The following is a 53,404-nucleotide window of genomic DNA, read 5'->3' on the forward strand; positions in this document are numbered from 1 at the left end:
CGTCAACGTCGCCTACAGCTCGAACAGCTCGTGGGTGTCGCTGTCCGGCACGGCGACCATCGTCGACGACAGCGCCAAGCTCGCCGAGCTGTGGAACTCCTTCACGGGAGCCTGGCTCGAGGGTGGGCCGGAGAACCCGAACAACATCATCATCAAGGTGAGCGCCGACTCGGCCGAGTACTGGGACTCCCCCGGCGCCAAGGTCACGCAGATCGCCAACTTCGTCAAGGCGAAGGTGACCGGCGAGCGCATCGAGGGTGACAACGAGGTCGTCGACCTCTGACCGCCTGAGACGGTCGTATGCCGTCGGGTCCCCTTCGCATTGAAGGGAACCCGAYGGCATACGTGCTTTCAGGCGTGCCTCAGAGGAGCCTCACGCCGCGCCCTTGACGAGCCGCATGACGGCTCGCTCGAGCGCGTCGCGGTCGCGCACCCGCACGAGCTCGCCCAGCTCGAGTCGGGTGCGATCGGCCTTGGTCAGGCGCGACAGGCTGCGTGCGATGGTGCGGCCGACGGCGTACTCGTCGAGGACGCGGGGGTCGACGTACGAGCTGCGGGCGACCGCGGGCGTGTTGCCGAGGTGCTCGGAGACGACCTTCATCGCGTCCTTCTCGGCGCGCTTGAGCTCGCGCTCGGAGTCGACGGGGCCGGTCCGCGCGAGCGCGACGGCAGCCGTCACGGTGGCCGCCCAGGTGCGCAGGTCCTTGACGGTGTACTCCTCGCCGACGAGCTCCTTGAAGGCGACGTTGAGGTCGCTCGAGCGCAGCTCGTGCCAGCCGTTCGTGTCGCGGTAGGCCAGCAGGCGCTCACCCGGATAGCCACTTCGCTTGAGGGACAACACGATCCGCGCCAACAGCTGGTCGGTCATGACGGCCTCGCGGGTGACGCCCGACTTCGCCGGGAACTCGAAGGTGACGTCCTCACCGCTCACCGTGACGTGGGAGCGGAGCAGCGTCGCGACGCCGTGCGAGCCGTGCTCGGCCTCGTACTCCTCTCCGCCGCTGCGGAAGAGCCCGGCGTCGAGCATCCGCAGGCCGGCGGCGGTGACGCGCTTCCGCGTCAGGCCGTTGGTGCGCAGGTCGGCCGCGATCTGCTTGCGGGCGGCCGGCAGCTTGCGGGCCAGCACGATGACGCGGTCGTGCTTCTCGCGGCCGCGCGCCTCGTGCCAGGCGTCGTGGTAGAGGTACTGACGCCGCCCCGCGTCGTCGGTGCCGACGGCCTGGATGTGGCCGTTCGGGTGCGGGCTGATCCAGACGTCCTGCCAGGCCGGCGGGATGACGAGTGCGATGACCCGTTCACGCGTCTCGGCATCGACGGCCCTGCCGTCGGCGTCGACGTAGCTGAAGCCCTTGCCCCGCCGCACGCGACGGATCCCGGGCTTGTCGATGGTGCTCCGGCGCAGTCTCACACCGTTGAGATACCCGCACCGGGTCGAGCCCCAACCGCACCCCCACCGCACCGCGCCGCGGTGCTGCGCGGCTCGGCGTGGTGGGCGGACGGGTGGTGCTCAGTCAGCAGGGTCGGGGCGCACGCCCCCGACCTCGGACGTCGCGTCCGTGGTCTCGCGGGTCGACGCCTCGGTGTCGGGACCGTCCGGGGAGGCGACCGGCACCATGTCGGGCACCTTGATCTCCGCCTGACCGGGCGGCAGAGGGGGATCGGGCGTGACGGGCGGGAAGACCGAGCCGTCGCTCTGCAGATGTGATTCGTGAGGGGTCACGTCAGTCATTACCTATCGCCCCGAGTAGGTGGTTGTCGTGCTACCTCTTCGACCATACCCACGGCTCGCTGAGGCGAACCTGTGCCTTTCGGCGCCGCCCGGGCCGCCGGACCTTCCCGACGAGAGTCAGGCGATGGCCGGCGCGCTCCGTCAGCGGGTGAGGACGCCGACCCGGCCCTGCTCGCCGGACGCCCAGCAGGCGCCGTCGTGCGTGCACTCGACGGAGTCGAAGCTCCCGGTGTCGAACGTCGACCACGTGCGGCCGCCGTCGGTCGAGACGTCGGACCCCGACGGGCCCACGGCCAGCACCGTGCGCGCCGTCCGCGGCACCCAGGCCGACCCGGACCGGTAGCCCGACGGGTTGGTCGTCGACTTCGTCCACGAGCGCCCGCCGTCGGCGGTCCACGCGGCGTTGTCGACCGCGCCGGTCGGAGCCGCGAAGTCGCCGCCGACGATGACGCCGCGCCGGGCGTCCCGGAAGGTCACCGAGAAGATGCCGGCGGACGCACCACCGGCGACGGGACTGTCGGCGACGGTCCACGTGCGGCCATGGTCGGTCGAGGTGAAGACGCGGGCCGGGTCGACACCACCGCTCACGAGGTAGGTGCGACCGCCGACACCCGACGAGAGGCAGGTGCCCGACGCCGCGAAGGCGAACTCGCCCGCCTGGGCGGCCGGCATCCCGGCCGGGTCGACGGGGGTCCACGAGCGGCCGCCGTCGGAGGTCTGGACGAGCCGGAACCTCCCGTCGACCGGGTCGCTCATCGCGAGCCCGCGCCGCGGCGAGCTGAACGCCATGCAGTCGTAGAAGGCGGCCGGGTCGGTGTTGCGGAAGCTCTCGGTCCAGGTCGCGCCACCGTCGTCGGTGACGAGGATGCGCGAGTCCTCCCCCTCCCCGATCGAGAGGATGACGGCGTGCCGCGCGTCGAAGGCCTCGATGTCGCGGAACTCCAGCGCTGCGGTGCCGAGCCCCTGCGGGCTGACGTCGCCCCACGTGCGGCCGCCGTCGGTCGTCCGCAGCACGGTGCCCTTCGTCCCGCTCACCCACGCCACGTCGCGTGAGACGGGCGCGAGGCCGCGGAAGCGCTCGGTCGTCCCGGTCGGCGTGACCGTCCAGCCGTATGCCGTCACCCCGGCCCTCGCGGGAGCGTCACGTCCCACGGCACCGGGCGACACGGCATACGCACTCGAGGTCGTGGCGACGAGCGCGGTGGTGGCGGCTGCGAGCAGGACGGATCGCGTCGGGAGTCTCATGCCTCCCGAAACTAGCCGCGATCGGGCCGGTCGGCGCGCTCAGCGGCCGGTGCCGCCGTAGACGATGGCGTCCTCGGTCGAGTCGAGACCGAAGGCGGTGTGCACGGCGCGGACGGCGTCGTCGAGGTCCTCGGCGCGGGTCACGGCCGAGACGCGGATCTCGGACGTCGAGATCATCTCGATGTTGATGCCGGCCTCGGCGAGCGCGCCGAAGAACTTCGCCGAGACGCCGGGGTGGCTTTTCATGCCGGCCCCGACGAGGGCGATCTTGCCGACGCCGTCGTCGAAACGGAGGTCGGCGTACTCGACCTCGTGCTTGATCGACTGGAGCACCGACATCGCCTTGGGGCCGTCGGCCTTGGGCAGCGTGAAGGAGATGTCGGTCTTGGCCGTCTCGGCGGCCGACACGTTCTGCACGATCATGTCGATGTTGAGGCCGGCCTCGGCGATGGCCCCGAAGATCTTGGCGGCGATGCCGACCCGGTCGGGCACGCCGACGATCGTGATCTTGGCCTCGCTGCGGTCGTGGGCGATGCCGGCGATGATCGGTGCCTCCACGGCGCCTTCTCCTTCGTAGGGGTTGTCCTTGATCCACGTGCCGGGCTTTCGCGACCACGACGAGCGGACGTGGATCGGGATGCCGTAGCGGCGGGCGTACTCGACGCACCGCAGGTGCAGGATCTTGCTGCCGTTGGCGGCGAGGTCGAGCATCTCCTCCATCGAGAGGACGTCGAGCTTGCGGGCGTTGGGCAGCACGCGCGGGTCGGCGGTGAAGACGCCGTCGACGTCGGTGTAGATCTCGCAGACGTCGGCGCCGAGCGCCGCGGCGAGCGCGACGGCGGTCGTGTCGGAGCCGCCGCGGCCGAGGGTCGTGATGTCCTTCGTCGTCTGGCTGACGCCCTGGAAGCCGGCGACGATCGCGATGTGACCGGCGTCGAGCGCGCTCTGGATGCGGCCCGGCGTCACGTCGATGATGCGGGCGGCGCCGTGGGCGTCGTCGGTGATGACGCCCGCCTGGCTGCCGGTGAAGGAGCGCGCCTCGGCGCCGAGCTGGGCGATGGCCATCGCGACGAGCGCCATCGAGATCCGCTCGCCCGACGTGAGCAGCATGTCGAGCTCGCGGGCCGGCGGGGCCGGCGTGACCTGCTCGGCGAGATCCATCAGCTCGTCGGTCGTGTCACCCATCGCGGAGACGACGACGCAGACCGAGTGGCCCGCGCGCTGCGTCTCGACGATGCGCCGGGCCACCCGCTTGATGGCCTCGGCATCGGCAACGGACGACCCGCCGTACTTCTGGACGACGATGCTCACACTGGCTCCGGATCTCCTCGGTGGTCTGCGGCGGCTCCGAGTCTAGGCGGGCTCGCAGGACGTCCACCGGGACGTCGCGATGGTGAGATGTGCGCCGATTCGTCCCGTGCGCCGAACGTTCTTGCGCGGGCTACGGGTGCAGCGCGTCGAACTCCGCCTCGCCCACGGCCTCCTCGTCGGCGTCGAGCCGCAGGTGCGCGAGGATCGAGTGGAGTGACCGGAGCGCCATCATCCCCCGGTCGCCCCAGTTGGACAGGTAGCCGAACTGCCACCACCACAGCGCCTCGAGCCTCCGACCGGCGGCGTAGTGCTTGAGCCCATGGCTCAGCGACACGGCCACGTCGACGAGGTCGTTGGTGATCGACCCGTCGGCGCGGTCGGAGGAGGTGATCGGGTCGATGACGTAGACGTAGTCGTCGATGCCGACGAAGACGTTGGCGAGGCCCGTGCGCAGCGGGTCCGAGTCGTCGTCGGCCGCATCCGGCTCGAAGCGCTCCTCGGGCACGACGTCCTGGATGGCGCCGAGTCGTGCCCCGGCGACGAGCACCTGCGACAGGGCGAGGGTCAGCAGCGGCAGCGCCGTCTCGGGGGAGCTGCCCGACGCCACCTCCGTGACGGACGTGAGGAAGGCGCTCGCCTCCGCGGCGGTCAGGTCGGCGAGACCCGACAGGTCGTCGATCTCGCCCGGGTGGCCCTCGTCCAGCGGCTCGTCAGTCATGGCCCCCAGCATGCCGTATGCCGTGTCGCCCAGTCGCGCCCGGAGCGCACCCGGAGCTGTCCGGAGCCGTCCGCACGCCAGCCCCCTCACCCTCACCCACTCGAGTGAGCGCCCAGTCCCACTCGAGTGAGCGCCCAGCACCAGCCACCACGCGTCCGTGTTGCGAAGCGCTCACTCGAGTGTTGCGGAGCGCTCACTCGACGGGAGGGTGGCTGGACGGCATACGTCCGCGGTGGGCCTGGCCCACCGACCCGTGGGAGGTCAGGCGTCGACGCGGCGGCGGCCCTCGAAGGCCCGCCCGAGGGTCACCTCGTCGGCGTACTCGAGGTCACCGCCGACGGGCAGGCCCGACGCGAGACGCGTCACGGTGAGGCCGACGTCACGCAGCAGCCGGCTGAGGTAGGTGGCCGTGGCCTCGCCCTCGAGGTTGGGGTCGGTCGCGATGATGACCTCCTGCACCTCACCGGAGGCGAGGCGCACCATGAGCTCGCGCACCCGCAGGTCGTCGGGACCGATGCCGTCGATGGGGCTGATCGCGCCGCCGAGCACGTGGTAGGTGCCACGGAACTCACGGGTGCGCTCGATGGCGACGACGTCCTTGGGCTCCTCGACGACACAGATCGCCGTCTGGTCGCGGCGCGGGTCGGCGCAGATGCGGCACCGCTCTGCCTCGGCGACGTTGCCGCACTGCTCGCAGAAGCGGACCCGGGCCTTGACCTCGGTGAGCGCCGTGACGAGCCGCGTCACGTCGTCGGAGTCGGTCTGGAGCAGGTGGAACGCGATGCGCTGGGCGCTCTTGGGACCGACTCCGGGGAGTCGTCCGAGCTCGTCGATCAGGTCCTGCACCGCGCCTTCGTACACACCGCAACACTAAGCCCCGCAATCACCTGCTGCGCACCGCCGCACCGGACTAGCGTGGTGAAGCAGAGTCAGGGGCGACGGGTCGAGCGGGGTGTCGGAGTGGGTGACCAGATGGACGACCGGACGGTGTCCCGGCGCAGCGAACGCATCCAGGGCGCCATGCCCTTCCGGACGATGTTCTGCTTCCGGATGCACTCCGGGTACGCCGAGCGCCGGCTCGAGCCCGGAGTGCTCGACTTCACGTTCGGCGACCCCCACGAGCTGCAGGTGCCGGCCTACGTCGATGCCCTCCGCGAGGCCGCGGTGCCCCGCGACGCGCTGTGGGTCGCCTACAAGCAGAGCGAGGTCGCGGCACAGGCAGCGGCCGCGGCCTCGCTCGAACGGGTCGTGCCACTCGGCCGGGGCGACACCGCGACGGCCGAGTCGGTCGAGGCGGCCCTGCCGCACTTCCGCGGCGCGTTCGAGGCCGCCCGCACCTGACCGTGCGCGGCTCGCGCCACGATCAGTCGGCGAGCGTCGCCGACCACCGCTCCTCGATGCGCCCGAGCCGCCACACGGCGAGCGCCACGGCCCAGGTGAGGACGAAGAGCCCGACGATCCAGAAGCCGACGTCGCCGAGGTCGATCGAACCGACCCACGCGACCGGTCCCGACGTGACGTCGAGCTTGTCGGCGAGCAGCCCGACGAGCTCGATGACGCCGATGAGGAGGGCGACGGCCACCGACAGCGACGTGACGGTGATGTTGTAGAAGATCTTGCGCACCGGCCGGTTGAACGCCCAGCCGTAGGCGACGCTCATGAACGACCCGTCGAGGCTGTCGAGGAGGGACATGCCCGCGGCGAAGAGCACGGGAAGGGTGAGGACGGCATACCAGGGCAGGGCGGCCGCGGCGGCGCCGCCGGCGATGACGAGCAGCCCCACCTCGGTCACCGTGTCGAAGCCGAGGCCGAAGAGCAGCCCGACCGGGAACATGTGCCACGGCTTGCGCACGGCCCGCGTGACGCGCCCGAGGATGCGGTTGAGGAAGCCGCGCTTGTCGAGCTGCCGCTCGAGCTCGGCCTCGTCGTAGTGCCCCGAGCGCATCCGGCGGAAGACCTTGAGGATGCCGACGAGCGCCGCGAGGTTGATGAGACCGATGAGGACGAGGAAGACGCCCGAGACCGTCGTGCCCCAGACGCCGGTCGCCTGTTGCAGCGCCGAGCCGTCGTCCTCGAGGGCGCCGGCGAGGGCCCGGATGCCGAGGGCCACGAGCATGACCATGACGAAGACGACCGACGAGTGTCCGAGGCTGAACCAGAAGCCGACGCTCATCGCCTGCCTGCCGTCGGCGAGCAGCTTGCGAGTCGTGTTGTCGATGGCGGCGATGTGGTCGGCGTCGAAGGCGTGGCGCATCCCGAGGGTGTAGGCCGTGACGCCGAGCCCGACGCCGAAGAGCTGGCCGGCGACGCGGTACTCCGCCGGGGCCACGACGAGGACGAGCAGTCCCCAGCCGACGACGTGCAGCAGGGCCACGAAGGCCGCCATCCCGACGAGGCTGCGTCGCTCGTCCCGGGAGAGCCGCCGGCGCACAGCCGAGCCCGAGCGCGGGCCCGAGCTCGGGCGGGGGGACGTCAGGGTCACGGCCCCACGCTAGATGCGACTGGGTCGCATCTGCAACGCCCACCCTCAGATGGCGGGCTCGCCGCCCGGCACCTCGTTGTACGTGTCGACGCGCTCCTGGCCACTCAGCTCCGCGATGGCCTCCATGACCCGGTCGGTCAGCAGGCGCCGCGCCTTGCCTGCGGGCATGCCGGCGTACTCCTCGACCCCGATCGGCTCACCGAAGCGCACCGTGACCTTCGCGAGCCGCGGGAAGCTCGCCCCGACGGGCTGGATGTCCTCGGTCCCGATGAGCCCGACCGGCACGACGGGGACCTGCGCGGTGAGCGCGAGCCACGCCACGCCCGTACGCCCGCGGTAGAGCCGGCCGTCCCGCGAGCGCGTGCCCTCCGGGTAGATGCCGAACGCGTCGCCCGCCTTGAGCACCTCGAGTGCCGCGTCGAGGCTCTCCTGCGCGGCGGTCGGCGAGTGCCGGTTGACCGGCACCATCCCGACGGCGCTGAAGAAGCCCTTGCGCACGAAGCCGCCGACGCCCGTGCCCGTCCAGTACTCCTCCTTGGCGAGGAAGCGCACCTGCCGCGGCGAGGCGAGCGGGATGGCGAAGGAGTCGATGAACGACCGGTGGTTGCTTGCCACGACCACGCCGCCTTCGCGCGGGATGTTCTCCTTGCCCTCGATGGTGGGCCGGTACAGCGCATGGGACAGCGGGTACAGGAGGTTGCGCCCGAGGCTGTAGAACATGGGCCACAGCCTAGGGCCGTCCAGCGGCCGTCCGGTGTGGGGCGTGCGTCGCGACGGCCCGGTGTTCACCCCTTGGTATGCCGGGTGGCGGGCCCGAGCACGTCGGGCGCAGACGCGTCAGGCGTGGGCGCGAACGGCCCAAGCGGTGGCCATGATGTAGAAGGGCGGCGCGGGCAGCAGCTCGCGGCAGTGCTCGCGCAGGCGGACGCGTCCGACCTCGTCGAGGCTCTGCACGTGCGCCCCCGCCGGACCGACGCCGAGCGTGTAGGGGTCCCACCAGTCCTCGAAGGTCGGGTGCCGCACGGTGACCGTGAGCGCGGTGTCCTCGATCTGGTTGAGACCGGCCTGGTCGCAGAAGTGGGCCAGCTCGCCCTCGCGGACCCCGCTCATCCCCGACTCGTCGTCGACGCCGGGGTCGAGGTCGCGGGCCGCCTGCCAGAAGACGGTGAGCGGCGCTCCCCCACCGGCGAGGTCCCACACGCACGCCGAGACGGTCCCGCCCGGCCGCGTGACCCGGGCCATCTCGTGCAGGCCGAGCACCGGATCGGCCATGAAGCTGACGACGAGCTGGGCGAGCGCGTGGTCGAAGAGGTCGTCGGGAAAGGGCAGCGCCTCGGCCGTTCCGGTCTGCACGTCGAGCGTCGGGAACGACTGGCGCAGGGCGGCGAGCAGCTGTTGCGACGGGTCGACCGCCGAGACCCCGTCGACGCCCAGCCGGTCGATGAGGACTCGGGTCAGGGCGCCGGTCCCACAGCCCACGTCGATGGCCCGACCCGGTCCGGCCACACCGGACCAGTCGGCAAATCGTGTGGCGAGCGGCCCCGAGTAACGCCCCATGAAGCGGTTGTAGGCGTCCGCCGCAACCTCGAAGGTCACCTTGCGACGCTACTCCCGGGAGGCGTACGCCCACGGGTGAATGAACATTCTCCTAACCCCGAGTCAGCAGCTGCCGCAGGCGTCCCCGGCCGAGGGGACCGGCGTGGGACAGGGCGGGCTGGGTCAGTTCTCGAGCTCCTGGACGACCCGACCGCCGAGCACCTTCTCGATGACGGAGCGCCCGACGTCCCCGGACTGCTCGATGTCCTCGTCGTCGTCGCTGACCGCCGAGTCGTCGGTGACCGGCTGGCGCGGCGGGTCGTCGTCGGTGGGGCGAGAGCCTCCGGCGCGCGACCGGGCCTGGGCGAACGACTGCCGGACGGCACTCGCCCCGCGCACGGCGGAGTCGGTGGGCACGTCTCCCCCGCCGGACGCCCCCGCGGCTGCCGGGTCTGTGTCCCCCGCGGCGGACGCTACCGGCTGACCAACCGCACCCGACGCACCCGACGCACCCGACGCACCGGACGCCGGCGACTCCCCGGCGGGGGCGGTGGCCCAGTCGGGGGCGGGCCCGGTCGCCGAGCCCCAGCCGGCGTTGTCCTCGAGCGAGCGGCCGGAGACCGGGCTCAGCCCGGCATCGGCGAGGGCGGTCGCGCCGCGCGAACCGGTGGTTGACGCGCCGCCTCCTGCGCTCGGGGACGATCCACCGGATCCGCCGGCCCCGCCCGGAGCGCTGTCTCGGGAGCCGGCGGACTCATGCCCCGCGCCGGCATCACCCCACGACTGGCGGCCTGCGCCGCCATCACCCTGCTGGCCCGATGGCTGACCGACGTCCGGACCACCGGGCGCACCCTTGCTGGGAGGGTCCGGCAGCCCGGGCGGGACCACTCCCGGCGGCGGCGCGACGGGGGCCTGCTGCGAGACCGCGTCGACGTGGATGCCGTCGACGATGGCGTCGACGCCGAGCTCGTCGATGAGGGCCTGTCGGACGATGTCGGCGTGGTTGCCGGCGCGGAAGGTCTGCGTCAGGCCGGCCGTCGCGATGCCGAGGGTGAGCTTCTTGCCGTCGAAGGCCGTGACCTGGGCGTTCTGGGACACGAAGGTCCAGGTGATGCGACGCATCGTGAAGATGCGACCGAGCACGTTGGGCCAGGCCCGGCGGATGGCATCGGTGTCCATGCCACCGGCAGGAGCGCCCTCGGCGCCGGCGTCGTCGGTGCCGGTGGACGCCCTGCCCGCCGGATGCGACGCGGGGGCGGACGGCGACGGCGCGGCCGTGGCCGCGGACCGAGCCTCGTCGGAGGCACCGGCGAGGTGTTGGCCCCCGGTGTGCGACTGGTCGACGGACGACGGGGCGCCGACGGACTCGTCCGGCGTCATGACCGGCGGGGAGCCGACCTCGGCCCGGGTGGCGTCGACGCGGCCCGCATCACCCGGACCCGACGGACCAGCAGTCGCGGCAGCAGCCGCGCCGGGGGTGTCGATGCCGGTGCTGCGACCACCCCCGCCCATGCCACCGGCGGCGTGCGAGGCGCCTGACCCGCCGCCGCCCGGCGGAGGCGTGTAGTCGGAGACGGTGCGCGGCGGCGCGGACACGGCCGAGGTCCCCGAGGCCGACGGGCCGGACGGGGCCGGAGCTGACGGCGGGGCGGGAGGCGCGCTCATCGGCGCCCCCACGGGCGGGACGTCGGCACGGGCGGCGGTCGGGACCCCGCCGACGTCGAGGCGCCGCTCGAGACGGTCGAGGCGGGCGGCATACCCCTGCTCGCCGGAGGCGGCCGGGAGGAGGATACGGGCACAGATGAGCTCGAGCTGGAGCCGGGGCGCGGTGGCACCGGTCATCTCGGTCAGGCCGGTGTTGACGATGTCGGCCGCCCGCGACAGCGCGCCCGGGCCGAACGCCGCCTGCTGCACCCGCATGCGCTCGAGCTGGTCCTCGGGGACGCCGCGCAGCACCTGCGAGACGCCCTCGGGGATCGCCGCGACGATGATGAGGTCGCGCAGCCGTTCGAGGAGGTCCTCGACGAAGCGTCGCGGGTCGTGGCCCGACTCGATGACCCGGTCGATCTGGCGGAAGGTCGCGGCGCCGTCACCAGCGGCCATCGCGTCGACGGTGCTGTCGAGCAGCTCGCCGTCGGTGAAGCCGAGCAGCGACACGGCGCCGTCGTAGGTGAGCCCCTCGGGACCCGAGCCGGCGATGAGCTGGTCGAGGACCGACAGCGAGTCGCGCACCGAGCCCCCGCCGGCGCGCGTGACGAAGCTGAGCACGCCCGGCTGCACCGCGACGTGCTCGGACTCGAGCAGCCGCTCCATGTACGTCGACAGCTTGGCCGGCGGGACGAGGCGGAAGGGGTAGTGGTGGGTGCGCGAGCGGATCGTGCCGATGACCTTCTCGGGCTCGGTCGTCGCGAAGACGAACTTCACGTGCTCCGGCGGCTCCTCGACGATCTTGAGCAGCGCGTTGAAGCCCTGCGGCGTCACCATGTGCGCCTCGTCGATGATGTAGATCTTGAAGCGGCTCTGCGCCGGGCCGTAGCTCGCCCGCTCGCGCAGGTCGCGGGCGTCGTCGACACCACCGTGGCTCGCGGCGTCGATCTCGATGACGTCGACCGAGCCGGAGCCGCCGCGCGCGAGCGCCACGCACGAGTCGCACGTCCCGCACGGGATCGGCGTCGGGCCCTGCTCGCAGTTGAGGCAGCGCGCGAGGATGCGCGCGCTCGTCGTCTTGCCGCAGCCGCGCGGGCCGCTGAAGAGGTAGGCGTGGTTGACCCGACCCGTGCGCAGCGCCTGCATGAGCGGCTCCGTCACGTGCTCCTGGCCGATGACGTCGGCGAAGCTCTCGGGCCGGTAGCGGCGGTACAGGGCGGTGGCCATGCCCGAAACCCTAACGGCCACGACCGACGCCGGGAACGCCGACCGAGCAGCCGGCGGCGGCGCACCGTGCGGACGGTCGGGACCGTCGAAAGGGTGAACAGCTCCTTACGGACCGCTGGTCGGACGAGCGACTGTCACCGGGTGTGCCTAGGGTCGATGCACCGGTCCGCTGTGCACGGTGCACCAGCGGCCGACGGAGGAGGTCACCCATGCCCGACCCGACCTGGGACGCCGACACGCTCGTCGCCCGCTACGACGAGGTGCGAGCCCACACCGAGACGCTCGCCGCCCCGCTGTCCCCCGAGGACCAGACCGTCCAGACGATGCCCGACGTGTCGCCGACGAAGTGGCACCGCGCGCACGTCACGTGGTTCTTCGAGACGTTCGTGCTCGCCGACCACGAGCCGTCGTTCAAGCCCTACCAGGACCGCTACTGGTTCCTCTTCAACAGCTACTACGAAGGCGTCGGGCCCCGCCATGCCCGCGCCGAGCGAGGATTCGTCACCCGCCCGGGCGCCCACGACGTCGGGCTCTACCGCGCCGACGTCGACTCGCGGATGCGCGATCTCGTCACGACCCTCGACGGCGGTTCGCTCGAGAAGCTCACGTCCACCATCGAGCTCGGCTTCCACCACGAGCAGCAGCACCAGGAGCTGCTCCTCATGGACATCAAGCACGTCCTGTCGGTCAACCCCCTCCAGCCGACGTATGCCGGCAGCCCCCTCGCGCCGTCGGCTCCCGACCCGTGGGGCTGGGTCGACGTCGAGGGCGGCCTCGTCGAGGTGGGTCACCGTGGCGGCGGGTTCAGCTTCGACAACGAGCTGCCGCTGCACCAGCAGTGGCTCGAGCCGTACCGCCTCGCCGACCGCCTCGTCACCAACGGCGAGTGGCTCGAGTTCACGGCCGACCGCGGCTACGAGCGCCACGAGCTCTGGCTCTCCGACGGCTGGGGGAAGGTGCGCGCCGAGGGCTGGCGGGCGCCCTTCTACTGGTCCGAGGTCGACGGGGTGTGGTTCGAGCACACGCTGAGCGGCACCCGGCCCGTCGACCCGGGGCTCCCGGTCAGCCACGTCAGCCACTACGAGGCCGACGCGTACGCCACGTGGGCGGGCAAGCGGCTCCCCACCGAGGCCGAGTGGGAGCACGCCGTCGTCGCCGACGGCCAGTCCGAGCCGCCGGCCACCGGCGCCAACCTCGCCGACACCGAGACGTTCCACCCGCGCGCGGCCGGTCCGAGCACCGGCCACCTGCGCCAGGTCTACGGCGACTGCTGGGAGTGGACGAGCTCGGCCTACCTCGCCTACCCCGGCTACCACGCGCCGGCCGGCGCCATCGGCGAGTACAACGGCAAGTTCATGTCGGGCCAGATGGTGCTGCGTGGCGGGTGTGCCCTGACCCCGCCCGGTCATGCCCGGGCGACCTACCGCAACTTCTTCCCGCCGGGCTCACGCTGGGCGCTGTCCGGCGTCCGCCTCGCCGACGGCGGTGAGCGCCGATGAGCGCCCGCGAGCCGGTCGTCACCGTCGCGCTCGACCCCGACTGGGCGTCGGGAGCGCTCGTCGACGACGTACGCCGTGGGCTCGGGTCGCAGCCGCGCACCCTGCCGCCGAAGTGGCTCTACGACGACGCCGGCTCCGACCTCTTCGACGAGATCACGCGACTGCCGGAGTACTACCCGACCGAGCGCGAGCGGGCCATCCTGCGCGACCACGCCGCCGACATCGTGACCGCGTGCGACGCGACGACCGTCGTCGAGCTCGGCAGCGGCACGAGCGACAAGACCCGCACCCTGCTCGACGCGTTCGCCGCGCGCGGGAGCCTCGAGCGCTTCGTCCCGGTCGACGTGTCCGAGCAGACCCTGCGGGACGCGGCGGCGATGCTCTCCGAGCGCTACCCGTCGCTGCGCGTCGAGGCCCTCGTCGGCGACTTCACGCTGCACCTCGGGCACCTGCCAACAGGCGGGCGGCGGCTCGTCGCCTTCCTCGGCGGGACCATCGGCAACTTCTACGTCGAGGAGCGGGCGGCCTTCCTCGGGGCCCTGCACGACAGCCTCGAGTCCGGTGACTGGTTCCTGCTCGGCACCGACCTCGTCAAGAGCACCGACCGGCTCATCGCCGCCTACGACGACAGCCGCGGTGTCACGGCGCGGTTCGTCACGAACTGCCTGCGCGTGCTCAACCGCGAGCTCGGCGCCGACTTCGACATCGAGGCCTTCTCGTACGTCCCCTTCTGGGACCCGCGTCAGGAGCGGATGGACCTCCGGCTGCGCGCCGACATGCCGCAGCGGGTGAGCATCCCCGGTGCCGACCTGACGTTCGACCTGGCGCACGGCGAGGAGATCCGCGTCGAGATCTCGACGAAGTTCCGCCGCGAGAGCCTGCGCGACGAGCTGGGCGCGGCCGGCTTCACGGTCGAGCGCACGTGGACCGACGACGACGGCGACTTCGCCCTGACCCTCGCCCGACGGGACGGTTGACCGGGGTCATTCCGAGGGCGGTGCGGCTCAGGCGAGCAGCAGCTCGGTGAGCGTCTCGACCCACCACTGCTCGACCTCGTCGACGGACCAGCCGCGCTCGCGCGTCGCGATGTCGAAGGTCTGGATCGAGCACACCGTCGCGTAGACGTCGAGGGCCCGGTCCAGCGTGAGTCCGTCGCGCAGCGCCCCGCTCGGCCACGAGGCGAACAGCCCGCGCCGGTTCGCGTCACCGCGGGCCCGCCCCTGCTCGTACGCCGCGGCGAGCGCGGGCTCGTTGCGCCCACCCTCGACGGTGAGCCGCAGGCCGTCCCCACCGCGCTCGAAGAGTCGCCGGTCGAACCGGATGAACGCAGCGAGCTGCCCTCTCGGGTCACCCTGCGCCGCGTCGATCTCGCGGGCGACCTGCTCGACCCCGGCATCCAGCTCACCGCTCTCGACGAGGGAGGTCGCGAGCCCCGCCTTGGTGCCGTAGACCGCATAGACCGTGGCCTCGGAGACGCCGGCATCCGCCGCGACCGAGCGCACGCTCGTGCCCGCCCACCCCGACTCGACGAAGCGCTGCCGGGCGGCCCGTGCGATGCGTTGCTTCGTCTGCTCGGCCTGCTCCTCGCGAAGGGAGGAGTGGTAGGCGCGAGGGGCGGGCTCGGAGCTCTTCACGGAAACCACTGTACAGCTCGGTTGAGCGGTTCTATATTGACTGAGTATTGCTCACTCAATCATGAGCGACTCACTCAAAGGAGAGCACCATGAGCACGACCCAGCTGGACCCGTCCGCCACCGAGGCCGCGCCGCACACCGCCGCCACCAACAGGGCCGGCGCCGACACGTCCGCCGCCGACACGGCGGCCGCCGTCCTGCGGCGCCTCGAGTCGGCCTGGAACGCCGGCGACGGCCAGGGCTTCGGCGCGCCCTATGCCGCGGACGCGGCCTTCGTGAACATCCGCGGCGAGCACCACCGAGGACGCGACGCCATCGCCGGCGGACACGCGGGGATCTTCGCGACCATCTACGCCGGCAGCACGAACCGGATGGAGCTCGTGGACGCACGCCACCTCGCCGACGACGTCATCGTCGCGACGTCGCGCAACACCCTGGACGTCCCGAGCGGTCCACTGGCCGGCATCCACGCCGCCACCTCGACCTCGGTCCTCGTCCGCGTCGGCGAGACCTGGCAGATCGCCGTCACCCACAACACCCTCGAGGCCACGCGATGAGCGCCCTCGTGGGCGGGACGGTCGGCGAGGCACTCGCGGGCCGCGCGGCCGAGACCAACACCACCCCCGCGTCGGAGCGCACGTCCGCCCCATCCCGCCTCGCGCGTCGCGCCGCCGTGGTCTTCGGCGTCGGTGGAGCCCTGCTCGCCGTCGGCGGGACGATGCACCCGCACGAGACGTCGGGTTCGATGCACGAGTGCCTTCTCGCGCTCATCGGGTCCCCGGTCTGGCTGCCCGCACACGCCGTGCTCCTCGCGGGCATGCTGACGACACTGGTCGGCCTCGTCCTGCTCCGGCGCCACGACGCCTTCCCGGCCGGGGTCCGGCCGTGGCTCACCGGGACGATCGTCGCCTGGGCCGTCGCGACGCCGGAGTTCGTGCCGCACCTGCTCGCCGGCGGTGAGCACGATGCGCTCGAGGCCGGCGGCGCGACCCCGATGGTCGACACCCATCTGGCGCTCTCGACCTTCACGACCCCGCTCGTCGGCGTGTCTGCGGCCCTGCTCGCCGTCGCGGTCGCACGGGCGGCAGCGACGTGGCCCGCCCGGATCCTCGCCGTCCTCGGCGTCGTCGGGGGTCTCGGTTTCGCTGTCGCCGCACCACTGCTGGCGGTCACGGGCAACCCGCAGGTCTCGAACCTCTTCGCCGCGCAGACCCTCATCGACGTCTGGATCATCGGCACGAGCGTCCGCGTCGTCCTGTCCGAGAGGGCGGCGCGGCGCTGACCCAGGACGCGCCGCCCGAGGTATGCCGTCGCGCCCGGCCGCGACGGCATACCCCTGTGCCGGAGGAACGCGGGGCTCATCCGTCGGGGTGCCCGCGGAAGCCGTCCGGGCGTTTGGCACACTGGGCGCTCCAGTACGACACGATGTAGGAGATCTCCGCATGACCCCTCGTTCCCTCTACCGCCGGATCGCCCTCGCGGAGGTGGTGACGTGGGCGCTGCTCCTGCTCGGGATGGTCCTCAAGTACGTGACCCACACGACCGAGCTGGGGGTCAGGGTCTTCGGACTCGTGCACGGCGTCGTCTTCATCGCGTTCTGCCTCGTCACGCTCCTGCTCTGGGTCAACCAGCGCTGGACCGCCCGAGAGGGTCTGCTCGGCCTGCTCAGCGCGGTGCCGCCGTTCCTCACCGTGTGGTGGGAGCGACGCCTCGAGCGTCGCGGGCGCCTCGACGGCGGCTGGCGCCTCGGCCGCGGCGGCGACACGCCGGCCACTCCGGCCGAACGCCTCGTCGCCGCCCTGCTCTCCCGGCCGTTGGTCGCCGTGGGTGTCGGCGTCGTCGCGGTGCTCGCGCTGACCGGCGCCGCCCTGCTCCTGGGCCCGCCCGTCGGCACGCAGGGCTGACCCGGCGCCCGACGTCGCCCCTCACGGCTCGTGGGTACCTCCTCCCGGTCAGGGCATTCCGAGCCGGGCGGCATACGGTGGCTTCCGACAGCTCGACCGGGTCGACGAAGGGATGGAAGCAGATGGGTGCGGTCGCAGTGCTGACCGGTGAGGTCCGTGCGGAGGGCGTCGGCAAGACGATCGACGAGACGACCCTGCTGCTGCCGACCGACGTCAGCGCCGACCCCGGCGAGTGCATCGTGCTCCGGGGTCCCAACGGCTCGGGCAAGACGACCCTGCTCCGGATCATCGGCGGGCTGCTCGTGCCCAGCACGGGAACCGCGACCATCGGCGGCCGCGAGGCCGACGAGCGCGACCGGACGGTCCGCGCCGCCGTCGCCGCCCTGCTCGGCGCGCCGACGACCTACCGGGACCTGACCCTCGTCGACCACCTCGTCCTCATCGACTCGACGTGGGGTGGTGACCCGGCCACGTCCGACGACCGCAGCCTCGCCCTCCTCGACCGCCTCGGCATCGCCCACCTCGACGACCGCTTCCCGCACGAGCTGTCGTCGGGTCAGGAGCAGCTCTTCCGGCTCGCGCTGACGTTCTCGCGCCCCGCCAGCGTCGTGCTCCTCGACGAGCCCGAGCAGCGGCTCGACACCGGCAAGCGCCAGGTCGTCGCCGAGCTGATCCGCGAGCGCACCGAGTCCGGCGGCACGGTGGTCATGGCCTGTCACGACCCCGAGCTGACGGCCACCCTCGCGACCCGCGTGGTCGACATCGTCCCGGCGCGCTGACCACGGACCGCCGATGAGCAAGCGCAAGCAGCCGGCCCGCAGAAAGGCCGCACCTGCACCCACGACCCCTGCACCCACGACTCCCGCACCCGCGACCCCCGCACCCACGACCCCCGAGCCGACGGCGGAGCCGGCGGCGACCCGGACGCCCGGCGAGACGGCATACGACCGCTCGGCACGTGACGTCACGGCACCGGCCGAGGTCGACTACGACGACCACGACCTCCTCGGCCAGGCCGACTGGGTCATCGGTGGCGAGGCCGCGCGCAAGGCCCGGCAGCAGGGGCTGTATGCCGGCTACGTCCTCTTCCTCGGCGCGCTCGTCTACGGCCTCCCGATCGTCCAGGCCGTGTTCCGCACGTCCGATGCCTCCTCGCTCGGTGACCAGCTGAGCTCGCCCGAGGCGATCGCGCTGCTCGTCGCGTCCGTCGCGGCGCTGCTCGGAGCGGTGGTCTTCGCCGGCCGCTTCCGGGGCCCGGTCGTGCCGCCCATGCCCTGGATCGACCTCGTGCTCCCCGTGCCGCTCGACCGGGCCCTGGCCTTGCGTCGGTGGTGGCGCTACGCCGCCGTCGGGGGCCTGTTCATCGGGGCGCTCAGCGGGCTGACCATCGGGGCCGGCCTGGCCTTCGCGCACCTGGCCGGCCCGGTGACGATCATCGTGACCACGGCTGTCGGCACCGCGCTCGGTGTCCTCGCCACGCGCCTCTGGCTCTGGTCGCAGGTGCGCTCCTGGCCCGGCCCGGACCGCGGTCTCAGCCTGCTCTGGCGCGTGCCCGATGCCCTGCGCGAGCTGCACGCCGAGTCGCTGCGGGCCCACTCGGCCAACACCTCGACGATGGCCGGGTCCGCCCTCACGGGCAACCTGCGCACCGCGCGCCTCGCGCTGACCCGCCCGGTCCGCCACGGTCGCTCCGCGCGACTCCGCCCGGGCCGACCCTTCGGCGTGCTCGTCCGCCGCGACGTCATCGGCCTGCGGCGCACGCCGGGCGCGTTCCTCTCGGGCCTCGGCCTCACGCTCCTGGGCGGCGCGATCGTCACGTGGGCGTTTACGCAACCGGCGGCCCCGAGCATCGCGGCGACGATCGGCCTGCTGCCGCTCTACCTCGGCTTCGGCGCCTGGGCGGAGGGGTTGCGCCTGCAGGCCGACAACGTCGGCACTCCCTCCCTCCTCGGCACCGGCGAGCTGACCGAGGCCGTGGCCCACGTGACGGTCCCCACCGCCCTGACGCTCCTGGTGCTCGGCGGCTGGGTCGCCGTCGCCGGTGCCCTCGGGTCGCTGCCGGCCAGTGCGCCGCTGTCGCTGTGGCTGATCCTCGTGCTCGTCGTCGCCGGCAACGTGCTGGCGGCCTTCCGCGGCTCCCCCACCTTCATGCTGCGTCCCCAGATGGTCATCGCCTGGTACGCCGTGCCGGCCCTCACCGTCGTCGTGCTCGGCTCGCTCGTCGCGGTGCTGACCAAGGCCGCCAGCTACACGTGGCTCTCGGTCGTGAGCTGGCTCGTCTACGCCGTGCTCGCCTGGGCGGTCTCGAAGGTGCGCCGGCTGACCTACCTGCACCGCGCCTGAGCGACAACCCGTTCGCGGTCGGCGGTGACCACTCGTTAGGTTCGGGGCCATGAGCGAGCTGCGCACGCGTGACGTCGTCGACGCCGACCTCCCCGCCGTCCTGGCCATCCGCAACCGGTCGTTCGGTCCGCTCGGCACCGGCGGCGACGTGTGGTGGCAGCGCGTCTCGGCCGAGACCCTCGGTGGCCGGATGATCGCGGTCGTCGACGAGTCCGACCAGGTCATCGGCGCGGGCCGGATCCGACCCTACGAGCAGGCGTGGGGCGGACAGCACCTGCGGATGGGCGGCGTCGCCGGCGTCTACGTCGAGCCGAGCGCCCGCGGCCGGGGCGTCGCGACGACCCTGACCCGCGCCCTCATCACGAGGATGAGCGAGCTCGGCGACGTCGTGTCGTGCCTCTTCCCGACCACGGCGACCCTGTACCGCCGCACCGGCTACGAGATCGGGGGCGTGCAGACCCGGATGACGTATGCCGCCCACCACCTCCGCGACCTCGGCGCCACGCGCGCCGGGCGGGCTGGGTCGACCGGCCTGCGCCCCGCGGTGCCGAGTGACGCGCAGCAGATGCACGACCTCGCCCGCGCCTCGAACGCCCGGCACGGGGTCAGCGGACCGATGGTGCGCTCGGTGGCGGCACTCACCGGGATGCTCGAGCGCGACGAGCTCATCGCCTACGTCGTCGACGGCGGCTTCGTCGTCTACGACCTGTCCGAGCAGGCCGTCACGGTCAGGGATCTCGTCGCGACGACCCCCGAGGCAGCGGCGACGCTGTGGGGCGTCGTCGGATCGGGCTCGTCCGCCGCGCCGACGGTGCACACCTTCCTCGACCCGCGCGACCCGGTGACGCTCGCGCTGGGCGGGCTGCCGACGGTGGAGGTCCAGCAGATCCCGTGGATGGGCCGGGTCGTCGACCTGGGGGCTGCCTTCGCCGGGCGAGGCTTCGGTCGGCACCTCTCGGTCGAGGCCGACCTGGTCGTCGACGACACCGAGGCGCCCGCCAACACCGGTCGGTGGCGCCTGTCGGTCCGCGACGGGCGTGGCACCGCGACACGCACCGACGACGCCCCGGTTCGAGGTGATGCCGGCACTGACGCGGCTGACGCGATCACCTCGAACGCGCTGCGGGTCGAGGCGCGCGGGCTGGCGGCACTGTGGTGCGGCTGGTCCGTGTCGCGCCTGCGCCAGGCCGAGCTCGCGACCGGGGGCAGCCCCGACGGCGATGCCGCCCTCGACGCCGTCTTCGCCTGCCAGCCCTTCATCACCGAGTACTTCTGACAGCAGGCTGACCCCGTCGAGTGGCCCCGTCGTCACACCGGGGACTGGGACCGGTGCGACCGCTGGGCCACGCGGCCACTCGAGTGGGAGCGGGCGCTCACTCGAGTGGGACTTGGCGCTCACTCGAGTGGTGACGGGCAGGCGGTCAGTCGGTGGTCGAGGCGGTGGTCGAGGCGGTGGTCGAGGCGGTGGTGGTGGCTCGGTCGGGCTCGCGGACGGCGGGGATGGCCACGAGGGCGACGACCGCCATGGCGCCGACGACGAGCAGCGAGTGCAGCACGCCGACGTGGTCGCCGAGGAAGCCGAGCAGCGGCGGCCCGGCGAGGAACGCGGTGTAGCCGATCGTCGAGACGACGCTCATCCGGGCGGCGGCACGCCTCGGGTCGTCGGCCGCGGCGCTCATGCCGACGGGGAAGCCGAGGCTCGCCCCGACACCCCAGATCGCGGCGCCGACGAAGGCGAGCACCGGACCGCCGTAGACGACGAGGAGGCAGCCGACGACGGCCGACACGAAAAGGACGCGGAGCACCGGCACGCGGCCGCGCTCGTCGAGCACGCGGGTGCCGAGCAGTCGGCCGGCCGTCATCGCCGTGAGGAAGACCGCGAAGCCGACGACGCCCACCCAGCGCTCGAGGCCGTAGCCGTCCGAGAGCGCCACCGCGACCCAGTCGTTGGCGGTGCCCTCGGTGAACGCGGCGGCGAGGACGACGACGCCGATGAGCAGGGTGCGCGGCTCGCGCCAGGCCGCACCGATCCCCGCCTCCGAGCGCACCTCGGCGCCCGTCTCGTCGGTCTCGACCGAGCGGGGCAGGAAGGCGCGCAGGAACCACGGGGTCACGGCGAGCAGCAGCACGACGACGCCGGCGAGGTGCACGGCGACCGGGACGTGGAGGAACGACAGGCCCGCACCGATGAGGGCGCTCACGACCGTGCCACCGCTGAAGGCCGCGTGGAAGTGCGGCATGATCGCGCGGCCGAGGAAGCGCTCGACCTCGGCGCCCTCGAGGTTCATCCCCACGTCGAAGACCCCGGTGCCGATGCCGACGAGCACGAGGCCCGCCATGACGACGGCACGGTTGTGGGCGACGTCGACACCGAGGCCGACGCCGAGCAGACCGAGGCTCTGGACGACGGCGGCGCCCATCAGGGTGCGGGCCGCACCGAGGCGGTGCACGATCCAGCCGGACAGCGGGAGGCCGATGACCGAGCCGAGCGAGGCGGCGAGCAGGGTCAGGCCGAGCTGTCCGGCCGAGAGCCCGAGCTCGTGCTTGATGTCCGGCACTCGTGAGGCGAAGGCCGCGAAGGCCGCCCCGTTGATCGCGAAGGCCGTGAAGACGGCGGCGCGGGCCGTGCGGACGACGGCGGCCGGCGGGGCACTGACGGCGGACATGGAGCAAGCCTCTCAAGGGACGACCGACGCGGGGGGCGTGAAGCGAGGGGGGTGAAGCAGGCCGGCCGTCCGTGCGGCCGACCACCTCGACGACGGTCTGGCGATGGTTCGGGACGAGGGTCGCCCCGGTGAGACCGAACCCTCGAGCGTTTCGAATCGATTCGACTCGAAACGTTTCGATAGCATGCCTCCCATGGTCACCCGAGGTCAAGCCCGTCCGACGCTGCGCGACGTCGCCGAGCGCGCGGGCGTCTCGGTGTCGACGGCCTCCCTCGTCTTCAGCGGCAAGGGTCCGGTCGCGGAGGCCACGGGCGACCGCGTCCGTGCCGCCGCGACCGAGCTCGGCTTCACCGGGCCCAACCCGCTCGCGTCGTCACTGCGCCAGGGCCGCTCGGGCGCCATCGGCGTCCTCGTCGAGGGTCGCCTGCGAATGGCCTTTCGCGACCCCTTCGCCATCGCCGTCCTCGACGGCCTCGCCGAGGTGCTCGAGACCGTTCCCACGGGCATGCTGCTCATCGGGCAACCCGCCGGCTCAGGCGAATCCGTCGTCCCGCAGCTCGCGCCGCTCGCGCTCGACGCGGTCGTCTTCTCGCTCTGCGGACCCGGCGAGAACCCTGCCGTCGAGCACCTCGCGGCCCGCGGCATCCCGATGTTCAGCACCGGTGTGCCGGGCGACCGGCGCATCACCCAGGTCCGCGTCGACGAGCGCGCCGCAGGCATCGCCATCGCCGAGCACGTGCGCTCGCTCGGGCACCGCCGGGTCGCCCACGTCGCCATGCCGATGCTGCCGACGAGCACGGCCGGTCCGGTCCCCGACGCGGAGGTGCGGCCGGGCGAGGCCAACGTGCCGAGCGTGGGGCGCCTGCTCGGCTTCCGTGACGTCTTCGGCGCGGATGCCGCCGCGGTCCAGACCGGGGACGGGTCATCGTTCGAGGGCGGCCGGATCGCGGGCCGGTCGCTGCTCGACGTGCCCGAGCACGAGCGTCCGACCGCCATCGTCACCCAGTCGGACGTCATCGCGGCCGGAGTCATCGTCGCCGCCGAGGAGCTCGGCCTGAAGGTTCCCGACGACCTCAGCGTCACCGGGTTCGACGGCGTCGACCTCCCGTGGCTGCCGCACCGGATCACGACGATGGACCAGCAGGGCCGCGAGAAGGGCCGGATCCTTGGGACGCTCGTGCGCAAACGCCTCGACGGCACTCGGCCCCGGAGCGTGATCCAGCCGGTGCAGCTCCGGGTCGGCACGACCACCGCTCCCCCGGCCTGACCGGAGGCCCGCCACCGCGCGGAGGGGAAAAGGGACACCCCGCGTACCTGGAAGAGCTCTCCTACCCTTGCTGCATTCCTGCCCTGGGGGAGTTCGGAGAGGTACCACCACGCGGGGTGCCGACGGCCAGTGTATGCCGCCCCCGACGTCAGCCGGAAATCGCCCCTCCAGCCGTGGCCGGGCTCGCGGTCGGCGCCTGCTCGACCTCTCGGACTCCGTTGACGTGCGGGGGCAGCCGACGCTCGACGACGAGCGAGATGACGGCGAGCAGGGCGCACCCGCCGACGAGGAAACCGATGTAGACCGGACCCAGGCCTCGCCCGATGAGGAAGCTCGCGACGACCGGCCCGACGACGAAGGCGATCGAGAACATGAGCGAGCTGAGCGCGTTGTAGCGACCCCGGAGGTGGTCGGGCGCGAGGTCGTTGACCATCGCGGCGCTCGTCGGCTGGAGCATCGTCTCGCCGAGACCGAACACCCCGGCACAGGCGCAGAGCAGCACGGTGGCCGCGACCGTGCCCGGCACGAGCGCCGTTGCGCCGAGCAGCGACCAGGCCACCATCCACGTGAACGCCATGACGACGGCGACCCGGGTGCGACGTCGCCCCTCGATGCGCTGGAGCACGACGAGCTGGAGCAGCACGATGACGACGGTGTTGGCCGCGAACGCGTAGCCGAGCCCCTCGGTCGAGACCTGCCCCAGGGCCCGCGCGAAGGCCGGCATGCCGGCGTTGAGCTGCGGGTAGCTGACGAGCGCGGCGACGCCGACGAGGAGCAGCAGGGCCCGCAGCCGGGGGTCACGCAGCAGCGCGACGTAGGACACGCTGCCGGTCGCCTCGTCGGCCGGCCGCGCGACCCGGTCGCGGGCACGGCGCAGCGGGCCGAGGAGGATGACGAGTGCCGGCACGTAGCTGACGGCGTCGAGCAGGTAGACCGTGACGAACGTGCCCGGCCGCGACACGTCGACGAAGCGCCCACCGACGATGCCGCCGATGCCGATGCCGAGGTTGAGCAAGGTGAAGTTGATGCCGAAGTAGCGCTGCCGCTGCTCGGTCGGGATGAGGTTGCCGATGAGCGCGCTCGACGCCGGCCAGACGATGCCGAAGCCGTAGCCCATGAGGACGAGCGCGAGGGCGGCCTGCCCCGTCGTCGTGGCGAGCGCCAGCACGATGTCGGCGAGGAGCAGCGCCACGAGGCTGCTCGCGTAGACCCGCCGCGGCCCGATGCGGTCGATGAGCGCCCCGGCCGGCGCCACGAGCACGATGCCGACGCCCGCCTGGAGCGCGAGGAGCAGGCCCACGGTCTCGAGCGGGATGCCACGCACCTCGTGGAGGTAGACGACCATGAACGGCAGGACGAGACCCGTGCCCATCGACTGGAAGACGACGGTCGAGATGAGCAGCTTGCCCTCGCGCGGCAGGTCGTGCCAGAACGAGGTCAGCGGCGGTCGGGCGGCACTGGTCGAGCTCACCGGTGCAGTCTGCCGTGCCCCACCGACACCGTGGGAGGCAGCCGCCGGCTGCTCCCGGCCCCGGACGCCCCCGCAGACGGCAAACGGCCCCCACTGCGCTGAGCGCGATGGGGGCCGTTGCTGTCGGCGGAGGATGGGGGATTTGAACCCCCGAGGGTTTTATCCCAACACGATTTCCAATCGTGCGCACTAGGCCACTATGCGAATCCTCCGTCGCGCAGGTTACCGGAGGCGGACCCCGCACAAGAAATCGGCCTCCCCGGGCACCCTGCACGACCCCGGTGCACAATCACCGCATGGCCCCTCCCACGCCGGTCGCCCTCGACACCGACGTCACCTGGATCCACGGCGCACCGTCCCCGAGGCGACGACACGACCCGCCAATCCAGGTGCACCACCTCGCCCCCGGCACCGTCCTGATCCGGCAGAGCAAGGACCTCACCTACGAGGCGCCGTTCATCCTGCTGCTCCTCGGCGAGCGCCGCGCGCTGCTCCTCGACACCGGGGCGGTGGAGGGCGCCGCCCTTCGACAGACGGTGGACCGCCTCGTCGCGGACCACCTCGCCGCGCAGACCCGGCCGGACGCGCATACCCCGCCGGACGCGTACGACCACGACGCGTACGAGCTCGTCGTCGCCCACACGCACGGCCACGGCGACCACGTCGCCGGCGACGCAGCCTTCGCCGACCGGCCACGCACGACCGTCGTCGGCCACGACGTCGCGAGCGTGTGCGCCTTCTTCGGCATCACCGAGTGGCCGACCGAGGTCGCGACGCTCGACCTCGGTGGCCGTCCCCTCGAGGTCTTCGGCATCCCGGGTCACCACGCGGCCTCGATCGCGGTCCTCGACCCGACCACCGGGCTGCTCCACACGGGCGACACGGTCTACCCGGGCCGCATCTACGTCCAGGACTCCGACGCCCTCCTCGACAGCCTCGACCGCCTCGTCACCTTCGCCGCGGAGCGCACCGTCACGCACGTCCTCGGCTGCCACGTCGAGATGACCCGGCGGCCCGGTCGCGACTACCCGCTCGGCTCGCGCTACCAGCCCGACGAGCCGTCACCGTTCATGACCGCGGCGCAGCTGCGCAGCGCCCGCGACGCTTTCCGCACCGTCGCGCACCGTCCCGGCATCCACCGGTTCGACGACGTCGTCTTCTGCGTCGGCGAGGGCCCCCGCGTCCTCGTCCCGCTCCAGCTGCGGGCGCTCGTCGAGCAGGTCCGCTGGCGGCTCGGGCTGCTGCGACGCCGACCGGCTCCCTGAGACCGGATTGCCGCACGGCGACCGCGCCTGAAACCATCACGTGCATGTCCCTCGCCGCACTCCACCGCCGCAACCTGCTCAAGGAGATCGACCTGACGCCCGACGAGTTCCGGGCGCTGCTCGACCTCGCCGCCGAGCTCAAGGCCGCCAAGCGCGAGGGCCGCGAGGAGCGACGCCTCAGCGGCAAGAACATCGCCCTGCTCTTCGCCAAGACCTCGACGCGCACCCGCTGCGCGTTCGAGGTGGCCGCGGCCGACCAGGGCGCCAGCACGACCTATCTCGACCCGGTCGGCTCGCAGATGGGCCACAAGGAGTCGGCCAAGGACACCGCCCGCGTGCTCGGCCGCTTCTACGACGGCATCGAGTACCGCGGAGCCGGTCACGACGTCATCGAGACCCTCGGCGCCTTCGCGGGGGTGCCGGTCTGGAACGGCCTCACCGACGACTGGCACCCGACCCAGTCGCTCTGCGACGCGCTGACGATGCGTGAGCACGCCGGCAAGCGCGACGAGCAGATCGCCTACGCCTACGTCGGTGACGCCCGCTTCAACATGGGCAACTCGCTGCTCGTCACCGGGGCCCTGCTCGGCATGGACGTGCGCATCGTGGCCCCGCAGTCGCTGTGGCCGTCCGACGCCGTCGTCGCCGTCGCGAGGAGGTATGCCGCCGAGACCGGTGCCCGCATCACCCTCACCGAGGACGTGGCGGAGGGTGTGCAGGGCGTCGACTTCGTCCACACGGACGTGTGGGTGTCGATGGGTGAGCCGAAGGAGGTCTGGGCTGACCGCATCGAGCTGCTGACGCCCTACCAGGTCAACGCGGAGATGCTTGCGCTGACAGGCAATCCGCGCGTCAAGTTCATGCACTGCCTGCCGGCCTTCCACGATCTCGAGACGCAGGTCGGCAAGGACGTGCACGAGCAGTTCGGGCTCAAGGAGCTCGAGGTCACCGACGACGTCTTCGAGTCCGACGCCTCGGTCGTCTTCGACCAGGCCGAGAACCGGATGCACACGATCAAGGCGCTCATGGTCGCCACGCTGGTCCAGCTCTGACGGCGGGTCCCAGCGACCTCCCAGCCTCGCGACGCCTGACGTTCACGCTTTGGTGGTGGCGCCGTTCGACGACGGTGCGGGAGAACAGCAGTCATGCATCTTTCTCGCACCCCAGCCCTGGCGGCCATCGCCGCCGCACTCGTCGTCCTGCCCGCTGCCACGGCGGCTTCCGCCGCAGATGCCCCCGGTCAGCGCAAGGACGGCCACTACCGCTTCGCCGTCATCGGCGACGTGCCCTACGGCGACGCCCAGGTCGCGGCCTTCCCGAAATGGGTCGACCAGGTCAACGCCACCCCGGACCTCTCCTTCACCGTCCACGTCGGCGACATCAAGAACGGCTCGTCGCGCTGCACGAACGAGTACTTCTCGATGATCCGCACCCAGTTCGACCGCTTCACCACGCCGCTCGTCTACACCCCGGGCGACAACGAGTGGACCGACTGCCACCGCACCAACAACGGCACGTACGACCCCCTCGAGCGCCTCGCCGCCGTCCGGTCGACCTTCTTCCCCCGCGCAGGCCACACCCTCGGCGCCGACATGACCGTCGCGTCGCAGGCGGCCGCCGGCTTCCCCGAGAACGTCTCGTTCCGGCGCCAGGGCGTCGACATCGCGACCCTGCACGTCGTCGGCAGCAACAACGGCCTGCTCCCCTGGCCCGAGCTGGGTTTCACCTCCCCCACGGCGCAGCAGGTCGCCGAGGAGCGGGCCCGCACGGACAACGCCGTGGCACAGGTCCGTTCGGCCTTCGCCGGAGCCCGGCAGCACCACGACCGCGCCGTCGCGCTCTTCCTCCAGGCCGACATGTTCGACCCGACGTACGCCGTGACCTGGGCCGACAACTCGGCCTTCCAGCCGCTCGTCGGCGAGCTCGTCGCGCAGTCGAACGCCTTCGACGGCGAGGTCTACCTCTTCAACGGCGACAGCCACGTCTACAACTCCGACCGCCCGCTCGCCTCCGGCTCGAGGTGGCTCGACTTCTACGGCGTGCAGGGCTCGGCGGACAACCTCACGCGCGTCACGGTCGACGGCTCGAGCAACAACACGGACTTCCTCGAGGTCACCGTGAACCGTCCCGGCGCCGCGCACGTGCTGTCGTGGAAGCGCGTGCCCTACACCCCCTGAGACGTCCCGACGGGCAGCACCGCGTGAGTATGCCGTCCGGCGCGGTCCGCACCGGATGGCATGCTCACGCTCGTGTCACGGCTGGACGGTGATCGTGGGGCACTGGCGCAGCGTCTGGGTGGGCGTCGCGACGACGGGCACCTTCCCGAAGCTCTTCCAGGCCGCGCCCACGACGAGGTCGACGGTGTCGCCCTTGCGCTTGTCGTTGAGGTAGACGGCCTGCGGCACGTGCGCCTTGACGAGACGTGCCGACGCGGCACCCTCGGGTCCGAAACGGATCTGCGCGACCTGCTTGACGCCCGCGTCCTTCGGGTCGTTGCCGACGGCCTTGACCTTGAAGCCACGGGTGTCGGCGACCTTGGCGACGGCCGCGGCGAGCCCGTTGCGCGTCGTCGAGTTGTAGACGTTGAGGCTGACGTCGGCCGGGCGCAGTGGTGCGACGGGCACCTCCGTCGTGCACGGTCCCGGTGTCGGGGTCGTGTCGCGGAAGTAGGTCGAGGCGTAGTAGAACGCGCCCGCCATGCTCAGCAGGACGACCGCGATCACGATCGTCGACCGGCGCTGACGCCGCACCCGGTAGGTGCGGTCGTCCTTGTCAGCGACCTGCGACATCACCGCTCCTTCGTCCGTCGTCGCCCCTGGTCGGGCGGGCCCGTGTCAGGAGAGTACGAGGACTCGGGCGTGAAGGACAGGACGCTGCTGCAGCGCGGCGCGCAGTGCCCGGTGCAGCCCGTCCTCGAGGTAGAGCTCGCCCTCCCACTCGACGCAGTGCGGGAAGAGGTCCCCGTAGAACGTCGAGTCGTCAGCGAGGAGTCCGCGCAGGTCGAGCGTGCTCTTGGTCGTGATGAGCTCGCCGAGCTGCACCACCCGAGGCGGGACGTTCGACCAGTCCTTGGTCGTCTCGAGTCCATGGTCTGGGTACGGGCGCGAGTCGCCGACGGCCTTGAAAATCACCGGGTCAGCATAGGCGTCGAACGTGGACGACCGGCCACTAGAGTTCGAACCGTGACCGAGACTGCAGGCTCAGGAGCCCCTCAGACGGGCGGCACGGGAGACACCAGCCAGATCGACGAGATCCGGGCCGGCTACGCGTTCGAGGGCGAGGTGCTCAAGCTCGGCGCCGCGGTCGTCGACGGCCAGGCCCACGCTGACGCCCCGGTGCAGATCCCGCTCAGCGTCCTCAACCGCCACGGCCTCGTCGCGGGCGCGACCGGCACCGGCAAGACGAAGACGCTCCAGCTCATGGCCGAGCAGCTGGCCGACCAGGGCGTCCCGGTCTTCCTCGCCGACATGAAGGGTGACCTGTCGGGTCTCGCGACGCCCGGCGAGGGCGGCGACAAGATCACCAGCCGCGCGGCCGACGTCGGTATGCCGTGGACGGCGACGGCATACCCCACCGAGTTCTACTCGCTCGGCGGCAAGGGTGACGGCATCGCGATCCGCGCCACGATCACGGGCTTCGGCCCGACCCTGCTCAGCAAGGTCCTCGGGCTCAACGACACGCAGGAGAGCAGCCTCGGGCTGATCTTCCACTACGCCGACAAGAACGGTCTAGCGCTCCTCGACCTCAAGGACCTCCGGGCGGTCATCAGTCACCTGACCTCCGACGAGGGCAAGGCCGACCTCAAGGACCTCGGCGGCCTCTCGAGCGCGACGGCGGGCGTCATCCTGCGCAACCTCATCACCTTCGAGGACCAGGGCGCCGGGGCCTTCTTCGGCGAGCCCGAGTTCGAGACGAGCGACCTGCTGCGCACCGCACCCGACGGCAAGGGGATCATCTCCTGCCTCGAGCTGCCCCAGGTGCAGGACCGACCGCAGCTCTTCTCGACCTTCCTCATGTGGATGCTCGCCGACCTCTTCCACGACCTGCCCGAGGAGGGCGACGTCGACAAGCCGAAGCTCGTCTTCTTCTTCGACGAGGCGCACCTGCTCTTCAACGACGCGAGCAAAGCCTTCCTGCAGGCCATCGAGCAGACGGTCCGGCTCATCCGCTCCAAGGGCATCGGCGTCTTCTTCGTGACGCAGTCGCCCAAGGACGTCCCGTCGGGCGTGCTCGCCCAGCTCGGCAACCGCGTCCAGCACGCCCTGCGCGCCTTCACCCCCGACGACGCCAAGGCGCTCAAGCAGGCGATCGCGACCTACCCGCACACGGCCTACGACATGGAGAAGCTCCTCACGAGCCTCGGCATCGGCGAGGCCGTCGTCACCGTGCTGTCCGACAAGGGCGTGCCGACGCCCGTCGCGTGGACCCGGATGAAGGCCCCGAACTCCCTCATGGACCCCTCGTCGCCCGCGACGATGGACGCCGTCATCGCGGCGTCGCAGCTCAAGACGAAGTATGCCGACGTCGTCGACCGCGAGTCGGCCTACGAGAAGCTGACGGCCCGGTTGCAGGCGGCTCCCGCGACGCCGGCGGCCCCCGCGCCGGCACCCGCCGCCCCGGCCACCCCGCCCGCGTCGACTCGCGCGGCCAAGGAGGAGCCGAGCATCATCGCGCAGGTCGCCGGCAGCTCGGCGTTCAAGTCGATGCTCCGCTCGGCCGGCACCGTCCTCGGCAGGGAGATCACCCGCAGCATCTTCGGCACCCGCAAACGCTGACCCCCCGTCTCCGAGCAGGAGCGCCTCGACCGCTCGTGGGTCGGGGCGCCTTTCGCGTGCCGCTGCTACGCGCTCGGGCGGCACTGTGATCGGCCCCGACATCACCCGGGGTCGACGAGCGGATCGGCCGTCCGGCCCGCGGCGCGCGGCACCGGTTGGCGCCCAACCTTGGACAGACCGCCGACGCCACGGCCCGGACGGGTACGCCGCAGGTGACGCGGCCTCGACCGCTGGGCACGCACCGCTGCCCCTCGTGGCCGCCCGAACGGGATCCTCATGACGGACATGCCGACAGAGCGCGACCTCGAGGAGGTCGCCCGCTCCCGGGAGGCGCGCCTCCAGACCATCATCAACGACCTCGTCCGCGAGGGCGGGCGCTCGCAGCCCGAGGTCGTCGAAGCCCTGACCCGGGCCATCGAGGCCGAGGGCCTCGGGAGTCGGCCCGAGCCGTGGCTCGACGCCGTCGCCGACGAGATCGCGCAGGGCAACGCGTACATCGTCTCGGCGCACGCCGCCGAGGTGACGGACGTCCCACGTCCCTCGACCGACGTCCCGTCGGAGACGATCGACTGACCACCCCACACCGCCGGTCGTCTGGCGAGCGCCCGGGGGCTGTAGGTCAGGCGGGAGTCAGGCTGTTGTCAGGCGTCGAACTCGACGTCGTCGAGGTCGCCGTCGACATCGGCGAAGTAGCTGATGACCCGGATGTCCGGCTCGTCGAGCACCTGCAGGACGAGCTGGCGCAGCTGGATGACCTGCCCGGTGTCGAGACGGATCCGCTTGGTGCGTCCCCGGGTCGGGTCGCTGTCGTGGCGCTCCCACCACTCGACGGTGTCCGGGTTCGTCTTGAAGATCTCGTCGAGGATCCGCTTGAAGGACGGGTCGTCGGGGTGCCGCGCGTATGCCTCACGGAAGAGCGCGAGCTGGTCGGCCGCCTCCTGCTCCCAGTCGACGAAGAGGCTCCGGGCCGCCGGGTCGCAGCAGTAGAACCACAGCAGGTTGCGCTCGCGCTTGCTCCGCTTGCTCTCCCAGTCGGTGAAGAGCTGGCAGGCGGTGTGGTTGGCGCCCAGCACGTCCCAGCGAGCGCCGACGACGTAGGCCGGGTTCGGGTCGATGGAGTCGAGCAGCTCCTCGAGCTCCTCGGTCAGCTCCTCCGGCGCCTGCGGCCGACGTGACGGCGTGCCCGTCGCGAGCGCGTGCAGGTGCGACCGGCCGTCGGCGTTGAGCTTGAGCGCGCGGGCGAGGCCGTCCATGACGCTCTTGCTCGGGCGCAGGTCGCGGCCGCGCTCGATGATGTCGTAGTACGCGACGGAGATGTTCGCGAGCTCGGCCACCTCGGTGCGGCTCAGACCCACCCGGCGCCGACCCTTGGCCCGCTTGATGCCGACCTCCTCCGGGGCGAGCTCGTGCCGGCGCGCGCGAAGGAACTCGCCCAGGGGGGAGGGGGTGCGCACGCTGAGCGGGACGTCCGTGGTCATGGCGCTCATCCTGCCAGTGGCCCGTCTCGGCCGCGGCCCGGCGGTGGCGCAGAGTCAGATCGGGTTGCCGCAACCGGTCCGCCACCCCTCGCGTTCGACGGGTTCCTCACCTGTTCCGGGTGATGCGGCCTGCGGTGGCCATGACGAGAGTGGCACCCGTGGCACCCCGCCGCACCATAGCCATCCGTACAGGAGACACACATGTCCGAGAACACACCCGTCCTTGACTGCCTGGCCGACATGACCGCGGTCTCTCTCGTGGAGGGCGGACTCGGGGCGCGCGAACACATGCTCGCCCGGCTTGCGGCCCTCGTCTCGGTCGGTGCCCCAGACGCGTCATACCTGATGAACGCCGCCGCGGCTGCCGAGGTCGGCATCACCGTGGAGGACGTGCAAGGAGTCCTGGTGGCGGTCGCCCCCATCGTCGGGACGCCCCGGGTGCTGGCCGGCGCAGCGGGCATCACCCGGGCGCTCGGCTTCGCGGTCGCCGTGGCGGAAGCGGAGATCCAGGCGCTCATCGCCGAGGCGGAGGCCGACACGGCGGACCCGAGCTGAGGGCAGGCGCCTCAACCCTCGGCGCCTCCCTCGCTCCTCCCCACCCCGCGGCTTCCTATCAAGATGACTCAGGACCCCGACGAAAAGCACGTCGGGGTCCTGAGTCATCTTGGCGGTGGCGGTGGGATTTGAACCCACGGTGGAGTTACCCCCACACACGCTTTCGAGCTCTGGGACCCACCGTTCGCCGTGGTTCCCGAGAGTGATCGCGTGCTCAGGGGCTCCCGGGATGAACTGTCCCGACGCACGCCGGACCAGCGCGAACGAGACCGCGAATGAGACCACGATCTGAAACAGCGGAGCGCCCGCTGCGTCGAGAGTCCGCGGTCGGAGTTTCACCCACATGCCGATGGTCGGACGTTCCACACCGAGAAGGGGCTACCCCGAGCGTTCGGTCGTGAAAGCGGAGAACGCTGGCGATCAGTGGCTGGTGGGTCATGGCCCACTGTCGAGTCGCTGGAGCTAATCTCGTCGGGCGGTACACGGCGACTGCGGTCAGAGGAGGATGTCTCCGCGGGGGATGACGAGACCGCGGACGTCGAGGACCGTCGTCTGCGGGACCATCGAGGGATCGGGCGCGTCGCCCAAGAGTTCACTCAATAAGGGGAAGACTATGTCGACGTTGGCGCGGTCGTACTGCTCCTTCGACTCCCAGATCTCCAGCACCTCGAAACCGTCGGGGTGAGCGCGACCAATGTGGACGAGCAGGCCGTCGATAGCGATGCCTACCCTTTTGATCATCTCCGCGTGCATTCCGTCGTATGTCCCGACCGGGGCTCGCATCGTGCTAGTGACTCCGTACATTTTCGATCTCTTTCCTTGTGGTGCGGCTTGGGCGTCGTCGGCGTTGCTAGCGCCCCGATGCCCGGAGCGACTCGCGGTCACCTGAAGCGTCCTACCCTTCGCGAGCGGCTCACTGGCTTACGAAGGTCCTTGGCATTGAGGCTTGCTTGCGGTCGGCGCGAGTGTCGGCATAGGCAGACATCGGCGTGCGGGTCACTTCGGTGGGGCCAGGTCGAGGTGGAGCACTGCCTGTGGCCCGTCCCAGCGTCTCCACGCTGGACGCAAGAGTCCTAGCACGCGGAGTACAGCGTGCTCCAGGGCGTACTTGCGTCGGACCAGCCCCCAGACCCGTTTGACTGCCTGGGGATCGGTGACGACGTTGGCGCGTCCGCGGACGGGGTGGGCGGACGGCGTCGGCTTGCCCTGCGGGCTGCACGGCACGAGGGTGATGGAGGCGTCGCGCCGGAGCCGGCGAACCTTGGCGGAGTCCAGGTTGGTGAGGACGGCCAGGTGGTCGCGGTCTTGGACGACCCAGACCGGTGTCGAGACCGGTTGCCCGGACGAGCGAAAGGTGGTGAGCAGAACGAACCGGGCGCGGCGCAGGTCGCGGCTGCTGTCGTGGCTCACTGCGACACCTGCTGTAGGCCGGCGCCTCGTAGCCGCGGGAGCGCTGCGGTTGTGCGGCCGGTCATCAGGAGCAGCAACGCTGCGAGGTCGCCCTCCAGGGTCGGCCCATCCCCAACGACGATGTTGGCGTCGGTCGCCACCAGCGTCACGCCAGCGAGGCGACGCTGGGCGTGGAAGGGCCATCCCATGCCCCATACCCGGGCGAAGGCCGCGCTGGCGGCCTCGAGTGGCATCGGCCGGGAGATTCCGAGGGGGATTGCGATGTCCTGGCCGTGCACGAGTGCGTCCATGAGCAGGTTGTTGGCGTTGGTGATCAGTGGCATGGTCCGAGCCGCGGCGTCGCGGCGCAGCTGCTCCACGATCTGAGCGGTGGGTCGGCGTGCGTGGTCGATGGCGATCTGTGCGCCCGCAGCCCACAGATTGCCCTTGGCGCGCGCCAGCTGGCCGAGCAACGTCGCCATGGTGGGTGCGGTCGGCGTCATGGCCACGTGAGCAGCCACGTCGCGCACCCGCCAGCCCGAGCACAGGGAGGGGGTTTCCCACTGCGCGGGGGTCAGCTCTTCCAGCATCGAGGCGAGCCCGAGCCGCTCGTTCTCGACCGCCATCCACATGACCTCATCCATGCCGGCCTCCAGATATAGTTAGAGCCTCGAACTACATTCTCACCTGCCCGTTCCCCTCCACAAGAGGATTCCGTGACTGATCCGAGCCTGGGTGTCTTGCTCTTCATCCCCTACCGCCACATGGAGCAGCGCATTCTCCGCGCCGTGCACGAGGGAGGCCACCCCATAACGTTGGCTCAGGCGCGAATGGCCCAGCGGATCAACGACGAGGGCTCGCGTCTGACCCAACTCGCCGAGTCCGCTCAGGTCACCAAACCAACCGCTCTCTATCTGGTGGACCAGCTCCAAGAGGGCGGCTACGTCCAGCGGGTCGCCGACCCAACCGACGCCCGCGCCCGGCTCATCCGCTTCACATCAAAGGGACGAGCGGTCATCGCCCTGGCCCGGGCTGCCCAACTCGAAGTCGAGCAGGAATGGCTTGCGCACCTGGGCGCGAAGAGGACCGATGCCCTCGTGGATACGCTCGCCAGGTTGCGGTCGATCACGGACCCGTACCTCGAGGTCGCGCCCTCAGCAGAGGCCGCGCTGACGGGCCCGCCTACCCGCCCAACGCGGAGTCAATGAAGCGACATCGGCCAGGGTGGTCGAGCCGGACCCGCCCCACATCGCCGTCTGTTGGGCTGCCGCAACGGTCCGCTCATGCCGCTAGTTGGCACTTCGGGCCACGAGGTAGAGCGGCAGGAACAGCACTACAGCCAGTAGGCAAAGGGCTGCCCACACCTGGGGCCTGTCAATCGTGAGGTCGCCTATGGTCGCGACGACGGGTCGGTTGCGCTCCATCTGGGACTGAGCATCCTCGAGCACCCAAAGGCTGACGGCTCCAACGGCCAAGACTGCGAGGAGCACACCCATCACCGTTGGACTCACTCCTTCAGTATCGGCCCAGGAGCCGACGCTGCTGCTCGTCGGAGGCCGCTCGACCATGCTGGCCGCGATTTCAAGGCCCCATCTGCCTCGACCACAGCCCCGCACGCACCCTCATGCCGCTCCCCGCGCGGTTCTAGGGACTGGAAGGCCTAGGCAAACGTGGGACCCTGCGCCCATGACATCGTCCGACTTCCGGGAGCCGTGGCTTCGAGTAGACGGCGAACCCGCTCGAGCCTTCGAAGATGAGGCAGCGACGGAGATCGCTTCCGGCCACGAGCTGCACGGGCTCACGCTGGCCGCCATCGCGAAATGTGAAGGCTGTGACTCGGTGGTCTATCGCGCCTCGGACGGCACATTTGCGATCGTTCACCTCAGCTGGACCCGGAAGTCCGAGACACCCCCGTGGCCGCGCACGACCCGACTCGGAGGTTTCGTCGCGGTAGAGACGGCGATGGATCAGCACGAGCACTGACCGCTGATGCCGCGACGACCGCGACGTCCGAATTTGCCGCTGCTAGAGCGACGGGTGAAGTACCTTTCCGGAGTGTTCCGAAGGAAGCGGATAACCCTCGACGTCCCCGAGCCCTCCCCACCTGGCGAACCTGTCTCGTTCCACGGCTTCAGCACTGCCCCTGGACAGTCGGTCCCAGAGTCAGGCCTGTACGAGTTCTGGACCGCTGACAACGTGTTGATCCACATGGGCGACACCCTCTGCTCACGAATCACATTCGATCCAAGCCCTGCCCAGATCGAGATGACATTCGTCTACGAGGCGCCAGAGCACGCTCCCGCAGAGCTTCCTGATGGAGCGACTATTCATCTACTCTTCCGCCGCGTCGCGATACTGCAGTGGAAGGGCGACCAGACAGGCCCCGACCCAGATGACCTGCCTGGCGGACAGATCACTGACCTCGGTTTCGATCGTCCCAACTACGTTCAAATCGACCTACTTTCGAGCACGCTCCAGTTCACCGCTCAAAGCGTCGAGCTCACCATCACCTAACCTGGCCGGCACGTCCGCACATGCCGCTGATGGCGTGCCTCGAGGTGCCAGTGGCAGCCACTCGAGAGCAAGCCTCCGTTGGTGACGGCCGTTCCGCGTGGGCGGCCGGGGCATGGACCGGCGACCCACATCAGCGATGTGCGAGGAGTGCGTCCGTCAGGAAGGGCCGCAGTCCCTCGGCCCAGCGCGCACTGATCCCGGGCAAGGTCGGCAGATTCTGCGGCGCAGGCTCGGTCGACCGTGACGCGAACGACATCGCGGCCGCCGACGCGAGGGACAGAAGGTCACCAGGGTCGCGGTCGCGCAGCGTCTGGTCGGTGCGAGCCAGCTCAGCGGTCGACACCTCACTTCCCGTCATCGAACAGTCCAGCGCGAGCATCGCGTGGTCCAGCCAAGCGGCCGCGCGTCTGGCCTGTCCCCAGTCCACGAGCACCACCCGGTCGACTGTCTGGACGACGTTGTCGGCTCGGATATCCCAGTGCACCACCGCGTCCCCGGCGATCACGGCACCAGCCCGCTGCGCATGAGAAGCCAACTCGTCGTGATGTCGGGACCACCAGGGATCGAGCAGGTCCAGCCGGCCTTCCAGCTCGCGCCATCGAGTCAGGAAGATGGGTGAGGAGTCCTGGGCCGACACAAGGCCGCCGATCTGCACGGCGTCCAGCACGGACCTGACCTCCCGAAGGGCATCGCTGACCCGGATGAGGTCGTCGCGATGCCACGGTGCGGGTGGCGGCGCTCCGGGGAGGTCCTCGACGAGCAGGGCCACCCAGTCCCCGTCGTCGTACACGTCGAGCAGCTGCGGCAGACACGCGTGTCGGGGAAACGCGCCAAGCACCCTCGCCTCGGCTCGCAACAGGTCAGGAGTCTTCGGATTCAGGGTGGTGCCGCACGCCTTGACGAATGCTGCGGCGCCGTTCGCCGTGCGTACCCGCGCCGCCGGCCCGGGCGACAAGCCGCCGACACAGTCGACGATGTCGGTGACGGGCCCTCCGAGCTGCAGCTCCACCCAACGCTGAACAAGGAGCGAACCGTGCGCGTACCCGACGCGCGCCCCGACCGCGTGTCCACCACTTGTCATGGGGCGAGCATGTCGACTTCGGGCGCGCGGCTCAACTCACGCCGGCCTACCGTGCGCGGCGCACGTCGGGCACTGACTGCTACAGAGGTCATGCCGCCAACGGTGCCTGCCATGACGTCGGTGTCAGCCACTCGCGAGCAGGCCGCTCCGGTCCAGCAGCCTGTCTCCCGTTGGCCGGCCCGACAGGGCCTCGCCTATCAAGTCGTCTCGATGCCGGCCTGGGCGTAGTCCGTGGTCACGTTCAGCGCCTATGGCTCCCGGTAGGACGGCGTCCGGACATTCCGCACCGGGGACGTCTCCCCGGGGCCAGCGGATCGGAGAAAACTCTGCGGCGGCCAGAACCTCCAAGCCCCTACTCTGCTGGGATGCCTGAGCGGATCATGTACCTCCAGCTCAAGACAGGACACAACACAGACCGTGGGCCGGCTTGGATTGCGCGGGTCCGATTCACCCGGACCTGGCGGACGGCCTACGTACATGGAAGAACCCTGCATCGCGTCACCGGGACCGCGGGGGCCAACTGGGACTCGAACTTCTACGACGTCGATACGGGAGAAGAGTTCTGGATGTCGGGCCCGAAACGGGACCGCACCGACGGCCGCTATTCGAGCCAGCAGCCTCTCGTCGACGACGACGCGCGTGAGGCTTACGAGGCGTTCCTAACTGGGCGAGCCTTACCCGGTAGGGAGAACGGCTAGAGGCACAACGCACTCTTCTGCCGCCCGTCGGGCATGCGGCGCAGCACCGGCACATGGGACGATCGCGGCGTCAATGACGGCGAGCTGATCGGGGACGTGTCCTCACGTACGGCTTGGACGTGGGAATCGACCATCGGCCGCTACGGAGTGGGTTAACTGATCGAGTCTGGGCCCTCGGGTCATCAGCTGTCCGTACTAGAAGGCCTTTGAACTTGGGCCCGCATCACCGCCGCAACAGTCGACGAGAAGGAGCAGCTCATGCGCAGGAAGCGAAGGCCAACGGGAGTGGTCCCGGTTTCGCAGAGGCTGGCCGAGGTCGCCGCGGGAGAGCCGTTGAACTGGCCGACAGATGACACCCCTGCCTCAGCGCAGGACGAGGCCGCCGCCTCTGCCGAGAACCGCCTTCGCGACGATGCCCTGCGAGCGCAGGCCGAGCAGCGCAACCAGCCGCACTTCTTCCTCGAAGGCCGGTCAGGCCGCCACCGCCAAACGCTCGCACATGCCGCTCCACGGGCGACTCGGCGGACCTAGTGGCCGCTTACCACCGATTGGGATCCGCGCCTCGTGGGCCGGTACCGAACAACCAGCGCAAGCCCGCCCAAACATGCGACGGCCCCAAGGACACTCGCGCCGATACCGACGGCCAACCCGATCTCTCTCAGGGGGTTCGTCCTGTTGTCGGGTGCAAGTGCGAAGCGGAGATACAACGCACCCCAGAGAGCCACGGCTGCCCCGACGAGCGCCACGACTGCGCCTATTCCCGTCACCCACCACGACCTAGTGGGTGGACGCGCGGGACCGTTTTCGCGAGGCTCAATGGGCATGGCGGCAGCGTGTCAGATTGGAGACGAACATGCCCTCTTCTGCCGCGATCAGGTCAGGTCTTCTCCCCACCAAGGTTCCGTCACGACGACGTGGAAATCGGATCCAAGTGCGTTTCGCGTGCGGCGAAGGAGACTGACTCCTTCGCCCAGCCAGGCACTGTCGCCGCTCCCTTCAATGGGCACCTTGTCCTCCGCGTAGCGGCTGTTCCAGACCGTGAGCTGCTCGGCCAGCTCATCCGAGAGGCCAAGCGAGCTCAGGTCGGCGGCCTTGCCATCCTCGGTCCACAACGGCCCTGAGCCATAGTCAGGCCAGAACTCCAGCAGCATCACAAGGCAGAGTCTGCCCCTCCGGCGGCCGTGGCGGCGAGAACGTCCTCATTGCCGCGCCGAGGACTGCGGCTGTGCGCGTACGAGAGCGTGATTCTGTGTAACGCTGCCGGTCATGACGATGGCCGACCTGCTTGAACGACTCCCAACCCCGGTCCGCCTGCGCGAACTGTCCGTGGCTCTCGCCATTCTTGACGTCGCGATGAGCCCTGACGATGACCCGGACGATCGCTACTTCCGCTTCGAACCGCGCGACCCCTCCGGGGTGGCGTTGGCCAGCATGGACAACGGTTCAGGCGAACGCTACTTCATCGCCTCCACCCAGAACGCCGTGTTCGGCTGGGGATTCGCGCATGAGTACCCGATGAACCCCTTCACCCGGACCCCGGTCGCGGTGTGGCCCGGCCTCCTCGACGGCATGCCGGCCCAGTTCGAACCCCTGACTCGGGACGCCCGCTTCCAGCTCGCCGACACCTTCATGGCAACGGCCGCCTTCTGGTCCGAGGACGGACACCGGTGGCACACCGGATCGGCCATCCCGCCGGAGGGCGAGCCAGACCCCGACGGCGCCGAGGAGCTGTTCGAACTGATCCTCGACGACCGCCCTCAGGCGTTCGCGCGCTTCGCCCAGGACTACTTTGAGGTGAGCCCCGACGAAGCGGCGGTCAACGCCGTCTACAGGTCAAAGCCACTCGACCTCGCGATCCTCGCTGCGCTCAACCCCGACGCCGAGTACGAGAACGTCCGCGCACAACTCGATGCGTTAGGGCTTTCCGCGCCGTAAGGAACATCCGGAAATGGCTCCCCTCTGTGTCAAGAGGCCGATGCGTGCGCCTTTGGTGTTGCGGCCTTTCGGGGTGGCGGGGTCGGGCGTAGCGTCGGTGTTGCGGGTCCGGGAAGTGGCTGATCCGAAGTGTCGATGTGCGGGTGCAGGTCGACCGCGCTGGATTGAAGAGTCGCCCCGCAGTGCCCTCCCGGGCCCGTGTCGGCTGCTCGCGCGTCGGCGACGAGGCGCCGGTACACGACATCGGACAGACGCCTCTTGAGGCAGCGCAGTGCTTCCATCCGGGTCTTGCCGGCGGCGACCTTCCGCAGGAAGTACGCCCGGCCGGGGGTGTCGTGACGCAGCTGGACGATGGCCGCGATGTGCAGCACGTGGTTCATCCGCCGGTTCCCCGCCCGGGACAGACGATGCCGGACATGCTCACCGGAAGACGCGTCCAGCGGGGCGGTGCCGGTCCAGGAGGCGAACCGGTTCCGGTCGGCGAACCGGGCGATGTCCCCGACGTCGGCCAAGATCCGTGCGGCCCCTGCCGGCCCTATACCGGTGATCTCCATCAGGCTCGACCCGCGAGCCAGGACCGCGGCGCGCAGCTCGGCCTTGATCGTCTTCAGCTTCGCATCGACCACGACCAGGTCGGCCAGCTCCTCCGCGGCCATCCGACGTCGGGTCTTCCCGGCGATGTCCCGTGGCCGTACCGAGGCCAGGATCGCCTTGGCCTGCAGTGCGGACAGGTCTCGCTTCCGTTGTCCTGGAACGAGTTCCGACAGCAGCCGCTGCAGCCGGTTCACCGTTTGCACCCGACGGTGGGACAGTTCGTCGCGACGGTCGGCCAACATCCGCAACGCCTCGAGCTCACCGTCAGGAGCCAGCTCACGCAGCCCCGCGGTGCGCACGGCGACCATCGCGATGGAGTGCGCATCGAGCGCGTCGGTCTTGCGGTTGTGACCGGTGTCGAAGAGCCGAACCCTGGCGGCGAGCTTGGCCGGGACGTCCACGACCCGCTCCCCGTCGGCGAGGAGCCGTTGGGCCAGTGGCCTTCCAGCCCCGTTCGCTCCTTCGACGGCCCATGTTCGTTGCGGCCACGTCTTCACGTAGCGGCGCATCGCGGCGTAGCCGGCCTTGTCGGTCGTGAACCGGCCCGACCCCAACAGGTGGCCGTGATGGTCGACGACCTCGATGGTGGCCGACAGCTTGTGGGGATCGACCCCGATGATCACGCCCGTCATGGCGCCTCCTGCACTTCCTGGAACCGATAGGAACGGCGAGGTGGGCAGTGCTACTACGAGCTGGGCAGTCCCCTCTTGAGCCACGCCTCGTCACGGCGCCCGACGAGGCGCAGTCCATTTGAGAGCCACACCCGAGCGGGCCGGGTGGGCAGCCGCGATTGAGAGCGTCCCGCCGAGCACCTAGACCGAGTCTGGCCAGACATCGATCCTGCGTGAAGTCTCTTAGTAGCCGCGCGGAGGACGGGATGTCCGACATTGCCGCTGTCGGCGTGTCCATCGGACTGGGGGTTGACTGGCGATTCAACCCGGGATCAACCCTGGCTCCGACGACGTGACGGGTGTGTGCCGCGCAGCCTTGAGGCATGACTTTCACCGACTACCTCATCAACGCGATCTTCCTTCTCGTCGTGCTTCGCCAGGCCCGGGAGCGGCGCCTGGACGCCCGCAGCATCATTGCGCCGATGGCCCTTGTGGTCTTCGTCGCCACCCACTACGTCCACACCATCCCCACCGGCGGCTCCGACCTCACCCTGGTCCTCGCCCTGACCCTGCTCGGCCTGGGCCTGGGTGTCCTGTGTGGTTACGCCACGCACGTCCGAGCCGACGCGGACGGCTCCCGGTTCGCCCGCGTCGGCCCCGTCGCGGCGGCACTGCTCCTGATCGGCATCAGCGCTCGACTGGTCTTCGTGTTCGCCCTCGAGCACGGCGCGGGGCCGGCCATCCGCGACTTCAGCATTGTCCACCACATCAGTGCGGCAGCCTGGCCGCTGGCCCTGGTCTCCATGGCCTTGTGCGAGGTCACCGCCCGCCTGGTCATCGTGCAGGTTCGCGGGCAGCGACTCGCCCCACGCCACCCTGCCGGTATCACCCTGTCGGGCGACCGGGTCTGAGCTGTCCCCCCTTCTCATTGGGTTCGTGTACCTCCTCGGGCTCGCTTGCGCCGGCCCGAGGGGGTTCCATGGAGTCCTAGGCGATTCCCAGGACCGCCACGGCCCACGGCCAGCGAGGTGACGACCATGACGACACGCGCAGGAAGCCCTGGTGGCAGGACCGCGCAGGCCCATGCAGCCGCGCTCGAACGACTGCGCCACCAGCGTGACCTGCTCAGACCACTGGGATGGGCCGTCATCGCGGTGGTCGCCGCCACCGCCCTGACGACGACGCCGACCCCCGGCCTACGCGGCGCGCCCGGCGGCGTGACCCTGGCCCTCGCCGGGTATGCCGCGACGACCGCGGTCGCCATCAGCGACCGGTTCCTCGACCGCCCGCCCACGGTCCAGGTCGCAGTCATCGCCGTCATGGGGGTCGCCGGGGTTGGCCTGGTCGCCCTCCAGCCGCGCGGTGCGACCGGGCTGGCGGTCGGCGCCGCGGTGTGGATGGCCATGACCCGTCTGCCACTCGCCCTGGGCGTCGTTGTCGGCGTGGCCATCACCGTAGGCCAGGACATCGCCGCGCTGCGTGGCGGCGCCACTGCCGCGGCCGTGCTGGCCGCCACCCTCCTCAACGCCCTGCTGGGATTGGTCGCGTACGTGGTGCGCGCCGCGCGCGCAGCCCAGGACCACACCGAGCTCCTCCTCGCCCAGCTCGCTGAAGCCCGCGACGAGCAGTCGCGCGCCGCGGCCCTCGCCGAGCGCGGCCGGATCGCCGCCGAGCTACACGACGTGCTGGCCCACTGCCTGTCCGGCGCCGCGATCCAACTGCAGGGCGCCCGGCTCCTCGCCGCCCGCGAGCCCACCAGCGCGCGGGTGCAGGAGGCGATCCGACGGGCCAGCGACCTCGTCAACGACGGCCTCGCGAACGCCCGAGCCGCGGTCGGGGCACTGCGCGGGGAACGTCTGCCCGGCATCGCCGACCTCGAGGACCTCGTCGCAGGCTTCCGGCGCGACTTCCTCGTGCCGGCGTCGCTGACCGTCCAGGGCCAGCCCCGCCCTCTGACCGCCGAGACAGATCTGCTCCTCTACCGCACGGCACAGGAGGCCTTGACCAACATCGCCCGGTACGCCCCTGGCGCCCCCACCCTCGTGTCGCTGCACTACCGGAGCGGCCGCACCTGCCTGACGGTGCAGAACCGGGGCGCCAACCCCGGTCCGACCGGCGAATCGCTCCCCGGCCCACACAGCCTGACAACCGTCGGCGGCGGCCACGGACTGGCCGGACTGAGCGAACGCCTCGAACGGGTCGGCGGCACCCTCCACGCAGGACCCCACCTGGACGGCTGGCAGGTCGACGCGGACGTGCCCGCATGACCAACGTCTCGTTGCGGGTGGTCGTCGCCGACGACCAACGTGTCGTGCGGGAGGGACTCGCCATGCTCATCGGCCTCCTCGACGACATCGAGGTCGTCGCCACCGCCGTCGACGGACTCGACGCGGTCAAGCAAGCACAGCTGCACCGGCCCGACATCGTGGTGATGGACCTGCGGATGCCCCACCTCGACGGGGCACAGGCCACCGCCCGGATCCGTTCTGAGCTGCCCCAAACCCAGGTCCTGGTCCTCACGACATATGCCGACGACGACGCCCTGTTCCCCGCGCTGCGGGCCGGCGCGCGCGGCTACCTGACCAAGAACGCCAGCGCAGAAGAGATCGAACAGGCACTGTCCGCCCTGGCCCGCGGCGAGACCCACCTCGCCTCCGAGGTCCAGCAGCGCCTCGTGGCGGCCACCCTGCACTCGCACCTGCCCCGCCAGACGGAGGCCTCCACGGTGGACCTGCCCGACGGGCTGTCCCCCCGCGAGGCCCAGGTGCTCGCCCTCATCGCCGCCGGCCTGTCCAACACCGACATCGCCCGCCAGCTCGTCCTGAGCAACGCCACCGTCAAAACCCACGTCAACCACATCTTCGCCAAGATCGGCGCCCGCGACCGCGCGCAGGCCGTCCACTACGCGTACGACCACGGCGTGACTTGACGGCAAGCGACCACACCGATCACCCCTTCGTACTGAAGAACGCTCTTGCGCGACCGCAGTCGCCCTGCCGGAAGCGACGCCCGACATTGCCGCCGCGAGAACGGCTGCGCTCGGCCGGCTTTGCCACTCGCCACGCCCGACGTCGCGGTAAACGCTTGGGAGTTAGGTGCCGGCGAGCCCGATGGATGCGATGCTCACGCCATGACGGGGATGGAGCTTCTGTACGTGAGCGCTCGGGACGTTCTTCGTGACGTTGGCGTGACTACCCGTTTGCACGTCGCGCTGTCGGAATGGGCCGATGACGTCAACGGGATCGCAGCCGTAGTCCACGACGAGGGTGTCACCCCGACCACGCCGCGCTGGGAGGCTGTCGGGTATCTCAACGACGGGGATTGCGTGGCCATTCATCCGCCCGCGTTCCCGGATGGGATCTTCCCCGGGATCGGCGGCGACGGCGATGCCGTCGTTATGGTCGCGGACGCCGTACAGGACCTGGTCCAGGTCTTGCTGTGGCAGATGGGTATCGATCCTGCGTGGCCGGCATGCCCTGAGCACCACGGTCGACACCCCCTGCGTGCGCGGTGCGACTCAGATGCGCCAGTCCTCACCGCGGAGTCGAGTGTGGTTGCCGACTCGGTTGCCCGCTGGGGGTGCCCCACCGGCACGACAAGCATTCCCATCGGCCAGCTGGGGACACCACCGGCGCTAGCCCCCTGACATCCGGTCATGCCGCGGATGGAGCGATCGATCCTGCCGAAGTCCGGATGCGTCTGGTGACAGCCAACCAATGCGCCAGACTGTCGTTGTGACTAGCAACTCGCCAAAGTCCGGCTGGGCCGATGGGATGCCGAGCGGCCCGCCGCTCCGTGACGAGTTAGGTCGACTTGTGGACTCGGATGGCGGACGTGATGAAGCCGAGAATAACTACTTCGAAGCCGCGAACGATCCGCAGTTCAGGGGCCAAGAGACGGTGCAGCGGCGGTTCAGGGGCCAACTTCGTCGGAGGCTGAGGCACCTCGAATCCAAGGCGCGTAGACGACCAACCGCGTAGCGACTGGAAGCGTCCGGATCTGCCGCGCTTGGCGCGAGAAAAGCGATGCCGGCGAGGGGCAATCGCAAACCACTCAGGCACCCAGCAGCGTTACAACGCAATCCGGAAGTACCTTGCTCAACATGGACCGCGACGAGCAGATCTTCGCCGAAGGAGTCTCGCCGAGCGGGGACACGTGGCGGCTGGGTTGGCAGCCCGACGACCACAGCGGCATCACCTGGCTGCGGCTCACCACCCCTGACGGGCATACTCACAAGGGCGGCTATGGCAGCCGATCCATCTCCCCGCACTCGCCCGTGTCCATCTACACAGGTAGCGCCGACCATGTGCCCAACGGCGCCATCATCCGTGTCCCCACCGGTGCCACTGGCCTGGAAGTCACGACTTCCGACGGTCTCACTCAAACGGTCAACCTCGTCGAGCACCCGGCCCACGAGGGGGCGCTGGTCGGAGCCTTCGTCTACCCGCATGGGACCGACATTGGATCGGTCCGCATCATCGACCAAAGCGGCCCGCACGACGTGCCGATCACTCAGCACCATCTGTAGTCCGGGCTCGAGAACATCCGGAACTGCCGCACTGAGGACGGCTACGCTCGTCCGAATCTGCCGCGGGGCGCTCGTTTCTTGGCCGGCTGCCGCCTCGACGTAACCGCACCCATGACTCGGATGGCAGGCTAACCGGGTGGCCATCGTGATCGAACCGCCAAACTCCGTGGTCCTGCTAGTGGGACGTGACGAGTTCACGGCCCCGGCATCGTTCGCGGGCAACGCCGTCTCTGCGACTGAAGACTGCGTGGCCGTTGGGGTGCTTTCAGTGGACGATGGCTCAACGACCGTGGAGCTCGGACGGTCGCCACACATCGCTGGCTTGAGCCGCCTTCGCGAGTTGAGCCTCGAGACAGAGGGACAAGTGTCGATTCGAGACGTCTACAACCGCGAGTACGAGGTGCTTCTAGTCAAGCCCGGCAAGTACGCGGTTACCGTGTGGGGCAATGACCCAACCGAGCCGGACGTGGTCGCCTTTGAAGTAAGACCAGAACTCACCTGAAACGTCCGGATCTGCCGCTCGTGGGAAACCGGGCACAGCCGGGCGGGGCCGTACGCTTTGCCAGGAACTAAGGACAGGGGTGGTTGTGGGACGGAGCGCCTTCGGTGAAGGAACTGCTTTCGCCATCCCGTTGCGTACTGACGGAGTGGCCGTCGGCGTTCTCGCGAGGAGCAACCCGTCCGGGATTCTCTTCGGCCATTTCTTCGGGCCTCGACGTGACCAGCTCCCCGATCTCGAGTCCTTGGCGAATCTGTCCCCGGAGAACGCAGTATTCATCGGCCGCTTCGGACACCTCGGGCTTCGTGACGGCAGCTGGCCCGTCCTGGGACCCCTTCCCGGTTGGCAGAGGTCACGATGGTCGATGCCGCCGTTGGTGCGACGAGAGCCGATCACGGGCAGAGCGCTGCGCGTCATCTACGACGACAGGGATCCAGCGCGTCTCGTCGGTGAAGAACAGGTGGTTGAGGCCATGGTCGCTGGCAGCCCGAGCGAAGGCCTGATGGGCGCAGGGTTCGTGGAGATTCGACTTACTCGGCTGATCGGCTGAACGTAAGAGGTGCCGCCGATCGGTCGCCCCGCACACGCATCCTCATCGAGACCGGGCCGTCGGGCTACTTGTGGTTGAAGGTGTACGAGTTGGCGACGGCCGTCACGGCTTGATCATCAAGTTCGGGGTAAGACGTGCGAAGCCATCGCTCGACGTTGTGCCCCATGTCCTGCAGATTGCCGCTGTTCCAGAACGGAGGGGTGACCGCGTCGAGTTCGGCGAGCATCGCCCGAATCCGAGGCACAACATCGAACGCTCGATCACCCAGCAGAACCGCTACTCGGCGCTCCGGCTCCGTTGCGTCCAACACGCCAGGCGGACCCAGGAAGCTCACAACGGCCCGGCTCAGCTCTTCGTCGATCACGATGTGAGTCTGCCGGTTGATGCCCGACCATGCCGCGAAGGTGAGGCTCGTAACCGCTCATGGGCGCGGCTACGGCCGCAGAGGGAGGCCACTCGGCCACTCAAGGAATGAGTCATCGCCTGCAGTCCACGCGTCGTCGGCCGTCTGCATGCAGGCCCAGACGTCAGCCGGGTACTTCCTCGCATCGAGCATCTTGTCGAGTTCCGAGCGGGAGACGCGCCGTCGGGAGCCATCACTCAGGCTGACCTCGTACGCACGCCGCCCATGCGTGAGACGACGAAGACCACGCCAGTCCCCGACACGTCGAAGCGTCAGGACTCGTGGGCTCTCGACCATGGGGGTCACGCTCCCATGAAATGCACGCTCATGCCGCGCTCCGAGCGATCGTGCCGAGTAGCGGACCTTTAGAGCGCGCTGCGGCAACGGGTGGCCACGTGCAGTCCCCTAGCGTGTCCGTCATGAAGAAGGAGCGCCGACCCGGCGGCCGCCACGCTGGCGAACCCCACCGCCGTCTCGCCTTCGAAGAACCCGGCAGCGGGCCGTGGAGAACAGATGTCATTGCCTTCGTCGGCCTACCGCTGTTACTGCTCGCGTTCTCGTGGATTGCCGTAGCAACGTTCCGAGCCGGGGGCGTTGACCGCTGGAACGGACTCTCGGTTCTCTGCGGGGCAGCAGTACTCGTCAGACCTGCGGTGCTTCGATGGCGTCGGCTTCACACCGGGGCGACGGCCCGCGTTCTTGGCCGCCTCTACATCGTTCTCGGCGTCGTAGCCCTAGTCGGAGTCGTCGTCGGCCTCACGTAAAACACCGCGGATGCTCGTCAGGGAACATCCGCTTCTGCCGCTCGTCGAGGGCGGCACGCCCCATCGTGAGGCCCTGTCGATTCCCCAGAGCCGATACGTTGCCGCCATGGACCTGGCCTTCGCTCTGCCAGCGAAGCGGTTGACCGCGACCTTCTCGCTAGCCCCCGCCTGTGTGCAGCCATCGTCGACCGCATCACCTACGGCGGACACATCATGGAAACGGGCACCGACTCCTACCGCCTCGCCCACAGCAGGGCCCAACGTTGCCTCCGCTGTCGTGGGCTCCGGCGGCTGAGGTGACGGCACAGACTGGGTACCCGCACCGTTTCTGGTCCGAGCAGATTCGCCCTCCCTCGCGTCAGAGCGCCGGGGGATTTGGTCCCGCCGGAGCGGACCGCGACGGTTACGGCGGCATCGGACATTACTGGTCATGCAGAGCATGATCGGCACGACCGCGGAAGAGGTCCTGGTGGACCGAGCCGCCCGGAACGACCGGGACGCGTTCGGGGCTCTTTACGACCGTCACAGCCAGCGGGTCTTTGCGCACAGCGCCCGCCAGCTCGGCGGCGTGGAGGACGCCGATGACCTCACCGCGATCGTGTTCCTCGAGGCGTGGCGCCTGCGGGCCCGGATCCGGGTCGTCAACGGCTCTGCCTTACCGTGGCTCTTGATGACCGCCACGAACGTGGCCAGGAACTACCGACGCTCCGCTCGTCGATATCGGGCGGTCCTGAACAGGATCCCCGCCCCGCAGGCCAGCCCCGACCACGCGGAGGCCGTTGCGGCCGCTGCGACGTTCGAAGCTACCGGCCAAGCCCTGGCGCAGGCACTGGCCGGCCTGCGGCCGATGGACCGGCAGGTCGTTTCGCTCTGCTTCATCGGTGAGTTGACGTACGCCGAAGCCGCCCAGGTCCTTGGCATCAGTCACGCCGCCGTCCGTTCGCGCCTCATGAGATCCCGAGAGCGCGTCAAGTCAGCCCTGCTCGAGGCAGGCATCACCAGCGCAGAGGAAGGACTAGAACAGTGAGCACGAAGAGGCCGGACGGGCCGCGCATGGGCGAACACCGCGCCGCCCAGATCCGTGAGGCACTCATGGCCGAGATTCGGAACGAGGCCGGCCACGACAACACGGCAACCGCACCGTTCCGCAACCACCGCCGGACCTGGTCCGTCGTGGGCGTCACCGCCGCCAGCGTCGTCGTGGTGGGCGGCACTGCCGCCGCGTGGGTCGCGGTATCCCGACCCGACGACGCGTACTCGGCCTACTGCTCTGCCAGCGTCACGACCGACCCCGACATCTGGAAGCAGCACGGCGCCACCACCGCCACCAACGCCGACACCGGGGTGCGCTCACCGCTGGATGCCATCGACGCGTGTGCTGCGATGTGGCGAACAGGAACCATGACCAGTGACGGCGCCTCCACGGGCCAGGCCGGGGCAGCCGACGTGCCGGAGCTCACAGCCTGTGTCGTGGAGGCCCAGCTAGTGGTGTACCCCGGCCCCGCAACGGTGTGCGCCGAGCTGAAGGTGCCCGCCGCCACCAAGTAGGTCCACCTTGGGGTGTCGCAGCTCGGGAGCGACACCCCAAGGCGTACCTGAGCGTGCGGGGTCTAGTTGAACTGCATCGAGGAAGCTCGATCGTTCATCGCGTCACCGACGTAGGAGCTATTGACGATGAACCCGTACGAGGACCCGGAGTAGGTGTTCTCCCACAGCTTGGTCGCGCAGTTCCCGTAGGACTTGAACGAGCTGATCCGGTCGTTCCACCCCGACGGCATGACGCCGATCGACCAGTCGACGTCGGCGTTGGTGTCGCAGTCCCCGGAAGCGTAGAAGTAGTAGCTCGCGTCGGTGTAGTTGTTGTCGGCCCAGGAGATGTTCAGGACGAAGTTCGCCGCCGGGCTCTGGGCGATACTGGCCCGCTGCCGGTCCGAGATCACCTTGGTACCTGCCGGGACCTGCACGCGCCCACCGCTGATGAACGAGATGACCTCCGGGCCGCTGTTGAAGCAGGATATGGCTCCTGTGCCGACGTCCATCGCGCAGAACGAGCCGGCCGGAGCCGCCTGCGCAGCAGGAGCCCCCACGGCAGGCACTGCTACGACCGCGGCGACGACCACCACTTTCCAGATCCGATTCATAACATCAGTCCCCTCTGCCGCAAGCACCTTGCTGTGGCAAACGGTTATGTCCGCTCACCACGGATGCGTCGCAAAGCGTGACCGCACAGCCCGGAGAACCCCGGCCCCGACCCGGAGATGCGGCTGAATCTCATCAACACTTTCTTGCCAAACGTCGATGAGGTGCGTCCGACACTCAGTGACAAGCGCGTCCGTCACTCGCCGGCGCGGCCATCGCAAGCAGCACCACCGAAGTCAGATATAGAACGCAGTGTTCCTGAGAGAACTGCCGCAGTCGATGCACGCTCATGCCGCTCGTCGGACGACGTCCGACCATCAGCGTGAGGCGTTTAGCGTCAAGGGCTGGGCGGGTGCCGGTGTCTCGTCGTCGGCCCCTGCATAGCTAATCGAGGTCGTGCTCGGCAGCGTGTGATCGGGTTGTGTCGACGACGGGACGGGGCGGCCTGCGATGTCCGACGAGATACCCCAGGGGTTCTCAATGCCGCAGAAGGCTCACCCCGCCCCAGCTCTTGGGTGTCAGCGCCTCGTGCTGGTGGCTTGGTACTGGATCTCGTTACGCAGCAACGGTGCTCGCGGCCTCCTTCCACGTGGTGGTGCCGTGGGCGGCGATGACGGGGTCCCACGAGCGTTGTTGGGTGACGACGGCGTACAGCTGGCGCAGGATCGCTGCGGCGACCGCGGCCTGGGCCTGGGTCGGGGTCAACCGGTTCTGCTCGCGAGTGGTGAGGTGGCGGTAGCGGGCCGCGTACACCCGGTTCGTCTGCAGGCACCCCCACACCGCCCGCCACGCCGCGACCCGCAGCTGCGGCCGTCCGGCGCCGGTGAGCCTGGCGCGGCCGGTGAACGTGCCGGACTTGCCTTCCCGCGGTGCGAGGCCGGCGTTTTGACCACAGCCCGGGCGGAGGCGAACCTTCTCAGGTCCCCGGTCTGCGCGAGGATCGCGGCGGCGCCGACCGGTGACAGCCCGTCGATGCTGGTCACCAGCGTCGTGAGGCCGAGCTCGTCCAGGACGGACACCATCCGCGTCTCGACGTCGGCCAGCTTGGCGCGGGTCTCGTCCCAGTCGGTCAGGGTCCACTCGAGCCGCTCGAACACCGCCGCCCGGTGCGCGACCACCCCTGCACGGTCATCGAGGGCGGCGAAGACGCGTCGCACGATCCGCAGGCACGGCCGGACCCCACCCCGACGGGTCACCTCCGCGCGGACAGCCCGCTCGAAACGGGCCAACCCGAGCCGAYGGGTGCGGTCCAGGTCCCCGCCGTCACGGCGAACGACGACGGTCAGGGCAGCGACCCAGGTGGCCGAGCGGAACGGGTGCTTCGCGCTCTCGAGCGCGGCCGGCCACACGCACTCGAGCAGGTCACGGACCGTCTGCACGGCCGCGACGTGCTTCTCGAGGAGCTCCTCCCGGCGGGTGCCGAGGTGCCGCAGCCGGGTCCAGGTCGCGTGCTCCTCGTCGACCGGCTCGGGCAGGTAGCAGCGCAGCTGCCCGGTGAGCCGGGCGATGAGGACGGCGTCCTTGTCGTCGGTCTTGTCCGTGGTCAGGTCCTCGCTCTTGCGGGCCCAGGACGAGGCAGCCGGCTGGACGCACACGAACGACATCCCACGCTGCGCGGCGAGCTGCGCCAGGACCATCCACCGGTGCCCGGTCGGCTCACACGCCACCGTCACCCCCGTGAAGCCCTTCCGCGGGCCCGGTCGGCGGCCCAGTCCAGGGCGGTCCCGAGGTCCCACGCCTTGCACCGGAACGTCCTCCGCGCCAGCACCCTCGAGTCGTGGTCGGTCACCACTAGCATCTGCTTGCGGTCGGCCAGGTCGATCCCCACGATCGCGTTCGTGACCGGGACCGCGGCCCGGAGCCGGGAAAGCCGAGCGTTCCGGTTCCGATCGCCGCGCGAGACACCACTACCGTGAGACATGAACGTCCTCCTTCGATGCGATGGGACACCAAGCCCGACAAGCGCATCAGGAGGACGTTCGCCACGCCAGACCCGACCGCGCAGAACGCCTTTCTATGCCGCGGATCGCGTGATGCCCCGGACACGCTCGGGCCCGTCCGCCCGACCCTGACCGGGCATGACGCTCCCCACGAGGGCCCATGCCGTTTCGCTGGCTGCCCCGGGCGCCCGTCGTACGGCCGTCCCGGCCGTACAGTCACGGACGCCGGCGAACAGCGCCAAGCCCGCTTTCGGGGCGTGTTCCTCACCGAAGTGCCCACGAGAAGGGACGCTACTGAACGGGGCTGAACTCCCCCGAACAGGCGGTCGGCGGTCTTCGCAGGTGGTGATGAGCCCAACAAATGAGACCACGACGAGAAACGCCGGTCCGGGCCCTGAGGCTCGAACCGGCGTTTCTGCAGGTGACTGGCGGTGGCGGTGGGATTTGAACCCACGGTGGAGTTACCCCCACACACGCTTTCGAGGTCTGCGCCAAGGCGTCCGCAACGGGACACGCAGGGCTGCGGCACGCTCATCCGACTGCGGGCGAACGCCACTGGACGAAGGCGATTGTGCTCGAACGAGACCAGAATTGAGACCACGGCGATCCAGCAACACTCCCACTGAAAATCGGAAGGTCGGCGGTTCGACCCCGCCCCTGGCCACCACCCGAAGCCGCAGGTTCAGACCCCTCTGACCTGCGGTTTCGTCGTTCCTTGGTTGCTGCACTCCCTCGTCTGTTGCCGCCGCCGAGTGACCGCCATTGACCGCGACACGCCGCTGATGGCCGGGAGTTATCGCACGAGTTATCGCACGACATCTCGACGTCAAGACAAGATGAACCGCCGTGGTGTCCGACTGTCGACGACGCTTGAAAACGAGGCCATAGCGACGGTCGAAAACGAGGCCACCCAGACAGATTGGTTGGGTGATCTCAGTGGAGGATTGGGCTCTGATCCGGCGGCTGGTCGCGGACGGTGTTCCGCAGCGCCAGGTAGCGAAGGATCT

At 70.2% G+C, this 53,404-nt stretch carries 58 protein-coding genes, 1 tRNA gene, 1 other RNA gene and 2 pseudogenes (1 of these 62 cut by a window edge); 34 read left to right on the forward strand and 28 right to left on the reverse strand.

Going from position 1 to position 53,404, the window contains the following annotated elements; genetic code table 11:
- Positions 1 to 283: the 3' portion of a pyridoxamine 5'-phosphate oxidase family protein gene (locus AB4Y83_RS09425; protein ID WP_442296683.1), read on the forward strand. 206 nt of this gene lie to the left of the window's left edge; 283 of the gene's 489 nt are visible here — the last part of the coding sequence; its start codon lies off the left edge, out of view; it ends in the stop codon at positions 281 to 283.
- A 90-nt stretch (positions 284 to 373) separates the two neighbouring features.
- Here the strand turns inward: AB4Y83_RS09425 and AB4Y83_RS09430 are convergent, their stop codons facing one another.
- The 6 genes from AB4Y83_RS09430 to recR form a co-directional block, all read right to left on the reverse strand.
- On the reverse strand, positions 374 to 1,408 hold the full coding sequence (locus AB4Y83_RS09430) for a DNA topoisomerase IB (RefSeq protein WP_442275719.1): 1,035 nt from the start codon (positions 1,406 to 1,408) through the stop codon (positions 374 to 376).
- Positions 1,409 to 1,507: 99 nt separating this feature from the next.
- Positions 1,508 to 1,720 carry a hypothetical protein gene (locus AB4Y83_RS09435; protein WP_442275718.1) on the reverse strand — a complete coding sequence of 71 codons (213 nt, stop codon included), beginning with the start codon at positions 1,718 to 1,720 and terminating at the stop codon, positions 1,508 to 1,510.
- A 150-nt stretch (positions 1,721 to 1,870) separates the two neighbouring features.
- Positions 1,871 to 2,974, reverse strand: a complete 1,104-nt coding sequence (locus AB4Y83_RS09440; protein ID WP_442275717.1) for a WD40/YVTN/BNR-like repeat-containing protein — start codon at positions 2,972 to 2,974, stop codon at positions 1,871 to 1,873.
- Between the two features lie 39 nt (positions 2,975 to 3,013).
- A complete protein-coding gene (locus tag AB4Y83_RS09445; RefSeq protein WP_056774091.1) occupies positions 3,014 to 4,285 on the reverse strand; it encodes an aspartate kinase in 1,272 nt (423 codons plus the stop codon).
- 130 nt (positions 4,286 to 4,415) lie between these two features.
- Positions 4,416 to 5,003: a DUF5063 domain-containing protein gene (locus tag AB4Y83_RS09450; protein WP_442275716.1), complete on the reverse strand. Its 588-nt coding sequence runs from the start codon at positions 5,001 to 5,003 to the stop codon at positions 4,416 to 4,418.
- A gap of 261 nt (positions 5,004 to 5,264) precedes the next feature.
- Positions 5,265 to 5,864, reverse strand: a complete 600-nt coding sequence (gene recR, locus AB4Y83_RS09455; protein WP_020145767.1) for a recombination mediator RecR — start codon at positions 5,862 to 5,864, stop codon at positions 5,265 to 5,267.
- 99 nt (positions 5,865 to 5,963) lie between these two features.
- Here recR and AB4Y83_RS09460 point away from each other — a divergent pair, with 99 nt between their 5' ends.
- The gene (locus tag AB4Y83_RS09460; protein ID WP_442275715.1) at positions 5,964 to 6,344 is read left to right on the forward strand and encodes a hypothetical protein; all 381 of its coding nucleotides are present in this window, start codon (positions 5,964 to 5,966) and stop codon (positions 6,342 to 6,344) included.
- 22 nt (positions 6,345 to 6,366) lie between these two features.
- Here the strand turns inward: AB4Y83_RS09460 and AB4Y83_RS09465 are convergent, their stop codons facing one another.
- The 4 genes from AB4Y83_RS09465 to AB4Y83_RS09480 all read right to left on the reverse strand — a co-directional run bounded on the left by AB4Y83_RS09465 (position 6,367) and on the right by AB4Y83_RS09480 (position 11,895).
- Entirely contained in the window at positions 6,367 to 7,485 is a 1,119-nt protein-coding gene (locus tag AB4Y83_RS09465) for a HoxN/HupN/NixA family nickel/cobalt transporter (RefSeq protein ID WP_442296684.1), read from the reverse strand.
- Between the two features lie 45 nt (positions 7,486 to 7,530).
- Positions 7,531 to 8,205, reverse strand: coding sequence for a lysophospholipid acyltransferase family protein (locus tag AB4Y83_RS09470; RefSeq protein ID WP_056774096.1), 675 nt, complete (start codon positions 8,203 to 8,205; stop codon positions 7,531 to 7,533).
- Between the two features lie 117 nt (positions 8,206 to 8,322).
- Positions 8,323 to 9,081, reverse strand: coding sequence for a class I SAM-dependent methyltransferase (locus AB4Y83_RS09475; RefSeq protein WP_442275713.1), 759 nt, complete (start codon positions 9,079 to 9,081; stop codon positions 8,323 to 8,325).
- 123 nt (positions 9,082 to 9,204) lie between these two features.
- The gene (locus tag AB4Y83_RS09480; RefSeq protein ID WP_442296685.1) at positions 9,205 to 11,895 is read right to left on the reverse strand and encodes a DNA polymerase III subunit gamma and tau; all 2,691 of its coding nucleotides are present in this window, start codon (positions 11,893 to 11,895) and stop codon (positions 9,205 to 9,207) included.
- A gap of 209 nt (positions 11,896 to 12,104) precedes the next feature.
- Here AB4Y83_RS09480 and egtB point away from each other — a divergent pair, with 209 nt between their 5' ends.
- A complete protein-coding gene (gene egtB, locus AB4Y83_RS09485; RefSeq protein ID WP_442296686.1) occupies positions 12,105 to 13,394 on the forward strand; it encodes an ergothioneine biosynthesis protein EgtB in 1,290 nt (429 codons plus the stop codon).
- Positions 13,391 to 14,371: an L-histidine N(alpha)-methyltransferase gene (egtD, locus tag AB4Y83_RS09490; RefSeq protein WP_442275710.1), complete on the forward strand. Its 981-nt coding sequence runs from the start codon at positions 13,391 to 13,393 to the stop codon at positions 14,369 to 14,371. The genes egtB and egtD overlap by 4 nt, the downstream gene beginning before the upstream one ends.
- Positions 14,372 to 14,398: 27 nt before the next feature.
- Here egtD and AB4Y83_RS09495 read toward each other — a convergent pair whose 3' ends face one another.
- A complete protein-coding gene (locus AB4Y83_RS09495) occupies positions 14,399 to 15,028 on the reverse strand; it encodes a TetR/AcrR family transcriptional regulator (RefSeq protein ID WP_442296687.1) in 630 nt (209 codons plus the stop codon).
- Between the two features lie 89 nt (positions 15,029 to 15,117).
- Between AB4Y83_RS09495 and AB4Y83_RS09500 the strand changes: the two genes are divergently transcribed.
- From AB4Y83_RS09500 to AB4Y83_RS09525, 6 genes are all read left to right on the forward strand, one after another.
- On the forward strand, positions 15,118 to 15,585 hold the full coding sequence (locus tag AB4Y83_RS09500) for an SgcJ/EcaC family oxidoreductase (protein WP_442296688.1): 468 nt from the start codon (positions 15,118 to 15,120) through the stop codon (positions 15,583 to 15,585).
- Positions 15,582 to 16,310 carry a hypothetical protein gene (locus AB4Y83_RS09505; protein WP_442296689.1) on the forward strand — a complete coding sequence of 243 codons (729 nt, stop codon included), beginning with the start codon at positions 15,582 to 15,584 and terminating at the stop codon, positions 16,308 to 16,310. Before AB4Y83_RS09500 ends, AB4Y83_RS09505 begins: the two co-directional genes overlap by 4 nt.
- Before the next feature lie 160 nt (positions 16,311 to 16,470).
- The gene (locus AB4Y83_RS09510; RefSeq protein ID WP_442296690.1) at positions 16,471 to 16,932 is read left to right on the forward strand and encodes a DUF3817 domain-containing protein; all 462 of its coding nucleotides are present in this window, start codon (positions 16,471 to 16,473) and stop codon (positions 16,930 to 16,932) included.
- A gap of 122 nt (positions 16,933 to 17,054) precedes the next feature.
- Entirely contained in the window at positions 17,055 to 17,711 is a 657-nt protein-coding gene (locus AB4Y83_RS09515; protein WP_020145753.1) for an ABC transporter ATP-binding protein, read from the forward strand.
- A 13-nt stretch (positions 17,712 to 17,724) separates the two neighbouring features.
- Positions 17,725 to 19,275: a hypothetical protein gene (locus AB4Y83_RS09520; protein ID WP_442296691.1), complete on the forward strand. Its 1,551-nt coding sequence runs from the start codon at positions 17,725 to 17,727 to the stop codon at positions 19,273 to 19,275.
- Between the two features lie 49 nt (positions 19,276 to 19,324).
- Positions 19,325 to 20,551, forward strand: coding sequence for a GNAT family N-acetyltransferase (locus AB4Y83_RS09525; protein WP_442296692.1), 1,227 nt, complete (start codon positions 19,325 to 19,327; stop codon positions 20,549 to 20,551).
- Positions 20,552 to 20,696: 145 nt separating this feature from the next.
- Here AB4Y83_RS09525 and AB4Y83_RS09530 read toward each other — a convergent pair whose 3' ends face one another.
- Positions 20,697 to 21,941 (reverse strand): MFS transporter, encoded by a 1,245-nt coding sequence (locus tag AB4Y83_RS09530; protein ID WP_442296693.1) that lies wholly within the window; start codon positions 21,939 to 21,941, stop codon positions 20,697 to 20,699.
- Positions 21,942 to 22,134: 193 nt separating this feature from the next.
- Here AB4Y83_RS09530 and AB4Y83_RS09535 point away from each other — a divergent pair, with 193 nt between their 5' ends.
- Positions 22,135 to 23,208: a LacI family DNA-binding transcriptional regulator gene (locus AB4Y83_RS09535; RefSeq protein WP_442296694.1), complete on the forward strand. Its 1,074-nt coding sequence runs from the start codon at positions 22,135 to 22,137 to the stop codon at positions 23,206 to 23,208.
- Positions 23,209 to 23,235: 27 nt separating this feature from the next.
- On the opposite strand, the gene ffs is transcribed toward AB4Y83_RS09535, so the two are convergent.
- The 3 genes from ffs to AB4Y83_RS09550 all read right to left on the reverse strand — a co-directional run bounded on the left by ffs (position 23,236) and on the right by AB4Y83_RS09550 (position 24,891).
- Positions 23,236 to 23,332: signal recognition particle sRNA small type (gene ffs, locus AB4Y83_RS09540), an RNA gene on the reverse strand.
- A 24-nt stretch (positions 23,333 to 23,356) separates the two neighbouring features.
- Positions 23,357 to 24,679, reverse strand: coding sequence for an MFS transporter (locus AB4Y83_RS09545; RefSeq protein ID WP_442296695.1), 1,323 nt, complete (start codon positions 24,677 to 24,679; stop codon positions 23,357 to 23,359).
- Positions 24,680 to 24,806: 127 nt separating this feature from the next.
- Positions 24,807 to 24,891 (reverse strand) — tRNA-Ser (locus AB4Y83_RS09550).
- Between the two features lie 84 nt (positions 24,892 to 24,975).
- On the opposite strand from AB4Y83_RS09550, the gene AB4Y83_RS09555 reads away from it, so the two are divergent.
- The 3 genes from AB4Y83_RS09555 to AB4Y83_RS09565 all read left to right on the forward strand — a co-directional run bounded on the left by AB4Y83_RS09555 (position 24,976) and on the right by AB4Y83_RS09565 (position 28,121).
- Positions 24,976 to 25,944, forward strand: coding sequence for an MBL fold metallo-hydrolase (locus AB4Y83_RS09555; RefSeq protein ID WP_442296696.1), 969 nt, complete (start codon positions 24,976 to 24,978; stop codon positions 25,942 to 25,944).
- A 44-nt stretch (positions 25,945 to 25,988) separates the two neighbouring features.
- On the forward strand, positions 25,989 to 26,996 hold the full coding sequence (gene argF / locus AB4Y83_RS09560; protein ID WP_442296697.1) for an ornithine carbamoyltransferase: 1,008 nt from the start codon (positions 25,989 to 25,991) through the stop codon (positions 26,994 to 26,996).
- A 93-nt stretch (positions 26,997 to 27,089) separates the two neighbouring features.
- Positions 27,090 to 28,121, forward strand: a complete 1,032-nt coding sequence (locus AB4Y83_RS09565; RefSeq protein ID WP_442296698.1) for a metallophosphoesterase — start codon at positions 27,090 to 27,092, stop codon at positions 28,119 to 28,121.
- Between the two features lie 75 nt (positions 28,122 to 28,196).
- Here the strand turns inward: AB4Y83_RS09565 and AB4Y83_RS09570 are convergent, their stop codons facing one another.
- Together AB4Y83_RS09570 and AB4Y83_RS09575 are read right to left on the reverse strand one after the other, a co-directional pair.
- Positions 28,197 to 28,733, reverse strand: coding sequence for a LytR C-terminal domain-containing protein (locus AB4Y83_RS09570; RefSeq protein WP_056774151.1), 537 nt, complete (start codon positions 28,731 to 28,733; stop codon positions 28,197 to 28,199).
- 45 nt (positions 28,734 to 28,778) lie between these two features.
- Entirely contained in the window at positions 28,779 to 29,075 is a 297-nt protein-coding gene (locus tag AB4Y83_RS09575; protein ID WP_020145941.1) for a type II toxin-antitoxin system VapB family antitoxin, read from the reverse strand.
- A gap of 51 nt (positions 29,076 to 29,126) precedes the next feature.
- Between AB4Y83_RS09575 and AB4Y83_RS09580 the strand changes: the two genes are divergently transcribed.
- Together AB4Y83_RS09580 and AB4Y83_RS09585 are read left to right on the forward strand one after the other, a co-directional pair.
- A complete protein-coding gene (locus AB4Y83_RS09580; protein ID WP_442296699.1) occupies positions 29,127 to 30,719 on the forward strand; it encodes a helicase HerA-like domain-containing protein in 1,593 nt (530 codons plus the stop codon).
- A gap of 285 nt (positions 30,720 to 31,004) precedes the next feature.
- Positions 31,005 to 31,292, forward strand: coding sequence for a hypothetical protein (locus AB4Y83_RS09585; protein ID WP_442296700.1), 288 nt, complete (start codon positions 31,005 to 31,007; stop codon positions 31,290 to 31,292).
- Between the two features lie 68 nt (positions 31,293 to 31,360).
- On the opposite strand, the gene AB4Y83_RS09590 is transcribed toward AB4Y83_RS09585, so the two are convergent.
- Positions 31,361 to 32,197 carry a helix-turn-helix transcriptional regulator gene (locus tag AB4Y83_RS09590; RefSeq protein WP_442275697.1) on the reverse strand — a complete coding sequence of 279 codons (837 nt, stop codon included), beginning with the start codon at positions 32,195 to 32,197 and terminating at the stop codon, positions 31,361 to 31,363.
- A 201-nt stretch (positions 32,198 to 32,398) separates the two neighbouring features.
- On the opposite strand from AB4Y83_RS09590, the gene AB4Y83_RS09595 reads away from it, so the two are divergent.
- Entirely contained in the window at positions 32,399 to 32,752 is a 354-nt protein-coding gene (locus AB4Y83_RS09595) for a carboxymuconolactone decarboxylase family protein (protein ID WP_256795665.1), read from the forward strand.
- Positions 32,753 to 33,247: 495 nt separating this feature from the next.
- On the opposite strand, the gene AB4Y83_RS09600 is transcribed toward AB4Y83_RS09595, so the two are convergent.
- The 3 genes from AB4Y83_RS09600 to AB4Y83_RS09610 all read right to left on the reverse strand — a co-directional run bounded on the left by AB4Y83_RS09600 (position 33,248) and on the right by AB4Y83_RS09610 (position 34,785).
- Positions 33,248 to 33,535: a hypothetical protein gene (locus tag AB4Y83_RS09600; RefSeq protein WP_256796208.1), complete on the reverse strand. Its 288-nt coding sequence runs from the start codon at positions 33,533 to 33,535 to the stop codon at positions 33,248 to 33,250.
- A 213-nt stretch (positions 33,536 to 33,748) separates the two neighbouring features.
- Positions 33,749 to 34,162, reverse strand: coding sequence for a PPOX class F420-dependent oxidoreductase (locus AB4Y83_RS09605; protein ID WP_256796207.1), 414 nt, complete (start codon positions 34,160 to 34,162; stop codon positions 33,749 to 33,751).
- Positions 34,159 to 34,785 carry a maleylpyruvate isomerase family mycothiol-dependent enzyme gene (locus AB4Y83_RS09610; protein WP_256796206.1) on the reverse strand — a complete coding sequence of 209 codons (627 nt, stop codon included), beginning with the start codon at positions 34,783 to 34,785 and terminating at the stop codon, positions 34,159 to 34,161. The genes AB4Y83_RS09605 and AB4Y83_RS09610 overlap by 4 nt, the downstream gene beginning before the upstream one ends.
- Positions 34,786 to 34,857: 72 nt before the next feature.
- Here AB4Y83_RS09610 and AB4Y83_RS09615 point away from each other — a divergent pair, with 72 nt between their 5' ends.
- The 3 genes from AB4Y83_RS09615 to AB4Y83_RS09625 all read left to right on the forward strand — a co-directional run bounded on the left by AB4Y83_RS09615 (position 34,858) and on the right by AB4Y83_RS09625 (position 36,655).
- Complete coding sequence (locus AB4Y83_RS09615; RefSeq protein WP_256796205.1) at positions 34,858 to 35,349, forward strand: MarR family winged helix-turn-helix transcriptional regulator; 492 nt, start codon at positions 34,858 to 34,860, stop codon at positions 35,347 to 35,349.
- 478 nt (positions 35,350 to 35,827) lie between these two features.
- Positions 35,828 to 36,124 carry a hypothetical protein gene (locus tag AB4Y83_RS09620; protein ID WP_442296701.1) on the forward strand — a complete coding sequence of 99 codons (297 nt, stop codon included), beginning with the start codon at positions 35,828 to 35,830 and terminating at the stop codon, positions 36,122 to 36,124.
- A 225-nt stretch (positions 36,125 to 36,349) separates the two neighbouring features.
- Entirely contained in the window at positions 36,350 to 36,655 is a 306-nt protein-coding gene (locus AB4Y83_RS09625) for a hypothetical protein (protein ID WP_442296702.1), read from the forward strand.
- A 130-nt stretch (positions 36,656 to 36,785) separates the two neighbouring features.
- Here AB4Y83_RS09625 and AB4Y83_RS09630 read toward each other — a convergent pair whose 3' ends face one another.
- On the reverse strand, positions 36,786 to 37,664 hold the full coding sequence (locus AB4Y83_RS09630) for a hypothetical protein (RefSeq protein ID WP_442296703.1): 879 nt from the start codon (positions 37,662 to 37,664) through the stop codon (positions 36,786 to 36,788).
- A gap of 437 nt (positions 37,665 to 38,101) precedes the next feature.
- Between AB4Y83_RS09630 and AB4Y83_RS09635 the strand changes: the two genes are divergently transcribed.
- The gene (locus AB4Y83_RS09635; RefSeq protein ID WP_442296704.1) at positions 38,102 to 38,434 is read left to right on the forward strand and encodes a hypothetical protein; all 333 of its coding nucleotides are present in this window, start codon (positions 38,102 to 38,104) and stop codon (positions 38,432 to 38,434) included.
- 872 nt (positions 38,435 to 39,306) lie between these two features.
- Here AB4Y83_RS09635 and AB4Y83_RS09640 read toward each other — a convergent pair.
- Entirely contained in the window at positions 39,307 to 39,585 is a 279-nt protein-coding gene (locus tag AB4Y83_RS09640) for a hypothetical protein (protein WP_442296705.1), read from the reverse strand.
- 115 nt (positions 39,586 to 39,700) lie between these two features.
- On the opposite strand from AB4Y83_RS09640, the gene AB4Y83_RS09645 reads away from it, so the two are divergent.
- A complete protein-coding gene (locus tag AB4Y83_RS09645) occupies positions 39,701 to 40,369 on the forward strand; it encodes a hypothetical protein (protein WP_442296706.1) in 669 nt (222 codons plus the stop codon).
- Positions 40,370 to 40,398: 29 nt separating this feature from the next.
- Here the strand turns inward: AB4Y83_RS09645 and AB4Y83_RS09650 are convergent, their stop codons facing one another.
- Positions 40,399 to 41,595: an IS110 family transposase gene (locus AB4Y83_RS09650; RefSeq protein ID WP_442296707.1), complete on the reverse strand. Its 1,197-nt coding sequence runs from the start codon at positions 41,593 to 41,595 to the stop codon at positions 40,399 to 40,401.
- A 362-nt stretch (positions 41,596 to 41,957) separates the two neighbouring features.
- Here AB4Y83_RS09650 and AB4Y83_RS09655 point away from each other — a divergent pair, with 362 nt between their 5' ends.
- The 7 genes from AB4Y83_RS09655 (at position 41,958) to AB4Y83_RS09685 (ending at position 47,151) form a co-directional block, all read left to right on the forward strand.
- Positions 41,958 to 42,485, forward strand: a complete 528-nt coding sequence (locus tag AB4Y83_RS09655) for a hypothetical protein (RefSeq protein ID WP_442296708.1) — start codon at positions 41,958 to 41,960, stop codon at positions 42,483 to 42,485.
- 126 nt (positions 42,486 to 42,611) lie between these two features.
- Positions 42,612 to 43,841, forward strand: coding sequence for a sensor histidine kinase (locus tag AB4Y83_RS09660; protein WP_442296709.1), 1,230 nt, complete (start codon positions 42,612 to 42,614; stop codon positions 43,839 to 43,841).
- Positions 43,838 to 44,503 (forward strand): response regulator transcription factor, encoded by a 666-nt coding sequence (locus AB4Y83_RS09665; protein WP_442296710.1) that lies wholly within the window; start codon positions 43,838 to 43,840, stop codon positions 44,501 to 44,503. Before AB4Y83_RS09660 ends, AB4Y83_RS09665 begins: the two co-directional genes overlap by 4 nt.
- A gap of 201 nt (positions 44,504 to 44,704) precedes the next feature.
- Positions 44,705 to 45,220, forward strand: a complete 516-nt coding sequence (locus tag AB4Y83_RS09670; RefSeq protein ID WP_442296711.1) for a hypothetical protein — start codon at positions 44,705 to 44,707, stop codon at positions 45,218 to 45,220.
- A gap of 456 nt (positions 45,221 to 45,676) precedes the next feature.
- Positions 45,677 to 46,102 carry a hypothetical protein gene (locus AB4Y83_RS09675; protein WP_442296712.1) on the forward strand — a complete coding sequence of 142 codons (426 nt, stop codon included), beginning with the start codon at positions 45,677 to 45,679 and terminating at the stop codon, positions 46,100 to 46,102.
- 136 nt (positions 46,103 to 46,238) lie between these two features.
- Positions 46,239 to 46,604 carry a hypothetical protein gene (locus AB4Y83_RS09680; protein ID WP_442296713.1) on the forward strand — a complete coding sequence of 122 codons (366 nt, stop codon included), beginning with the start codon at positions 46,239 to 46,241 and terminating at the stop codon, positions 46,602 to 46,604.
- Positions 46,605 to 46,689: 85 nt separating this feature from the next.
- The gene (locus AB4Y83_RS09685; RefSeq protein ID WP_442296714.1) at positions 46,690 to 47,151 is read left to right on the forward strand and encodes an Imm26 family immunity protein; all 462 of its coding nucleotides are present in this window, start codon (positions 46,690 to 46,692) and stop codon (positions 47,149 to 47,151) included.
- A 64-nt stretch (positions 47,152 to 47,215) separates the two neighbouring features.
- Here AB4Y83_RS09685 and AB4Y83_RS09690 read toward each other — a convergent pair whose 3' ends face one another.
- Positions 47,216 to 47,515: a hypothetical protein gene (locus AB4Y83_RS09690; RefSeq protein WP_442296715.1), complete on the reverse strand. Its 300-nt coding sequence runs from the start codon at positions 47,513 to 47,515 to the stop codon at positions 47,216 to 47,218.
- Positions 47,516 to 47,973: 458 nt separating this feature from the next.
- On the opposite strand from AB4Y83_RS09690, the gene AB4Y83_RS09695 reads away from it, so the two are divergent.
- From AB4Y83_RS09695 to AB4Y83_RS09710, 4 genes and pseudogenes are all read left to right on the forward strand, one after another.
- On the forward strand, positions 47,974 to 48,318 hold the full coding sequence (locus AB4Y83_RS09695; protein ID WP_442296716.1) for a hypothetical protein: 345 nt from the start codon (positions 47,974 to 47,976) through the stop codon (positions 48,316 to 48,318).
- 162 nt (positions 48,319 to 48,480) lie between these two features.
- Positions 48,481 to 48,618 (forward strand): annotated as a pseudogene (locus AB4Y83_RS09700) (AAA family ATPase); the annotation flags it as partial.
- A 130-nt stretch (positions 48,619 to 48,748) separates the two neighbouring features.
- Complete coding sequence (locus AB4Y83_RS09705; RefSeq protein ID WP_256796260.1) at positions 48,749 to 49,345, forward strand: RNA polymerase sigma factor; 597 nt, start codon at positions 48,749 to 48,751, stop codon at positions 49,343 to 49,345.
- Positions 49,342 to 49,866, forward strand: coding sequence for a hypothetical protein (locus AB4Y83_RS09710; RefSeq protein WP_256796259.1), 525 nt, complete (start codon positions 49,342 to 49,344; stop codon positions 49,864 to 49,866). Before AB4Y83_RS09705 ends, AB4Y83_RS09710 begins: the two co-directional genes overlap by 4 nt.
- 62 nt (positions 49,867 to 49,928) lie before the next feature.
- Here AB4Y83_RS09710 and AB4Y83_RS09715 read toward each other — a convergent pair whose 3' ends face one another.
- From AB4Y83_RS09715 to AB4Y83_RS09725, 3 genes and pseudogenes are all read right to left on the reverse strand, one after another.
- The gene (locus AB4Y83_RS09715; protein WP_442296717.1) at positions 49,929 to 50,441 is read right to left on the reverse strand and encodes a hypothetical protein; all 513 of its coding nucleotides are present in this window, start codon (positions 50,439 to 50,441) and stop codon (positions 49,929 to 49,931) included.
- 571 nt (positions 50,442 to 51,012) lie between these two features.
- Positions 51,013 to 51,162: a hypothetical protein gene (locus AB4Y83_RS09720; RefSeq protein WP_256796257.1), complete on the reverse strand. Its 150-nt coding sequence runs from the start codon at positions 51,160 to 51,162 to the stop codon at positions 51,013 to 51,015.
- A gap of 194 nt (positions 51,163 to 51,356) precedes the next feature.
- A pseudogene (locus tag AB4Y83_RS09725) lies at positions 51,357 to 52,202 on the reverse strand (IS110 family transposase); the annotation flags it as partial.
- Positions 52,203 to 53,149: 947 nt separating this feature from the next.
- Between AB4Y83_RS09725 and AB4Y83_RS09730 the strand changes: the two are divergent.
- On the forward strand, positions 53,150 to 53,404 hold a 255-nt coding region (locus AB4Y83_RS09730; RefSeq protein ID WP_442296718.1), incomplete at its 3' end, for a hypothetical protein.

Source organism: Terrabacter sp. RAF57, from assembly GCF_052113925.1.
GTDB lineage: Bacteria > Actinomycetota > Actinomycetes > Actinomycetales > Dermatophilaceae > Terrabacter.

Coding starts and splice junctions, on each gene's coding strand:
- AB4Y83_RS09440 (WP_442275717.1), bottom strand. CDS start 2,974: ATGAGACTCCCGACGCGATCCGTCCTGCTCGCAGCCGCCACCACCGCG.
- AB4Y83_RS09450 (WP_442275716.1), bottom strand. CDS start 5,003: ATGACTGACGAGCCGCTGGACGAGGGCCACCCGGGCGAGATCGACGAC.
- AB4Y83_RS09470 (WP_056774096.1), bottom strand. CDS start 8,205: ATGTTCTACAGCCTCGGGCGCAACCTCCTGTACCCGCTGTCCCATGCG.
- AB4Y83_RS09480 (WP_442296685.1), bottom strand. CDS start 11,895: ATGGCCACCGCCCTGTACCGCCGCTACCGGCCCGAGAGCTTCGCCGAC.
- egtB (WP_442296686.1), top strand. CDS start 12,105: ATGCCCGACCCGACCTGGGACGCCGACACGCTCGTCGCCCGCTACGAC.
- egtD (WP_442275710.1), top strand. CDS start 13,391: ATGAGCGCCCGCGAGCCGGTCGTCACCGTCGCGCTCGACCCCGACTGG.
- AB4Y83_RS09500 (WP_442296688.1), top strand. CDS start 15,118: ATGAGCACGACCCAGCTGGACCCGTCCGCCACCGAGGCCGCGCCGCAC.
- AB4Y83_RS09505 (WP_442296689.1), top strand. CDS start 15,582: ATGAGCGCCCTCGTGGGCGGGACGGTCGGCGAGGCACTCGCGGGCCGC.
- AB4Y83_RS09510 (WP_442296690.1), top strand. CDS start 16,471: ATGACCCCTCGTTCCCTCTACCGCCGGATCGCCCTCGCGGAGGTGGTG.
- AB4Y83_RS09515 (WP_020145753.1), top strand. CDS start 17,055: ATGGGTGCGGTCGCAGTGCTGACCGGTGAGGTCCGTGCGGAGGGCGTC.
- AB4Y83_RS09520 (WP_442296691.1), top strand. CDS start 17,725: ATGAGCAAGCGCAAGCAGCCGGCCCGCAGAAAGGCCGCACCTGCACCC.
- AB4Y83_RS09525 (WP_442296692.1), top strand. CDS start 19,325: ATGAGCGAGCTGCGCACGCGTGACGTCGTCGACGCCGACCTCCCCGCC.
- AB4Y83_RS09530 (WP_442296693.1), bottom strand. CDS start 21,941: ATGTCCGCCGTCAGTGCCCCGCCGGCCGCCGTCGTCCGCACGGCCCGC.
- AB4Y83_RS09535 (WP_442296694.1), top strand. CDS start 22,135: ATGGTCACCCGAGGTCAAGCCCGTCCGACGCTGCGCGACGTCGCCGAG.
- AB4Y83_RS09555 (WP_442296696.1), top strand. CDS start 24,976: ATGGCCCCTCCCACGCCGGTCGCCCTCGACACCGACGTCACCTGGATC.
- argF (WP_442296697.1), top strand. CDS start 25,989: ATGTCCCTCGCCGCACTCCACCGCCGCAACCTGCTCAAGGAGATCGAC.
- AB4Y83_RS09565 (WP_442296698.1), top strand. CDS start 27,090: ATGCATCTTTCTCGCACCCCAGCCCTGGCGGCCATCGCCGCCGCACTC.
- AB4Y83_RS09570 (WP_056774151.1), bottom strand. CDS start 28,733: ATGTCGCAGGTCGCTGACAAGGACGACCGCACCTACCGGGTGCGGCGT.
- AB4Y83_RS09585 (WP_442296700.1), top strand. CDS start 31,005: ATGCCGACAGAGCGCGACCTCGAGGAGGTCGCCCGCTCCCGGGAGGCG.
- AB4Y83_RS09590 (WP_442275697.1), bottom strand. CDS start 32,197: ATGACCACGGACGTCCCGCTCAGCGTGCGCACCCCCTCCCCCCTGGGC.
- AB4Y83_RS09595 (WP_256795665.1), top strand. CDS start 32,399: ATGTCCGAGAACACACCCGTCCTTGACTGCCTGGCCGACATGACCGCG.
- AB4Y83_RS09600 (WP_256796208.1), bottom strand. CDS start 33,535: ATGCGAGCCCCGGTCGGGACATACGACGGAATGCACGCGGAGATGATC.
- AB4Y83_RS09610 (WP_256796206.1), bottom strand. CDS start 34,785: ATGGATGAGGTCATGTGGATGGCGGTCGAGAACGAGCGGCTCGGGCTC.
- AB4Y83_RS09620 (WP_442296701.1), top strand. CDS start 35,828: ATGACATCGTCCGACTTCCGGGAGCCGTGGCTTCGAGTAGACGGCGAA.
- AB4Y83_RS09625 (WP_442296702.1), top strand. CDS start 36,350: ATGGGCGACACCCTCTGCTCACGAATCACATTCGATCCAAGCCCTGCC.
- AB4Y83_RS09635 (WP_442296704.1), top strand. CDS start 38,102: ATGCCTGAGCGGATCATGTACCTCCAGCTCAAGACAGGACACAACACA.
- AB4Y83_RS09640 (WP_442296705.1), bottom strand. CDS start 39,585: ATGCTGCTGGAGTTCTGGCCTGACTATGGCTCAGGGCCGTTGTGGACC.
- AB4Y83_RS09645 (WP_442296706.1), top strand. CDS start 39,701: ATGACGATGGCCGACCTGCTTGAACGACTCCCAACCCCGGTCCGCCTG.
- AB4Y83_RS09650 (WP_442296707.1), bottom strand. CDS start 41,595: ATGACGGGCGTGATCATCGGGGTCGATCCCCACAAGCTGTCGGCCACC.
- AB4Y83_RS09655 (WP_442296708.1), top strand. CDS start 41,958: ATGACTTTCACCGACTACCTCATCAACGCGATCTTCCTTCTCGTCGTG.
- AB4Y83_RS09660 (WP_442296709.1), top strand. CDS start 42,612: ATGACGACACGCGCAGGAAGCCCTGGTGGCAGGACCGCGCAGGCCCAT.
- AB4Y83_RS09665 (WP_442296710.1), top strand. CDS start 43,838: ATGACCAACGTCTCGTTGCGGGTGGTCGTCGCCGACGACCAACGTGTC.
- AB4Y83_RS09670 (WP_442296711.1), top strand. CDS start 44,705: ATGACGGGGATGGAGCTTCTGTACGTGAGCGCTCGGGACGTTCTTCGT.
- AB4Y83_RS09675 (WP_442296712.1), top strand. CDS start 45,677: ATGGACCGCGACGAGCAGATCTTCGCCGAAGGAGTCTCGCCGAGCGGG.
- AB4Y83_RS09695 (WP_442296716.1), top strand. CDS start 47,974: ATGAAGAAGGAGCGCCGACCCGGCGGCCGCCACGCTGGCGAACCCCAC.
- AB4Y83_RS09705 (WP_256796260.1), top strand. CDS start 48,749: ATGCAGAGCATGATCGGCACGACCGCGGAAGAGGTCCTGGTGGACCGA.